The sequence below is a fragment of the Janthinobacterium breve genome (assembly GCF_051380895.1).
Lineage (GTDB): Bacteria > Pseudomonadota > Gammaproteobacteria > Burkholderiales > Burkholderiaceae_D > Janthinobacterium.
In genome coordinates this window covers 451192-500140 of record NZ_JBNYXY010000004.1, presented here as the reverse complement: position 1 = coordinate 500140, position 48949 = coordinate 451192, and the positions used below count along the sequence as shown (strand labels likewise).

At 62.2% G+C, this 48949-nt stretch carries 47 protein-coding genes and 2 tRNA genes (1 of these 49 cut by a window edge); 26 read left to right on the top strand and 23 right to left on the bottom strand.

The genetic code is table 11. From position 1 onward, the window contains the following. Nucleotides 1-130 precede the first annotated feature (130 nt). Entirely contained in the window at nt 131-907 is a 777-nt protein-coding gene (locus tag ACQ4W0_RS10305) for an enoyl-CoA hydratase (protein ID WP_436576633.1), read from the bottom strand. 77 nt (nt 908-984) lie between these two features. On the opposite strand from ACQ4W0_RS10305, the gene ACQ4W0_RS10300 reads away from it, so the two are divergent. Further along, on the top strand, nt 985-2286 hold the full coding sequence (locus tag ACQ4W0_RS10300; protein ID WP_436576632.1) for an MFS transporter: 1302 nt from the start codon (nt 985-987) through the stop codon (nt 2284-2286). A gap of 137 nt (nt 2287-2423) precedes the next feature. Then, a complete protein-coding gene (locus ACQ4W0_RS10295) occupies nt 2424-2861 on the top strand; it encodes a universal stress protein (RefSeq protein ID WP_436576631.1) in 438 nt (145 codons plus the stop codon). Nucleotides 2862-2900: 39 nt separating this feature from the next. Here ACQ4W0_RS10295 and mltA read toward each other — a convergent pair whose 3' ends face one another. After that, on the bottom strand, nt 2901-4181 hold the full coding sequence (gene mltA, locus ACQ4W0_RS10290; protein ID WP_436576630.1) for a murein transglycosylase A: 1281 nt from the start codon (nt 4179-4181) through the stop codon (nt 2901-2903). 10 nt (nt 4182-4191) lie between these two features. Here mltA and ACQ4W0_RS10285 point away from each other — a divergent pair, with 10 nt between their 5' ends. Further along, on the top strand, nt 4192-4338 hold the full coding sequence (locus tag ACQ4W0_RS10285) for a hypothetical protein (RefSeq protein ID WP_170909598.1): 147 nt from the start codon (nt 4192-4194) through the stop codon (nt 4336-4338). A gap of 24 nt (nt 4339-4362) precedes the next feature. Here ACQ4W0_RS10285 and apaG read toward each other — a convergent pair whose 3' ends face one another. Then, nucleotides 4363-4737, bottom strand: a complete 375-nt coding sequence (gene apaG, locus ACQ4W0_RS10280) for a Co2+/Mg2+ efflux facilitator ApaG/CorD (RefSeq protein WP_034753698.1) — start codon at nt 4735-4737, stop codon at nt 4363-4365. 157 nt (nt 4738-4894) lie between these two features. On the opposite strand from apaG, the gene rpe reads away from it, so the two are divergent. The 7 genes from rpe (at nt 4895) to ACQ4W0_RS10245 (ending at nt 11022) form a co-directional block, all read left to right on the top strand. After that, nucleotides 4895-5569 carry a ribulose-phosphate 3-epimerase gene (gene rpe, locus ACQ4W0_RS10275; RefSeq protein WP_436576629.1) on the top strand — a complete coding sequence of 225 codons (675 nt, stop codon included), beginning with the start codon at nt 4895-4897 and terminating at the stop codon, nt 5567-5569. Beyond that, nucleotides 5569-6285, top strand: coding sequence for a phosphoglycolate phosphatase (locus ACQ4W0_RS10270; RefSeq protein WP_436576628.1), 717 nt, complete (start codon nt 5569-5571; stop codon nt 6283-6285). The genes rpe and ACQ4W0_RS10270 overlap by 1 nt, the downstream gene beginning before the upstream one ends. 237 nt (nt 6286-6522) lie before the next feature. Next, complete coding sequence (gene trpE, locus ACQ4W0_RS10265) at nt 6523-8019, top strand: anthranilate synthase component I (protein WP_436576627.1); 1497 nt, start codon at nt 6523-6525, stop codon at nt 8017-8019. 1 nt (nt 8020) lies between these two features. Then, nucleotides 8021-8584 carry an aminodeoxychorismate/anthranilate synthase component II gene (locus ACQ4W0_RS10260; RefSeq protein ID WP_102123341.1) on the top strand — a complete coding sequence of 188 codons (564 nt, stop codon included), beginning with the start codon at nt 8021-8023 and terminating at the stop codon, nt 8582-8584. 65 nt (nt 8585-8649) lie between these two features. Continuing rightward, complete coding sequence (gene trpD, locus ACQ4W0_RS10255; protein WP_436576626.1) at nt 8650-9693, top strand: anthranilate phosphoribosyltransferase; 1044 nt, start codon at nt 8650-8652, stop codon at nt 9691-9693. Between the two features lie 34 nt (nt 9694-9727). After that, nucleotides 9728-10528: an indole-3-glycerol phosphate synthase TrpC gene (trpC, locus tag ACQ4W0_RS10250; protein WP_436576625.1), complete on the top strand. Its 801-nt coding sequence runs from the start codon at nt 9728-9730 to the stop codon at nt 10526-10528. 20 nt (nt 10529-10548) lie between these two features. Beyond that, the gene (locus ACQ4W0_RS10245) at nt 10549-11022 is read left to right on the top strand and encodes a hypothetical protein (RefSeq protein WP_436576624.1); all 474 of its coding nucleotides are present in this window, start codon (nt 10549-10551) and stop codon (nt 11020-11022) included. Here ACQ4W0_RS10245 and ACQ4W0_RS10240 read toward each other — a convergent pair. The 10 genes from ACQ4W0_RS10240 to dkgB form a co-directional block, all read right to left on the bottom strand. Further along, a complete protein-coding gene (locus ACQ4W0_RS10240; protein ID WP_436576623.1) occupies nt 10973-12139 on the bottom strand; it encodes a GGDEF domain-containing protein in 1167 nt (388 codons plus the stop codon). The two genes, ACQ4W0_RS10245 and ACQ4W0_RS10240, sit on opposite strands and share 50 nt — an antisense overlap. Before the next feature lie 220 nt (nt 12140-12359). Next, nucleotides 12360-14195 carry a M61 family metallopeptidase gene (locus ACQ4W0_RS10235; RefSeq protein ID WP_436576622.1) on the bottom strand — a complete coding sequence of 612 codons (1836 nt, stop codon included), beginning with the start codon at nt 14193-14195 and terminating at the stop codon, nt 12360-12362. 48 nt (nt 14196-14243) lie between these two features. After that, nucleotides 14244-14822, bottom strand: a complete 579-nt coding sequence (locus ACQ4W0_RS10230) for a nucleotidyltransferase family protein (RefSeq protein WP_436576621.1) — start codon at nt 14820-14822, stop codon at nt 14244-14246. 13 nt (nt 14823-14835) lie between these two features. Beyond that, nucleotides 14836-17100: a xanthine dehydrogenase family protein molybdopterin-binding subunit gene (locus ACQ4W0_RS10225; protein ID WP_436576620.1), complete on the bottom strand. Its 2265-nt coding sequence runs from the start codon at nt 17098-17100 to the stop codon at nt 14836-14838. A gap of 10 nt (nt 17101-17110) precedes the next feature. Continuing rightward, complete coding sequence (locus ACQ4W0_RS10220) at nt 17111-17569, bottom strand: (2Fe-2S)-binding protein (RefSeq protein ID WP_086145594.1); 459 nt, start codon at nt 17567-17569, stop codon at nt 17111-17113. Nucleotides 17570-17701: 132 nt separating this feature from the next. Continuing rightward, on the bottom strand, nt 17702-18418 hold the full coding sequence (locus tag ACQ4W0_RS10215; RefSeq protein WP_436553855.1) for a DsbC family protein: 717 nt from the start codon (nt 18416-18418) through the stop codon (nt 17702-17704). A gap of 159 nt (nt 18419-18577) precedes the next feature. Then, nucleotides 18578-19810 (bottom strand): UbiH/UbiF family hydroxylase, encoded by a 1233-nt coding sequence (locus ACQ4W0_RS10210; protein WP_436576619.1) that lies wholly within the window; start codon nt 19808-19810, stop codon nt 18578-18580. Nucleotides 19811-19889: 79 nt separating this feature from the next. Next, nucleotides 19890-22100 (bottom strand): S41 family peptidase, encoded by a 2211-nt coding sequence (locus ACQ4W0_RS10205; protein WP_436576618.1) that lies wholly within the window; start codon nt 22098-22100, stop codon nt 19890-19892. A 109-nt stretch (nt 22101-22209) separates the two neighbouring features. Next, nucleotides 22210-23154 (bottom strand): LLM class oxidoreductase, encoded by a 945-nt coding sequence (locus ACQ4W0_RS10200; RefSeq protein WP_436576617.1) that lies wholly within the window; start codon nt 23152-23154, stop codon nt 22210-22212. 10 nt (nt 23155-23164) lie between these two features. Continuing rightward, nucleotides 23165-23989, bottom strand: a complete 825-nt coding sequence (gene dkgB / locus ACQ4W0_RS10195) for a 2,5-didehydrogluconate reductase DkgB (RefSeq protein WP_436576616.1) — start codon at nt 23987-23989, stop codon at nt 23165-23167. A gap of 186 nt (nt 23990-24175) precedes the next feature. Here dkgB and ACQ4W0_RS10190 point away from each other — a divergent pair. Beyond that, nucleotides 24176-24251 (top strand) — tRNA-Phe (locus ACQ4W0_RS10190). A 113-nt stretch (nt 24252-24364) separates the two neighbouring features. Here the strand turns inward: ACQ4W0_RS10190 and ACQ4W0_RS10185 are convergent. The 3 genes from ACQ4W0_RS10185 to ACQ4W0_RS10175 all read right to left on the bottom strand — a co-directional run bounded on the left by ACQ4W0_RS10185 (nt 24365) and on the right by ACQ4W0_RS10175 (nt 26634). Next, on the bottom strand, nt 24365-25714 hold the full coding sequence (locus ACQ4W0_RS10185; RefSeq protein WP_436576615.1) for a DASH family cryptochrome: 1350 nt from the start codon (nt 25712-25714) through the stop codon (nt 24365-24367). Then, the gene (locus ACQ4W0_RS10180) at nt 25711-25854 is read right to left on the bottom strand and encodes a DUF2256 domain-containing protein (protein WP_306821383.1); all 144 of its coding nucleotides are present in this window, start codon (nt 25852-25854) and stop codon (nt 25711-25713) included. Before ACQ4W0_RS10180 ends, ACQ4W0_RS10185 begins: the two co-directional genes overlap by 4 nt. 240 nt (nt 25855-26094) lie before the next feature. Then, complete coding sequence (locus ACQ4W0_RS10175) at nt 26095-26634, bottom strand: DUF2058 domain-containing protein (RefSeq protein ID WP_436576614.1); 540 nt, start codon at nt 26632-26634, stop codon at nt 26095-26097. 266 nt (nt 26635-26900) lie between these two features. Between ACQ4W0_RS10175 and ACQ4W0_RS10170 the strand changes: the two genes are divergently transcribed. After that, nucleotides 26901-27206: a PsiF family protein gene (locus tag ACQ4W0_RS10170; RefSeq protein WP_436576613.1), complete on the top strand. Its 306-nt coding sequence runs from the start codon at nt 26901-26903 to the stop codon at nt 27204-27206. Nucleotides 27207-27371: 165 nt separating this feature from the next. On the opposite strand, the gene ACQ4W0_RS10165 is transcribed toward ACQ4W0_RS10170, so the two are convergent. Continuing rightward, complete coding sequence (locus tag ACQ4W0_RS10165) at nt 27372-27497, bottom strand: hypothetical protein (RefSeq protein WP_436576612.1); 126 nt, start codon at nt 27495-27497, stop codon at nt 27372-27374. Between ACQ4W0_RS10165 and ACQ4W0_RS10160 the strand changes: the two genes are divergently transcribed. The 3 genes from ACQ4W0_RS10160 to ACQ4W0_RS10150 all read left to right on the top strand — a co-directional run bounded on the left by ACQ4W0_RS10160 (nt 27491) and on the right by ACQ4W0_RS10150 (nt 32561). Next, a complete protein-coding gene (locus ACQ4W0_RS10160) occupies nt 27491-27703 on the top strand; it encodes an energy transducer TonB (RefSeq protein WP_436576611.1) in 213 nt (70 codons plus the stop codon). The two genes, ACQ4W0_RS10165 and ACQ4W0_RS10160, sit on opposite strands and share 7 nt — an antisense overlap. A 113-nt stretch (nt 27704-27816) precedes the next feature. After that, nucleotides 27817-30078, top strand: coding sequence for a putative bifunctional diguanylate cyclase/phosphodiesterase (locus ACQ4W0_RS10155; RefSeq protein WP_436576610.1), 2262 nt, complete (start codon nt 27817-27819; stop codon nt 30076-30078). Nucleotides 30079-30170: 92 nt separating this feature from the next. Next, nucleotides 30171-32561 carry a S9 family peptidase gene (locus ACQ4W0_RS10150; RefSeq protein ID WP_436576609.1) on the top strand — a complete coding sequence of 797 codons (2391 nt, stop codon included), beginning with the start codon at nt 30171-30173 and terminating at the stop codon, nt 32559-32561. Between the two features lie 47 nt (nt 32562-32608). Here the strand turns inward: ACQ4W0_RS10150 and ACQ4W0_RS10145 are convergent, their stop codons facing one another. After that, a complete protein-coding gene (locus ACQ4W0_RS10145; RefSeq protein ID WP_436576608.1) occupies nt 32609-33604 on the bottom strand; it encodes a cytochrome-c peroxidase in 996 nt (331 codons plus the stop codon). Between the two features lie 208 nt (nt 33605-33812). Between ACQ4W0_RS10145 and ACQ4W0_RS10140 the strand changes: the two genes are divergently transcribed. Continuing rightward, on the top strand, nt 33813-34250 hold the full coding sequence (locus tag ACQ4W0_RS10140; RefSeq protein WP_436576607.1) for a hypothetical protein: 438 nt from the start codon (nt 33813-33815) through the stop codon (nt 34248-34250). Between the two features lie 40 nt (nt 34251-34290). On the opposite strand, the gene ACQ4W0_RS10135 is transcribed toward ACQ4W0_RS10140, so the two are convergent. Beyond that, a complete protein-coding gene (locus ACQ4W0_RS10135) occupies nt 34291-35061 on the bottom strand; it encodes a hypothetical protein (protein ID WP_436576606.1) in 771 nt (256 codons plus the stop codon). A gap of 119 nt (nt 35062-35180) precedes the next feature. Here ACQ4W0_RS10135 and ACQ4W0_RS10130 point away from each other — a divergent pair. Continuing rightward, nucleotides 35181-35256: transfer RNA gene (locus ACQ4W0_RS10130), tRNA-Phe, on the top strand. A gap of 196 nt (nt 35257-35452) precedes the next feature. Here the strand turns inward: ACQ4W0_RS10130 and ACQ4W0_RS10125 are convergent. Beyond that, nucleotides 35453-36583 carry an SEL1-like repeat protein gene (locus tag ACQ4W0_RS10125; RefSeq protein ID WP_436576605.1) on the bottom strand — a complete coding sequence of 377 codons (1131 nt, stop codon included), beginning with the start codon at nt 36581-36583 and terminating at the stop codon, nt 35453-35455. A gap of 719 nt (nt 36584-37302) precedes the next feature. Between ACQ4W0_RS10125 and ACQ4W0_RS10120 the strand changes: the two genes are divergently transcribed. From ACQ4W0_RS10120 to ACQ4W0_RS10110, 3 genes are all read left to right on the top strand, one after another. Continuing rightward, on the top strand, nt 37303-37644 hold the full coding sequence (locus tag ACQ4W0_RS10120) for a collagen-like protein (RefSeq protein ID WP_436576604.1): 342 nt from the start codon (nt 37303-37305) through the stop codon (nt 37642-37644). Nucleotides 37645-37787: 143 nt separating this feature from the next. Further along, nucleotides 37788-40160, top strand: a complete 2373-nt coding sequence (locus ACQ4W0_RS10115; protein ID WP_436576603.1) for an acyl-CoA dehydrogenase — start codon at nt 37788-37790, stop codon at nt 40158-40160. 71 nt (nt 40161-40231) lie between these two features. Then, nucleotides 40232-40483, top strand: coding sequence for a DUF1059 domain-containing protein (locus ACQ4W0_RS10110; protein WP_436576602.1), 252 nt, complete (start codon nt 40232-40234; stop codon nt 40481-40483). Between the two features lie 29 nt (nt 40484-40512). Here ACQ4W0_RS10110 and ACQ4W0_RS10105 read toward each other — a convergent pair whose 3' ends face one another. Then, nucleotides 40513-41721: a TCR/Tet family MFS transporter gene (locus ACQ4W0_RS10105; RefSeq protein WP_436576601.1), complete on the bottom strand. Its 1209-nt coding sequence runs from the start codon at nt 41719-41721 to the stop codon at nt 40513-40515. Nucleotides 41722-41826: 105 nt separating this feature from the next. On the opposite strand from ACQ4W0_RS10105, the gene ACQ4W0_RS10100 reads away from it, so the two are divergent. The 4 genes from ACQ4W0_RS10100 to gdhA all read left to right on the top strand — a co-directional run bounded on the left by ACQ4W0_RS10100 (nt 41827) and on the right by gdhA (nt 46014). Beyond that, a complete protein-coding gene (locus tag ACQ4W0_RS10100) occupies nt 41827-42465 on the top strand; it encodes a TetR/AcrR family transcriptional regulator (protein WP_436576600.1) in 639 nt (212 codons plus the stop codon). A gap of 102 nt (nt 42466-42567) precedes the next feature. Further along, nucleotides 42568-43929 (top strand): prephenate-dependent tRNA uridine(34) hydroxylase TrhP, encoded by a 1362-nt coding sequence (trhP, locus tag ACQ4W0_RS10095; RefSeq protein WP_436576599.1) that lies wholly within the window; start codon nt 42568-42570, stop codon nt 43927-43929. A 21-nt stretch (nt 43930-43950) separates the two neighbouring features. Further along, nucleotides 43951-44454, top strand: a complete 504-nt coding sequence (locus ACQ4W0_RS10090) for a DUF819 family protein (RefSeq protein ID WP_436576598.1) — start codon at nt 43951-43953, stop codon at nt 44452-44454. A 216-nt stretch (nt 44455-44670) separates the two neighbouring features. Further along, a complete protein-coding gene (gdhA, locus tag ACQ4W0_RS10085) occupies nt 44671-46014 on the top strand; it encodes an NADP-specific glutamate dehydrogenase (protein ID WP_436576597.1) in 1344 nt (447 codons plus the stop codon). Here gdhA and ACQ4W0_RS10080 read toward each other — a convergent pair. Then, nucleotides 46011-46568: a flavin reductase family protein gene (locus ACQ4W0_RS10080; RefSeq protein ID WP_436576596.1), complete on the bottom strand. Its 558-nt coding sequence runs from the start codon at nt 46566-46568 to the stop codon at nt 46011-46013. The genes gdhA and ACQ4W0_RS10080 overlap by 4 nt on opposite strands. Nucleotides 46569-46746: 178 nt before the next feature. Here ACQ4W0_RS10080 and ACQ4W0_RS10075 point away from each other — a divergent pair, with 178 nt between their 5' ends. Continuing rightward, nucleotides 46747-47376 carry a head GIN domain-containing protein gene (locus ACQ4W0_RS10075; RefSeq protein WP_436576595.1) on the top strand — a complete coding sequence of 210 codons (630 nt, stop codon included), beginning with the start codon at nt 46747-46749 and terminating at the stop codon, nt 47374-47376. A 42-nt stretch (nt 47377-47418) separates the two neighbouring features. Beyond that, nucleotides 47419-48216, top strand: coding sequence for an enoyl-CoA hydratase (locus ACQ4W0_RS10070; protein WP_436576594.1), 798 nt, complete (start codon nt 47419-47421; stop codon nt 48214-48216). A gap of 16 nt (nt 48217-48232) precedes the next feature. On the opposite strand, the gene ACQ4W0_RS10065 is transcribed toward ACQ4W0_RS10070, so the two are convergent. Then, on the bottom strand, nt 48233-48949 hold the 3' portion of the coding sequence (locus ACQ4W0_RS10065) for an AIM24 family protein (protein ID WP_436576593.1). Its footprint extends 21 nt past the window's final position; 717 of the gene's 738 nt are visible here — the last part of the coding sequence; its start codon lies off the right edge, out of view; it ends in the stop codon at nt 48233-48235.

Sequence of the window (48949 nt, the reverse complement as noted above, 5' to 3'; positions counted from 1 at the left end):
TCAGCTGCGAAGAAGGAAGAGTATGAAGCTTTTTCAGCATTTCGTCAACCTTCTTTTTTACTACCCAGCCTCTGAAGGCTGTCCCTTTTGTGCCGCAAACTAGTGCGTCTCATCGGGGAGGCGAATCATATCAAAGACCGTCGAAGTTTGGCAAGCGCTTTTCAAGGAAAGCGTGCATGCCTTCCTTTTGAGCAGGCGTGCCGAAGGCGGCCTGGAACAAACGGCGCTCGTAGGCGACGCCATCGGTCAGGGTGGTTTCAAAGGCGCGGTTGACGCAATCCTTGATCATCATGGCAACCGAGGTCGGCATGGCGGCGATAGTCTTGGCGGCAGCCAGCGTTTCCTCCAGTAATTTATCGGCCGGCACCACGCGGGACACCAGGCCGATGCGTTCTGCCTCGGCGGCATCGATGGTACGTGCCGTCAACAGCAGATCCATGGCCTTGGCCTTGCCGATGGCGCGCGGCAAGCGCTGCGTGCCGCCCGCGCCTGGCGTGACACCTACCTTGATTTCCGGCTGGCCAAATTTGGCACTGTCGGCGGCGATCAGGAAATCGCACATCATGGCCAGTTCGCAGCCGCCACCGAGTGCGTAACCCGCTACGGCGCCCACTACGGGTTTGCGCACGCGCAAGATATGCTCCCAATTGCGGCTGATGTAACCCTGGGTGAAGGTGTCCGGGTAGGTGTAATCGGCCATGGCGGCGATATCGGCACCGGCGGCAAACGCTTTTTCGCTGCCCGTGAGCACGATACAGCCGATATTCTCGTCCGCATCGAATTTCAGCAGGGCGTCGCCCAGCTCATTCATCATATTCTCATTCAATGCGTTGAGCGCCTTCGGGCGGTTCAGGCGGATGACCGCCACTTTGTCCTGGATGTCGATGATCAGGTCTTCGTATTGCATAGTGTCTCCTCTCGATGAACGGTAGCGACGATTGTAGCGGCTAACGGCAGCGGTGCGGCAGGTGCGCTGCTATTATTGTGAGCCCGATCACCTTTATCGAGCAGCGTATTTTCTCTTCCTTCTTCCAGTATTGCGTCCGCCACCTGCGCGGCGACGGCAGCGCCGCCAGCGTCAATTTTCGCCGCCTGTGGTTCAGCAACGGCCTCAATTGCTTCGGCGCCCAGATCACCTCGCTGGCCCTGCCCCTGTGCGCGGTATTGTTATTACATGCGACGCCGGAACAAATGGGCGTGCTGGTCGCCCTGCAGGCGCTGCCGTTCGCCCTCTTCGGCTTGCCCGTCGGCGTACTGCTGGACCGCCGCAGCAAGCACCCGATCATGCTCTTTAGTGAAAGCATGTCGGGCCTGGCGCTGGCCAGTGTCGCCGTCGCCTACTGGTGCGGCGTGCTGTCGATGCCGTGGTTATATATAGTGGGATTCATTATCGGCACGGGCTTCGTCGTCGGTGGCGGCGCCGAGCAAGTTTTCCTGACCTTTTTGGTGGGCCGCGATGGCTTGATCGATGCACAGTCGAAATTTGCCACCACCGAATCGGCCTCGCGCCTGATCGGCCCCGGCCTGGCCGGCGTGCTGGTGCAGGTCTTGTCGGCGCCCGTCGCCATCCTGTGCACGGCTTGCGGCTATCTGATTTCCGTCTTCAATCTGCGCGCCATGAGCGTGCGCGATCCACGCCCGGCTCCCTCCGACAAGCACGCCCTGCGCGACATCGCTGACGGCTTGCTGTTTGTCTGGCGTGAACCGCTGCTGCGCGCGCTGGCCTGGGGCGCGGGCATCTGGCACTTCCTGTTTTACGCCAGCATGGCCTTGACGGTGCTGTTCGCCACGCGCGACCTGGGCATGAGTCCTGGCGTGCTGGGCATGACACAGATGCTGGGCGGTGCCGGCGTATTGCTCAGCGCTTTCATCGTCAAACCGCTGACGCGCCGCTATGGTGCCGGCCGCACCATTCTCATCGGGTTGGCGTCCACCTCCGTATGCTTTGCCATGACGCCCACTATCCCCGCCGCCCTGTTCGGCAGCCCGGCTGCCAGCGCCGTGGCCTATGCCGTGCTGATGTTTTTTTTTGATTGCGGCGTGATGCTGTTCTTTATTCCCTACCTGGGCTTGCGCCAGAAGGTCACACCCGACCCCATGCTGGGCCGCATGACCTCGACCATGCGCTTCCTGACGGTGGCGACGGCGCCGCTGGGCGCGCTGGCCGCCGGCTGGGTAGCGGAACACTTTGGCGTGCGCAATGGCCTGGCCTGTATCGCGGCAGGCAGTATTTTGTTGACCGTCGCCATGGTGTGGGGCACGCCACTGCGTAGCGTGCGCACCTGAAGCGATGAACGGGCATACACTGCTGAAAGATTGCCTTGGCGACATTATTCATGCCAAAGCCTGTGAGGTTTGATTTACATCAAGGTTTTAATTGATGTAAATCCATAAGCTGTCTTACATCACTCTAGGAGCCCGTCATGTTTAACACCATCTTATTTCCCACCGACGGCTCGCCGCTGTCCGACAAAGCGGCCGAGACGGCCCTCGCCTTCGCTCAATTGAACAAGGCCAAGCTGGTCGCCCTCAGCGTGGTGCAACCGTTCCCGTTCTCGCCGATGGCCGATGGCGGCATCGTGCTCGATGCTGGTTTGTACGAGCAACAAATGCAGGAAGCGTCGCAACGCGCCGTCGACAAGATCGGCGAAGCGGCGCGCGCCGTCGGCGTGTCCTTCGAAGGCGTGGTCGCCGTCTCGCCCAGCCCGCACGAGGAAATCGTCAATGCGGCGCAAACCTACCATTGCGACATCATCCTGATGGCCTCGCATGGCCGCAAAGGCTTGAACAAGCTGTTCGTGGGCAGCGAAACGCAAAAAGTACTGGCGCATACCCAGCTGCCAGTCATGGTCTTGCGCTAACCTTGCGCTAGCGCATCCCCGCCCGGCGCCACGAAAAACTCAGCGCGCCGGCGCCTGCTTCGGCAGCAATACCCACACGGCGCCGTTCTGCTTCATGCGGCCCGCATTCTCCGCCGCTTCCGCACCGAAACCAAAGAAGTAATCGACCCGGATGGGGCCGCGAATGGCGCCGCCCGTATCCTGCGCCATCACCAGGCGCTGCATGGGAATCTCGCTATTGGCTTGCGTGGTGGACAGGAACACGGGCGCACCCAGCGGCAGGAAGCGCGAATCGATGGCCACCGAGCGCTGCGGCGTCAACGGCACGCCCAGCGCACCCTTCGGCCCCACTTTGGGATCGGGCAGGCGCTCTTCCTTGAAGAAGACATAGCTCGGGTTGGCATTGAACAATTCATCCTTGCGCGTAGGGTGGCCGGCAATCCACGCCTTGATGCCCTGCGCGGACGCCTGGCTCAGGGTCAGCTCGCCCTTGTCGACCAAGTAGCGGCCGATCGACTTGTATGGGTGGCCATTCTGGTCTGCGTACGCCACGCGCACGGTTTCCTGCGTATCGGTCAGCTGCACGCGCCCGGAACCCTGCACTTGCAGGAAAAACGCCTCGACTTCGTCATCCACCCACAGTAATTCCTTGCCCGCGACGGACGTGGCGCGCTCGATGTCGGCGCGGGTCGCGTACGGGATCACCTTCTTGCCCACCAGCTTGCCCCGCAAGCGCATGTTTTTCAGTTCCGGATACACGCTGGCCAAGTCGACGGACACGAGATCGTCAGGCACCTTGTACAGCGGCGTCTGGTATGGACCGCCGCGCTTGCGCGCGCCATGCAACAGCGGCTCGTAGTAGCCCGTAACCAAACCGGTACTGGCGCCATCGACGGTGATGACTTGATTGGGCACAAAGAAAGTTTCGAAGAACAGGCGGATGGCCTTGTCGCTGTCGGCATTCACCTGGCGCGCGATCGTGCACGACTCCTTCCAGTCCGGCCGTTTGACCAGCACGCCGCATGAAGCCATGAAGGCTGGCCAGGCAGCGCGCATGTCATCGCGACCCCAGCCAGGCAAGGCGGAAAATTTGGCGGGCACGAAGGTGGGAGCCGCCGCTGCATCGATGGTGTCCTTGGCATCCTTGGCGTCAGCCGGCTTGGCCGGCACCGGCTTGACGACAGTCGGGGCAATCGCTGGCGCCTTGTCGCCAGCAGCGCCGGGCGCTACCGGCGGCGTGGTACAGGCGGAAAGCGCAAGCGCGACGGCGCCGATTGAAACGGGTAGACTACCGCGTGTAAAGAGATGGCGGGTAAATACTAAGCTGCGGGTAAATAACATAGGGGTGCGTATGTGGATCTTGATGATAGAGGCGCTGGTGGCGTTCTTCTTGCTGGCATTTATAGTCTGGTGGACCATGTATTCGGGTAAAAAACCCGCGCCACCCGCGCGCAAGCAGCTCAGTGAAGAACAGGACAGCACCGAAAAACTGAAATAAGGGGCGCACGCCCCCGGCCTCTCGTTAATGCAGGGTACGCGGCACCGACAGCACGAACTCGGGAATCGGCGCTTCGAACTGATGGCCATCTTCGGCCACGCAAAAGTATTCGCCGTGCATCGAGCCTTGCGGCGTGCCCAGCATGGTGCCGCTCGTGTATTCGAACTGCTCGCCCGGCTGCAGCAGCGGCTGGTGGCCGACGGCGCCCAGGCCGCGCACCTCTTCCACCTTATTGTTCGCATCCGTGATGACCCAGTGGCGCGAAATCAGTTGCGCGCCAGCCGTGCCCGTGTTGACGACGCGAATCGTATAGCTGAACACGTGCCGCCCCTGGTCCGGTGCCGATTGCTCGGGCAGATATTGCGTCTTGACCGTTACCGTAAATTCATAAGTCGCCATCGTCATTCCTATTCAGACATTGCCAGTCGTGTTGTGTGTCGCGCGCGCTGCATTGGCCACCGCGCGCCGTGTATTCTGCGTTCCAGTAAGGCATGGTAACGGCGTCAAGCGTAAAATAGCGCATCTTCGCATTTTCTACTCTTAGCCCTTAGCCACCATGACAATATTCCGTATCGCTCCCAGCATCCTGTCCGCCGACTTTGCCCGCCTGGGCGAGGAAGTGCGCAACGTCGTGACCGCCGGCGCCGACATCATCCACTTCGACGTGATGGATAACCATTATGTGCCGAACCTGACCATCGGCCCGCTGGTGTGCGAAGCGATCCGCCCGCACGTGCAAGTACCCATCGATGTGCATCTGATGGTCAAGCCTGTCGATCGCATTATCCCGGATTTCGCCAAGGCTGGCGCGAACATCATCACCTTTCACCCGGAAGCGTCGGATCACGTCGACCGCTCCTTGCAGCTGATCCGCGACAATGGCTGCAAATCGGGCCTGGTTTTCAACCCGGGCACGCCGCTGCACTATCTGGAACACGTGATGGACAAGATCGACATCATCCTGATCATGTCGGTCAACCCGGGCTTCGGCGGCCAGTCCTTCATTCCGCAAGCGCTGAAAAAAATCGCCGAAGCGCGCCGCATGATCGATGAATCGGGACGTGACATCATGCTGGAAGTCGATGGCGGCATCAAGATCGACAACATCGCCGCCGCCGCTGCCGCCGGCGCCGACACCTTCGTCGCCGGCTCTGCCATCTTCGGCAAGCCGGACTACAAGGCCGTCATCGATGCCATGCGCGCCGAGTTAGCCAAAACGGTGGGCAACTGATGCAGCCGGGCACGGTGAAAGACCACGTACTGGCCGGCGTGCGCGCCGCCATCATCGACCTCGATGGCACGATGCTCGACACCGTGCCCGATTTTCATGTCGCCATCAATGGCATGCGCGCCGAATTCGATCTGGCGCCCATCAGCGCCGAGGCCATCAAGCTGATGGTGGGCAAGGGCTCGGAAAACCTGATCCGCGCCGTGCTGGCACTCGACTTCGATGCCGCCGGCGTGGAACAGCGTTTTGACACGGCGATGGAGGCCTACCAGCGCCACTACCTGGCCATCAATGGCCAGTTCAGCACCCTCTACCCGGATGTGGAAGCAGGGCTGGCGGCGATGAAGGCGGCGGGCTTGCGCCTGGCCTGCGTCACCAACAAGCCGATCGCCTTCGCCCTGCCCCTGCTGAAGCAGAAAAACCTGGCACAGTATTTCGAGATCGTCTATGGTGGCGATTCGCTGCCGAAGAAAAAACCACACCCCATGCCACTGCTGCAAGTGTGTGCAGACTTCGACTTGCCGCCCGCCAAAGTGGTGGCCATCGGCGACTCTTCGAATGACGCGCAAGCGGCACGGGCTGCGGCTTGCCCCGTCTTGACCGTACCGTATGGTTACAACCACGGACACTCTATACACGACACCGATTCCGATGGTATAGTAAATACGCTGCTTGAAGCGGCCGATTTTATTAGCATGCACAACAGACCAGCATACTGACCATACCCAACACCATATCGTGAACACGTTTCTCATCAAAAAACACAATGTCACCCAAACCGGCTCGATTGAGGCCTGGCTTTGGCGACGCTGGCAATCCTGGCAGGCCTAAGGCCGAGCCGTGTAAGATTGCTGTCGGCTGCACGCGCGCACCGGCAGGTTTTTTGATAACCCACCGCAGGGACTGTGCTTTGTAAGCACGACGCACACGCGTACCCTGGCGGCATGGAGAGACACATGACCGAACTCGAATTCAAATCGCTGGCCCAGCAAGGCTACAACCGCATCCCACTGATCGCGGAAGCTTTTGCCGACCTGGAAACCCCGCTCACGCTGTACCTGAAACTGGCGCAGACCCAACAAGGCGGCAAAAACACCTTCCTGCTCGAATCCGTCGTCGGCGGCGAACGCTTCGGCCGCTATTCCTTCATCGGCTTGCCCGCCAACACCGTCTTGCGCAGCCATGGCAACCGCACGGAAATCGTCAAGAACGGCGCCGTGATCGAAGAGCACGAAGGCAATCCACTCGACTTCATCGAACAGTTCCAGTCGCGCTTCAAGGTGGCCCTGCGCCCCGGCATGCCGCGTTTCTGCGGCGGCCTGGCCGGCTACTTCGGCTACGACACCGTGCGCCACATCGAGAAAAAGCTGGCCGGCGGCGCGCCGAAAGACGACTTGAACCTGCCCGACATCCAGTTGATGGTGACGGAAGAACTGGCCGTCATCGACAACCTGTCCGGCAAGCTGTACCTGATCGTGTATGCCGACACCACGCAGCCCGAGTCGTTCTCAAAAGCGCGCCAGCGCCTGAAGGACTTGCGCATGATGCTGCGCCGCGGGGTCGATGCGCCCGTGACCAGCGCCTCGGTGCGCACGGAAACCATCCGCGACTTTTCCAAGGAAGACTATCTGAAGGCCGTCGCCAAGGCGCATGAATACGTGATGGCCGGCGACCTGATGCAAGTGCAGATCGGCCAGCGCATCCGCAAACCGTATGTCGATTCGCCTCTGACCCTGTACCGCGCCCTGCGTTCGCTGAACCCGTCGCCCTATATGTACTTCTATAACTTTGGCGACATGCAGATCATCGGCGCCTCGCCCGAGATTTTGGTGCGCAACGAGACGACGACAGACGGCGGCAAGAAAGTCACCTTGCGCCCAATCGCCGGCACCCGTCCGCGCGGCGCTACCCCGGAACGCGATGCCGAGCTGTCCGCCGAGCTGCTGGCCGATCCGAAAGAAATCGCCGAGCACGTGATGCTGATCGACCTGGCCCGCAACGACATCGGCCGCATCGCCGAAACGGGCAGCGTGCACGTCACCGACCGCATGGTCATCGAAAAATACTCGCATGTGCAGCACATTGTCTCGAACGTGGAAGGCACGCTGAAAGACGGCTTGTCGAACCTGGACGTGCTGCGCGCCACCTTCCCCGCAGGGACCCTGACGGGCGCGCCGAAAGTGCGCGCCATGGAAGTGATCGACGAACTGGAAATCACCAAGCGCGGTATCTATGGCGGCGCCTGCGGCTACCTGTCGTTTGGCGGCGAAATGGATGTGGCGATCGCCATCCGCACGGGCGTGATCAAGGACGGCATGTTGTATGTGCAGGCTGCGGCCGGCATCGTGGCCGACTCGATTCCCGAAATGGAATGGCAGGAGACCGAAAACAAGGCGCGCGCCGTACTGCGCGCCGCCGAACAAGTGCAAGATGGCCTGGATGGGGAGTTTTAAGATGCTGCTGATGATCGACAACTACGACTCCTTCACCTACAACATCGTGCAGTATTTCGGCGAACTGGGTGAAGACGTGCGGGTCTACCGCAACGATGAAATCACGATCGAACAGATCGAAGCGCTGAACCCGGACCGCATCTGCATCTCGCCCGGCCCGAAAGCGCCGGCACAGGCGGGCATTTCGGTCGAAGTGCTCAAGCACTTCGCCGGCAAGAAACCGATACTGGGCGTCTGTCTGGGACATCAGGCCATCGGCGAGGCGTTTGGCGGCAAAGTCATCCGCGCCAAGCAGGTCATGCATGGCAAGACTTCCCTCATCGCGCATACGGGCGTGGGCGTCTTCAAGGACCTACCCAGCCCCTTCACAGTGATCCGCTACCACTCTTTGGCGATCGAACGCGCCTCGCTGCCTTCCTGCCTGGAAGTGACGGCGTGGACGGACGACGGCGAAATCATGGGCGTGCGCCACCGGGAATACGATATCGAGGGCGTGCAGTTCCACCCCGAATCGATCCTCTCGGAGCACGGCCACGCCCTGCTGAAGAATTTCCTCGAGCGCTGATTCCATGCGCACGCCACGGCGTGCCGTCAGTGTCCTCCTGCGCCATCATTGAAGAAGGAAGCATCATGCCGATCACCCCACAAGAAGCCCTGCTGCGCTGCATCGAACACCGCGAAATCTTTCACGACGAAATGCTGTACCTGTTCCGCCAGATCATGTCCGGCGAAATGTCGCCCACCATGATCGCGGCGCTGACCATGGGCTTGCGCGTGAAAAAGGAAACCATCGGCGAAATCGCCGCCGCCGCGCAAGTGATGCGCGAGTTTTCCACCAAGGTGCCCATGGCCGACACCACCAACCTGCTCGATATCGTCGGCACGGGCGGCGACGGCGCGCACACTTTTAATATCTCCACCGCCTCGATGTTCGTGGCGGCAGCAGCCGGTGCGCGCGTGGCCAAGCATGGCGGACGCAGCGTCTCGTCATCGTCGGGCAGCGCCGACGTGCTGGACTCCCTGGGCGTCAACATCAACCTGCAACCCGAGCAGATCGCCCAGTCGATCGCGCAGACGGGCATCGGTTTCATGTACGCGCCCAACCACCATGCGGCCATGAAGCATGCGGCGCCCGTGCGCCGCGAACTCGGTGTACGCACGATTTTCAATATCCTGGGCCCGCTGACGAATCCGGCCGGTGCGCCGAATATTTTAATGGGCGTGTTCCACGCCGACCTGGTCGGCATCCAGGTACGCGTGCTGCAGCGCCTGGGCGCCCAGCATGCCATCGTCGTGTATGGCCGCGACAATATGGATGAAGTATCTTTGGGCGCAGCCACCATGGTCGGCGAACTGGTCAACGGCGAAATCCGCGAGTATGAAATCCATCCCGAAGATTTCGGCATGTCGATGATCGCCAGCCGCAACCTGAAAGTGGCCGACTCCATCGAGTCAAAGGCGAAGATGATGGAAGCGCTGCGCGGCGAGCCCGGCGCGGCAGCGGACATCGTCGCCCTGAACGCGGGCACGGCGCTGTATGCGGCTGGCGTGGCCAGCTCGATCGAAGACGGCCTGGCACGTGCGCGCACCGCCGTCAGCTCGGGTGCCGCCCTGGCAAAACTGGAACAATTCGTGCAGGTGACGCAGCAGCTGGGCACCCCGGCGCAAGCGTAAGCTTCCCGCCCTCCTTTATAGAATAGCGACCATCATGTCCGACATACTCGATAAAATCCTGGCCGTGAAGGCCGATGAAGTGGCGAAGGCCAAAGCCCACCGCAGCCTGGCCAGCCTGCGCAACGACGTGGAAAGCGACAACGCCCTGCGCGCCGGCCTGCGCGGTTTCGAGGCAAGCCTGCGCCAGCATATCGCCGCCGGCAAACCCGGCATCATCGCCGAAGTAAAAAAGGCGTCGCCATCGAAAGGCGTGATCCGCGCCGACTTCCGCCCGTTTGATATCGCCGCCAGCTATGCAGCGCATGGCGCGGCTTGCCTGTCCGTGCTGACGGACGAGCAGTTCTTCCAGGGCTGCGTGGATTACCTGCAGCAGGCGCGCGCCGCCTGCGCCATTCCCGTGCTGCGCAAAGATTTCATGGTCGACATGTACCAGATCTATGAAGCGCGCGCCATGGGCGCCGACTGCATCCTGCTGATCGTCGCCGCGCTCGACCATGGCCTGATGGCCGAAATGGAAGCGTGCGCCCACGAACTGGGCATGGGAGTGCTGATCGAAAGCCACGACGGCGAAGAACTCGACGCGGCACTCAAGCTCAAGAGCGCGCTGATCGGCATCAACAACCGCAACCTGCGCACGTTCGAGACCTCGCTCGACACCACGATTAATCTCTTGCCGCGCATCCCGCAAGACAAATTGATCATCACGGAATCGGGCATCCACAGCACGGCCGACGTGAAACGCATGCGCGATGCGCACATCCACAGCTTCCTGGTGGGCGAGGCGTTCATGCGCGCGCCCGACCCCGGCGTGGAACTGGAACGCCTGTTCAGCTAAACCATGGTAGGCTGGCAGGCATGAGACACGCGATCACCATCCTTGCCGCCACTGTCCTGCTGTCGGCTTGCCAGACTGCGCCCCCGCCAGTGGGCCGCGCGCCCTCGCCAGTGGAGCGCACGCCCCCTGGCACACCGGCCGCGCTACAGCTCGCGGCCAACATCGACACCTACAAGGCGCTGGTGGCACAGCAGATCATGGTAGCCAACGGCGCATATACATTCAGCGGGCGCCTGCCGCCCATGTTGCCAGCCATCGTCGTGCTCGACCTGAGCGTTGGCCCCGACGGCGAGCTGAAAAGCGTGCGCGTGCACCGTTCACGCGACAGCGAAGCATCTGCTGCGGCGCTGGCCGCCGTGCGGCGCGTGCAAGAACTCTTTCCGCCAGCGGCACACCTGATGCACCGCCACGCCAGAACCTTCGATTTTTCCGAAACCTTCCTGTTCAACGAGCAGTACCGATTCCAGCTGCGGACCTTGTCCGGTCCTCAGTAAACGCGCAGGCATCGACTTCGATGCGGTCGCGTCCCCGCTCCTTGGCCAGGTACAGGGCAGCATCGGCGCGCGACAGCAATTCATCCAGCCCCTCCACCACCGATGCCTGGCAAGCGACACCAATGCTGACCGTACACGACGGCAGCCCCGCATGACTGGACTCGCGCAGCAAGGCGCGAATGCGTTCGGCCACGCCCAACGCACTTTGCGCAGGCATGTCCGGCATCAGCACGACGAACTCCTCGCCGCCGAAACGCGCCACGCAATCCGATTCGCGCAGGGCGCCGCCGATGATGGTGGCCGCATGCGCCAGCACCTGGTCACCCACCGCGTGACCGTAGCGGTCATTGATCGATTTAAAGTAATCGAGGTCAATACTGAGCAATGTCAGCGGCAAACGGCGGCGCAGATTGCCAATTTCTCGCGCATAGGCGTCACCAAAGCCGCGCCGGTTCAACACCTGCGTCAGCGGATCGTGGGTCGAGCGGCGCTCCAGTATCTGCTGCAGGCGGCGCGTCGCCACCGTCATGAAGCCCACCGTCAGCAATAGCGCCATGAAATTGGCGACCGCGAGATAGATGCCGGCCGGCGTGCCGGCCACCGCCAGGTTCACGCTGGGGCCGCCATGCAGCAACGCCGACACGCCGCGCACCAGCACCACGACAGCTTGCAGCAGCATCAGCACACCAAAGAAAAAACTCGAAAAATGGCGCTCGCCGTAGCGCCATACCAACTGCGCCTGCCGCGCATAAAACAGGAAGACCAGCAGGGAGAAGACCGCCACGCGCGCAGAGAAATCGGGGCGCACCAGCAGCCACCAACTATTGCAGGCGATGGACAGGGCAAGGATCAGCAGATAGGCGCGGCGACTCGTCGCCCGGCCATAGAATTTCTCCGTGCCCAGCATCGACAGGCCGATGCCGGCCACCAGCGCCGCATTGGCCGCGATCATGGACAATGCCGGCGGCAGCACCTCGCGTGTACCGAACAGCAGGGACGCGCACACCAGCAACAGCAAACCGGCCGCCCAATGTCCCAGGCCATGCACCTCGCGCCGAAAACTGCGATAGACCGAGAACATGACGATGCTCATCGCCCCGCACATCAGGGTCGTCATCAACATAATCGTTCGTGGATCGAGGGTTTGCACGTCAGGCGCGATCTAAAAGAAACAGTTCGGCAATTTTAGTTTAGTTGAAGGAAAATTAGTTCATTTGCGGTAAATATGATGGCACAGCGCCAATATTGGTGGATTAGTTGCATTTAAAAAGTTGCATCTTGAAATGAAAAACCGGCCATAACGGCCGGTTTTCTGTCTTAACGCATGAGACTCAACATCACGCCGCGCTAGGGCGCTTCGGCCCCGTGGCTTTCTTTGGCGCCGGCAGCAAGCTCAAGCTGACACCCGGCACGCGGTCACCCTGCAATACGGTGGCAAACGTCATCAACTCGTCGCGGCGGAAGGCGTGGATGTCCACCCTGGCGCCGACGGCGTAACGGCCCAGCAAGGTGTCCAGGTTGGCCGGGTTGCCCGTCACGCGCAAGCCATCGATGGCCACCAGCACGTCGCCCGCCGACAGGCCTGCCACATGGGCGGCGCCGCCCTGGTGTACCTGCGCCAGCCTGGCATCGTTGCCGTCGCGTCCCAGGTTGACGTCCAGGCTGGGCTTTTCCGCCTTGCGCTGGTCGCTGTACTTCACGCCGAACGGCGCCAGCAGGCGCGCCAGCGGCACGTCGTCCGTGCCGCGGATATAGCGCTCGAAGAACGGCTTCATGCGCGTGCCGGAAATTTCATCGAACAGGGCTTCGACTTCGGCCGGCGTCACGCCGCGCGCTTTGCCCTTGTAGAAATCGCGGCCATAGCGCTGCCACAGCGCCTGCATCACGTCGTCCAGCGATTTTTCACCATTCGTCTTCGCGCGCAGCGTCAGGTCGAAGGCCAGCGCGATCAGCGAACCCTTGGTGTAGTAGCTGACGATGGCGTTCGGCGCGTTTTCATCCTGGCGGTAGTACTTGCCCCAGGCGTCGAAGCTGGAATCGGCCACGCTTTGCTTGCTGCGACCGCTGCCGCGCAGCACGCTGTTGACGGTCTTGCCCAGCAGCTTGAAATAGGCTGCCTCGTCGATCAGGCCGGCGCGCACCAGCATCAGGTCGTCGTAATAGCTGGTGAAGCCTTCGAATAGCCACAGCAGCGGCGAATAGCTTTCCGCCTGCAGGTTGTACGGCGCAAAAGCGGCCGGCTTGATGCGCTTGACGTTCCAGGTATGGAAGTATTCATGGCTGCACAGGCCCAGGAATTTCAGGTAACCGTCGCCGATCTCCGTGCTGTCCGACGCCGTCGTCGGCAAGTCGGCGCGGGCGCAGATCAGCGCCGTCGAGGCACGGTGTTCGAGGCCACCGTAACCGTCGCCGACGGCCATGGCCATGAACACATAGCGGTCCATCGGCGCTTTTTTTGTCTTCGGCTCGAAGAAGGCGATCTGCGTTTCGCAGATGGCCTTCAGGTCGCGGCACAAGCGGGCCAGGTCCAGGTTTGGCACCTTGCCCGTGACAACGATATCGTGTGGCACGCCATGCGCCTTGAAGGTGGCCAGCGCGAAGTCGCCCATCTCCACCGGGTGGTCGATCAGCTCATCGTAATTGGCAGCCTGGTAGCTGCCGAAGCCATAGCGCTTCGCCTTGAGTTCCGGCAGGGTGGTGGCCACGCGCCAGGTCTTGCAAGCGGCATCCTTCGGCTGCACGATGTGCACCTCGTGCGCATCGGATTCCTGGCCCAGCACGCGCAGAAACACGCTGGTGCCGTTGAAGAAGCCGTGATTCTGGTCCAGGTGCGCGGCGCGCACGGACAAATCCCAGGCGTAGACGTCGTATTCGACCGTCAAGGCGCCCTTGCACGGGGAGGCTTGCCACGAATGCTTGTCCAACTTGGTCAGCGCCACGGCCTTGCCCTCGGACTCGGCGCGGATGCTGACGATATTGCGCGAAAATTCACGGATCATGTAGCTGCCCGGGATCCAGGCCGGCAAGGACAAGACCTGGCCGATGGCGGCTGGCGACTTGACCGTCAAGGTGACCTTGAACATGTGGCCGGCCAGATCAAAGGCGGCGATGCTGTAGATGATGCCGGCGGCGGGCGCCTTGGCGATACTTTTTTTAATTGGAGCTTTTTTCATGTTTTCCTCGTGTCTGGCTTATCTTCCCGGGAGCGCCACTGCCCCGCCTTACAAATCGTCAGGTGTATCAATATCGCGCACGATGCCGCTGTCGTCCACTGTCACTTCGCATACGGCATGGCTGTTGACAATGCTGCGCGCGCCCTGGTCGCCATCGAGCGCCAGCAGCAGCGGCAAGTGAAAGGCACTGAACGCGACAGGATTACCGCGCCGGCCCTGGAACACGGGCACAGCGATGCGCGCGCCATCGCCGATGGCTTGCGACAAGGCGGCGATTGTAGCCGGTTCCACACCAGGCATGTCGCCCAGGGCGATCAGCCAGCCCGGCGCGCCGCGCACGTAATCGATGGCGCAGGTGAGCGAGGCGGCCATGCCCATGTCGGCATCATGGCAGACGCGCACCTCGCAGCCCAACGCGCCGAGCACGCGCGCGACCTGCGTGTCGTCCGCACGCACCACGGCCAGCACGCGCGGCAAGGCCGCCAGCATGGCTTTTGCGGCCGCCACCACCACCGGCAAGCCCGCATGCGGGCCTTCCGTCAAAGGTTGCAATAATTTGTTCTGCACGCCGGAAGGGTCGAACCTGCGTCCCCTTCCGGCTGCCAGCAAGATGCCGACCGTACTCAAAAAACTGCTGCCGTCATGCGGCCGCCAAATCAAACGGCAGCTTGCGCAGGCGTTTGCCCGTCAGCGCGAACAGCGCGTTGGCGAAGGCGGGCGCCAGCGGCGGCACGCCCGGCTCGCCCATGCCCGTCGGCGCGTCGCCCGATGGCACCAGGTGCACCTCGATCACCGGCATGTCGGGCATGCGCGGCACGGGGTAGTCGCCAAAGTTCTGCTGCTCCACCACGCCATCCTTGAGCGTGATGGCCGCGCCGGGAATGGTCATGCCCAGCGCCATCAGCGCGGCGCCCTGCACTTGCGCCTCGATCGTCAGCGGATTGACGGCCAGGTTGCAATGCACGCCCGCCCATACCTGGTGCAGCCTGGGCGCGCCTTCCACCACCGACGCCGTGACCACGTAGGCGACCACGGAATTGAACGATTCATGCATGGCCACGCCCCAGGCCTGCCCTTTCGGCAGCTTCTTTCTGCCATAGCCGGACTTGGCCACGGCCAGGTCCAGCGCGGCGATATGGCGCGTGTGCTTCGCGTCGATCAGCTGCTTGCGATAGGCGACAGGGTCCATCTTTGCCACATGCGCTGCTTCGTCAATCAGGGTTTCCATGACAAAGGCCGTATGCGTCGAGCCGACGGAGCGCCACCACAGCACGGGCACGTTCGCTTTGGCCGTGTGCACGGACAGCTTCATCGGCAAGGTGTACGGCTCGCCCATGCCTTCGACCATGGTGCCATCGACGCCATTTTTCACCATGAAGGCTTCGAACGGCGTGCCGGCCATGATGGACTGACCCACGATGGTATGGTCCCAGGCGAGTATCTTTCCCTTGGCGTCGAGGCCAATCTGCGCGCGGTGCACATGCGACGGCCGGTAATAGCCGCCCTTGATGTCATCCTCGCGGCTCCACATCAGTTTCAGCGGCCCGCTCTTGCCGGCAGCCCGGTACGCCTTGGCAACATTGACCGCTTCAACCACGTAGTCGGACGACGGCACGGCGCGCCGGCCGAAGCCACCGCCGGCCATCATCGTATGCAGGGTCACCTGCTGGGGTTTCAGGCCGGACGTGGCGGCAATCGCTGCCTGGTCCCCCGTCTGGAATTGCGAGCCGACCCACATCGTGCATTTGTCGGCCTGCAGGTCGATGACGCAATTGAGCGGCTCCATCGGCGCGTGCGCCAGGTAAGGGAATTCGTAGACGGCTTCGATTTGTTTCGGCGCCTTGGACAATGCGGAGACATCGAATGCGCGCGCCACCGTGCCCGACGTTTTGGCCAGCGCCTTGAAGGCCGCCAGCTGCTGGTCGCTGCTGACCTTTTCCACGGCGCTGCTATCCCACTCGATCACCAGCGCGTCACGTCCCTGCTTGGCCGGCCAGTAGCCGTCGGCGATGACGGCCACGCCGCTGCCGCCACGGTCGGTCTTCACTTCCAGCACATCCAATACACCCTTGATGGCTTTCGCCTTGCTGGCGTCGAATTTAGCCACTTTCGCGCCAAACACGGGCGGACGCGCCACCATGGCCACTTTCGCACCGGGCGGCTTGAAGTCGATGCCGAACTGCTGTTTTCCCGTGGACTTGGCGGCGGCGTCCAGGCGTTTCACGGGTTTGCCGATGATGACAAAGTCGCGCGGGTCCTTCAGCTTGACGCTGGCCGGTACAGGTTGGCGCATGGCAGCGTCGGCAAGTTCGCCATACGTCGCCTTTTGTCCGCCGGGGCCGTACAGCACGCCCTTGGCAGCGCGCACCTGGTCGGGACTGACTTTCCATTGCGCGGCGGCGGCGCCTACCAGCATGGCGCGCGCCTTGGCGCCGATTTCGCGGTACTGCGTGAACGAATGGGCGATGCTGCCCGAGCCGCCCGTCATCTGCATACCGTAAGCGGCATCCTTGTACTGCTCCCCGGCGGGCGCCAGGGCGCCATGCACCAGGCTCCAGTCGGCGTCGAGTTCCTCGGCGATCAGCATGGGCAAGCTCGTTTGCACGCCCTGGCCGAATTCCAGCCGGTTCACCTGCACCGTCACCGTGTTATCGGGGGCGATGTGCAAAAAGGCGTTCGGTGCATACACGGGCTTGGCGGGGGCGCTATCGGCTGCCATCGCCAACTTGCCTGCGCCCGGCAGGAAAAAGCCCAGCATCAAACCACCGCCGGCCACCGCGCCAGCCTTCATGAAACCGCGCCGCGAGACGCCATCGGCAAGCGCCGCCGGCGCCGATGCCAGCGCCGCGCCCAGGGTCACTCCGCCATGCTGCAATGCTTCCTGATTCAACCATTCGATACGCATGTCGTTCTCCTCAGGCCAAGGTCTTGGCCGCGTCCTTGATGGCTGCGCGGATCCGTTGATAGGTGCCGCAACGGCAGATATTGCCGCTCATGGCGCCGTCGATGTCGGCATCGCTGGGCGCCTTGTTGGTGCGCAGCAGCGCCGTGGCGCTCATCACCTGGCCGCTTTGACAGTAGCCGCATTGCGGCACGTCGTGGCGCACCCATGCCGCCTGCACCGCCTTGCCCACCTGGTCGTTTTCCATCGCCTCAATGGTGGTGATCTTTTGCGCGCCGACAGAGGAAATCGGCGTGATGCAGGAGCGGATAGGCTGGCCATCGAGGTGCACCGTGCAAGCGCCGCACAGGGCAGCGCCGCAACCGAATTTGGTGCCCGTCATGTTCAGGTTATCGCGCAACGCCCACAGGATGGGCGTGGAAGGATCGGCGTCGACCTGCGTGTCGTGTCCGTTGATATTCAAGGTAATCATCTGCTGCTTCCCTTTTTTTGGATTGTTATGGCGTCTACAAACAACACTTGATGATACGACAGCGGAAAAAAGTGCAAAAAAAAGCGCGCCTTGCGAGGGCGCGCCGTCCAGCCTTCCTGGCGACAGCCCGGATTACTTAATGGTCGAGAATTTCTGTTCCAGCGTTTTCGCATCGACTGCGCCCGGAATGCGGCTGCCGTCGGCAAAGAAGATGGCCGGCGTGCCCGAGACGCGCAACTGCTGGCCCAGCGCCAGGATTTTTTCATGCGGGTTAGCGCAAGTGGCGGCCACCGTGGCCGGCGCCTTGCCGTTCAACATCCAGTCATCCCAGGCCTTGTTGCGGTCCGGTGCGCACCAGACATTGCGCGACTTGACGATGGAGTCCGGCGACAGGATGTTGTACATGAAGGTGTAGACAGTGACGTTGTCGATCTCCTTCAACGCGTTCTGGCGGAAGCGCTTGCAATAACCGCAGTTCGGATCTTCGAACACGGCGATCACGCGCTTGCCATTGCCCTTGACGGTTTTCATGGCCGAATCGAGCGGCAGGTCGGAGAACTTGATGCGATTGACTTCGTCCAGGCGCACCTTGGTCAGGTCTTGCGACGTCTTGGCATCAAAGACGTGGCCGACGAACAGGTATTGTGCAGCTTTGTCCGTGTACAGGATATCGCCACCCGTGCGCACTTCGTACAGGCCGCCATACGGGGTCTCCTTGACCGAATCAACCTTGGCGCCTTCGCCCAGGCGCGGCTCGATCAGCTTTTTGATGCTCGCTTCCGTTGGCGTTTCCGCGCCGGCGCACGACATCATCAGGCCCGAGGCCAGCACCAATGCGATTCTGCTCATTTTTATCACTATCACTTCTCCACTTGAAACGCCTGGCGGAACTAGCCCCTGGCCCGGCATCGTTATCTCTTTGACAAAACGATCGCCGCAGACCAGCTGCGGCGACCTTGAATTTTCACACCTGCCATTATCCAGCGATATCTTAAGATTCGCTGATATTTACTGATGTCCCAATGCGTGCGCAATCATTTTTCGCTTCAGGGTCGGTAATTTATCCAGCAAGTTTAATCCCAAATTGCGAACCACGCGCAACGGTTCCAGATCGGCGCCAAATAAACGCGCCAGGCCATCGGTGGCCAGCTGCATCAGCAGCACGTCTTCCTTGCGCGCGCGCGCATAGCGGGCCAGCACGCGCTCGTCGCCGATGCCGCGGTGCGCTTCGCGTTCGCTGATCGTCTTGACCAGCTGCGCCACGTCGGCAAAGCCCAGATTCATGCCGTGACCGGCCATCGGGTGCACCACGTGGGCAGCGTCGCCCACCAGGGCCACGCGCGGCGCCACCATGGCGTGCGGGCGCATCAGGGTCAGCGGAAACGCGCGTACCAGCTCCGGCTGCAACGGCGTCAGTTTTCCCAGTTTGTCGTGGCAATATGCGGCCAGGCGCTCGGCCAGGGCATCGGCCGATTCAGACATCAAGGTGTCGGCCAGCGTATCGGGCGCCGACCAGACCAGCGAAACGCGGTCGCCCGGCAGCGGCAGCAGCGCGACGATGCCTTCTCTGCCCGTGAACCACTGGTGGGCCGCACCATGATGCGGCTTTTCGCAGGCGAAGTTGCTGACCACGCCGCGCTGGCCGTAGGAACGGTAATCGAGGCCGATATCGCACTGGCCGCGCACCCAGGACTGGGCGCCGTCCGCGCCCACCACCAGCGCGCAGGTGATGGTGTCGCCGCCATCGAGGTGCACGATGGCCGAGTCATTCGTCCATTCCAGGCGACTGGCGCGGCCCTGCACCACGTTGACGTTCGGTGCGAATTTCAGGGCCGCATCCAGGGCCTGGCCCAGGTTACGGTCTTCGATGATCCACGCCAACGTGCCCACATGGGCGCCGTAGGCATCGAAACCGAGTCCACCCGCCTGCGCGCCGTCGCCGTTGACCAGCATGGCGTCGACGGGCGCCACCCTGTCGGCCTGCAGCGCGCCCCAGACCTTCAGCGACGACAGCAGCTGGTGCGCCGTGTGATTGAGCGCATACACGCGCACATCCCAGCTGGCTTCGACCGGCTTGACAGTGGGTGCCGGAGGGCTCACCGGGGATAACAGGGTGACGCTTTGTCCTGCCTGGGCAAACGCCAGCGCCGTGGTTTTCGCGATGGCGCCATTGCCGACGATGCAAACGTCGCTGTGGCTGTGCATGAAGCGCCGCATGGTAGGGGAATTTGGACTGTTCATGCGGCCATTATAGCGTTTGCCGTCACCGTTTCAGCATGCGCGCCCGCCAGCGAAAACAGGGGAAAGCCAAAGATTTGAACTATTCTTGATCTTGGCGCAGAAATGCCTGCGCGCGCTCTAGCACTTCGTCGCGCCCGGCGCGCAAACCGGCCACGGTGGACGCGACCGTGATATGGGGCTGCACGCCCACTCTTTGCAGCTGGCGCCCATCCGCGTGGCGCACCTCCAGCCCTGAGTACCAGACATGAACATTCCCAGGAAGCACTACCTCGCGCAAGTCGCCATTTGCGCCTGCGCTGGACGTACCGATGAAGGTGACGGGTGTGGCCGCCTCCAGCATCAACGCCAGGTGTTCCGCCGCGCTTTGCGTTTGTTCGTTGATCAACATGACGACCTTGCCCCGGTACAGCGGCCCTGGCGCGGGAAAGAGACGGTCAACATAGGCCAGCTGCGCGTCATGGCCCGCTTCACGTGGCATCGCCAGTTGTTGGTATGAAGTGGAAAAGAAAGTGGCGTGATTGACATTCAGGCGTCTGGCAATGGCACGGCCTGTCGCATGCGGATAGCCTCGCATGTCGAGAATCAGCGCGCGGCTGTCCCGGATGGTGTCAAACATGGCGTCAACTTCTTCGGGCAGCAATCGATCCAGGTCGACATAGGCGGTACCCTGCTCCACCCGCACGGCAGGCAAGGCGTGACGCAAGGGCAGCGCATCGCCCAGCAGCGTTGGCGCCAGTGTCACGCTGCGCCGCACCCCATCGCCGCCGGAGAGCAGCAGTTGCACCTTGCTCCCGGCCGGGACAATCAGCATCTCATACATGGCCTTGCGCCAACGGCCCGCCTCTGTCGAGGCGGCAGTCATGGTACGCAAGCGCGCAAGGCGCACGGCCACGTCTTCGCCATCGATACTGATGATCTCATCACCCGCATGCAGCAGGCCGGTGCGCTCCAGCGACAGGTCGGTCACGCCGGCAACCACGACATGCCCGTCGATGCGCGCAAGCTGCATGCCGAGTCCATGCGTACGCTCGTTCCAGCCCAGCGCCCGGCTGGCCGTACCCACATGACTGTCATCAAGATGCACCGCCATCGCCTGCAGCGCCAGGCCATATTCTCGGGCGTCCCGTACCTCCTCCATGCGCCGCAGGCAGACCCGCAGGGCCTCTTCCCAGGAAGTGTCCATCAGACGGCGGGCGGGAAAGTACTTATCCATGGTCGCCCACAGCTTGATCGCCGCCAGCATGCGCCACTCGCGCTGTGGAAAACGCATGTCGCGATACACGGCATCATCCTGCCGCACGGGGTAGATGGCCGCTTGCGCCACAGGCGACACTGTGCGGGCCGGGTGCGCCAGCAGCGCCAGCGCCGCAGCAACAGGCGCACTGCCTGGCCCAGTGGCGCGGTCCTCGGGCAAGGTGCGGTCGGCATGCCAGAGCGCCACGCTGCCGTCTGGCCAGACCAGCTGGCCTGCGGAAAACTCCACCGGCAAGCCTTCGGCCAGCCACAGCGTTTGCAGCGGGCCGGCCCGACTGCGCCACGCCCCTTCCTCGGCCACGATGCGTGCGCGCCCCGCATGCTGCAACGTCAGCAAGGCGCCTGGCACGGGCTGCGTGTCGTTCACGATCGCCACCATGGGTAGTGCGCGCGCTCCGGCCGATGGCAGTAGGCGCTGCGTTTCCATCTGCATGAAACCGGGCGCGATACCTTCCCAGTCCTGCGGGTCTTGCGGCCGTGGCCCCGTTGAAAAACGGTAGCGTCCCGCTGGCGGCAGCAGTGCCTGGCCAATTAACTGGGCCAACACGGCATGCAGCATGACTGGCGACGGTGAGGGAGGAACGTCGGCAATCGGACGCACATCCAGGATCACCTGCTTGGCACGCGCCGGCAGCACGAACGGCGTGGTGTCAATCCGCATGCCTGGGTGCAGATGCAACAGCGCCGTATCGCCGGGCAGCCATTCCAGCACGGCGCCATCGGCAGGCCAGCGCACGAAGGCCTGGCTTGGCACGCCAATTCGCAACGCACCGTCATGCAACGGCGCCATCAGCGTGGTGGCGGCGGCGCGCAGGCTAGCCTCGCTATCGTCTCCCTGCAGTTGTGGCAGCGCGTCGACCAGCGCGCGGTCCCAGTCGATGGCGCCATCGGCCAGGGCTGGATGCGTGGCACGCGCTTCACTCCACAGCCGCGCCAGCGCGACGACGTTACCCTCGCCCGCCTGCGCGACAGCCATATGCAGGACGAGCACAGACACGATCGCCAGTTGCCATTTCACCCTCTGTACTACGTTCAATCGCTACTCCCGCCGGTTCCGCCATGAAAAATCGCCGCGCATGAACTTCGGGTTCACAAGCGGCGTTGAGGACTTGATTATCCGGCAACATCATGCGGGACACAAGCGCTCAGACAGATGAACGCTCTCCTTCTGCGTGAAAATGCGGCAGCACATATTCCGCGATCTCCTGCAGCGTCTCGGCCAGCGGGCGGCGGTTCTGCCGCAGTTGCAAGCCAATGTGCCGTACGCCGGCCTCGCGCATCGCGTGCAGCTCGGCGATCAGGCCATCGCGCCCTGTGCGCCCGCCAAAGCGGAAACGCTGCAGCGGCATGGCGGGATCTTCGTCCAGGTCAAGGTGGATGAAGCTGACGTAGGGCTTGTCGTCACCGGCCACGGCGCGCCATTGCGCCGCACGCCGCGCATGGTCTTCCGGCGTGCCCGGATAGGCGAGCCAGCCATCCATCTGCGCGCCGATCCACGCGGGCGCCTGTTGCGCCAGTCCCGCCACCAGCAGCGGCAACGGTGCACCCGGCTTGGGCAGCAGGCGGATGCCCGGTGGCAGGGACGTTACGCCCCAGTCGCGCAGCATGGCGACCTGCTCGCGGAAGGCAGCACCACGCTGATCGAAGTCGCGGCCAAACACGGGATATTCGACGGGCCGGTCGCCGCTGGCCACGCCCAATAACAGGCGTCCGCCGCTCAACTGGTCGACGCTGGCGGCCGCCTTCAAGGTCAATACGGGCTCGCGCAGCGGCAGCACCACGGCGGCCGTGCCCAGCAAGATGTTCTTGGTGATGCCGGCCAGGTAGCCCAGATACGTAAATACCTCGAAGACCTGGGCCGCGTCGCCGAATGACGGGTCGTACAGGGGCACGTCGCGCAGCCACAGCGCGCGGAAACCCAGGCGGTCGGCCAGCTGCGCCAGATCCGCATGCTGCTTCATGTCAGGCTCCCCCGGCATGCGGTGCGACGCCGCATTCGCCTGGCGTCCCACGGAGGACCAGTCATTATCGAGCGGCAGTTCCAGGCCAATACTGAAACCGCCCTGCCCCAGCCTGTTCATCGCAGTCATGGTCGTCACCTCAGTCCCACTGCGGCGCCAGGCCTTCCGGGTTGGCCAGGCGTTCGCCCCGTTCCAGGGTCGCCATCTGCACCATCTCGTCCGGCGACAGGGTGATGCGCTGGAAATGCAGGTTCGCTTCCAGGTTGGCACGCTTGGTCGACGATGGGATCACGGCAAAGCCCTGCTGCAGCGACCAGCTCAGGGCCACCTGTGCCGGCGTCACGCCGTGTCTGGCCGCAATCGACATGATGACCGGATCGGCGACCACCTTGCCATACGCGAGCGGCATGTAGGCCGTGATGTGGATGCCCTGGCTGCACGCGAAATCGATGACGGTGCGGTTTTGCAGGAAGGGGTGGATCTCGATCTGCTGCGTGGCGATTTCTGCCGCGCCCACCGTATCGATCGCTTGCTGCAGCTGCGCGTTCGTGAAATTCGATACGCCGATGGCCCTGGTCAGCCCCTGCGCCTTGGCGTCAAGCAGCGCCGCCATGTACTCGGCCACGGGAATGGCGTCCTGCGGCGACGGCCAGTGGATCAGGGTCAGGTCCAGCTGCTCGATCTGCAGCTTGTGCAGGCTGTCCTTCAGGCTGGGAATGAGTTTGTCGCGTCGCAGGTTCTCGATCCATATCTTGGTGGTGAGGAACAGGTCTTCCCGCTTGACGCGGCTGGCGGCGATCGCCTGGCCCACTTCGGCCTCATTGCCGTAGATTTGCGCCGTATCGATATGCCGGTAGCCGACGTCCAGGCCCGTGGTGACGGAATCGATGACGACCTGGCCCTGCAGGCGGAAGGTGCCCAGGCCGATGGCGGGGATGGCGGTGTGATGGGTGGCGGCGTTCATGCGGTAGTCATCTCAAGTCATTAATGATGACCACACTATGCGCCCATCCTTTGTTGAGAAAAATACCGTTTATATCAAATCATATTTGATCCTCAAGCAAGGAATTCGATAACCATGCAGGAAATCCGGGAAAAGTCACAGCCTGCTCTTGCATTCCCGTTTTGGTCTGCTATAATTCGCCACCTTGGCCTGGTAGCTCAGTCGGTAGAGCAGAGGATTGAAAATCCTTGTGTCGGTGGTTCGATTCCGCCCCGGGCCACCAAGAATTCGTTCACGCAACGCCCACTCATGTTAGTGGGCGTTGTCGTTTCTGGGGTGCGCAGTCCTTGGCGCCGTTTCATTTCCGGCGCAAAAGCTGCACCCCGTTGACATCCCTCACTTCAGCTCGACCTGCGCCGTGCCTTGCGTCCCCCAGAGGCGCCGATAGGCCCCGTCTGGATCATGGTCACGCATTTGCTTTTGCAGGTTGAACCGTCGCCCATTGCGCGGGTCGGTCCCTCGGCCGGCAACGTACAGCCAGTTACCCTGATTGCTGTAAACGTCGTAGTCGATCAGTTGCGCTTCAAACCAGGCAGCGCCGGCGCGCCAATCGCAGCCCAGATCGTGCACCAAGTAACTGGCAACAATTTGACGCAGCCGGTTGGAGAGATAACCGGTGGCACTGAGCTCGGTCATGCCCGCATTGACAAGCGGTTCACTGGTGCGGGCTTGGCACCATGCTTCGAATCGATGCGCATCGTGACTGGGCTGGCTCAGGCTGCTCAAGCCTTCCGCACGGTACAGCGCGCCCCCATGCTGCAGGTGCAGAAAGCGAAAATAGTCGCGCCACATCAATTCAAACCAGATCCAGTAAGTGCTGTCGTTGGCACCATGCTCTGCTTCAAATTGCCTGAGTGCGGCGCACACCACGCGCGCGGATAGCGCGCCGCAGGCTAGCCATGGAGAAAATTTGGTGGAATAGTCCACGCCGGTCAAACCATTGCGTGAGAGCTTGTAGGTGTGTGCCAGCTCGCCACCGAAATACTGGCGCAGATGTTCAGTGGCGGCACTCGGGCCACCATAAAAAGCCGGTAGCGCGTACGGGAACGACGACCGTGCGGTGGCAAGATGCGCGTCCTGGAGCACGTACGGCACCACTGCCCAGGTTTCAGCCAGTGCTTCGAAGGTCGGCGGCAAGGGCGGAATTGTCGTCGGCCGCGCGAGCGGGGCCGACGGCGCCACCTGCTCTCGCTCTATAAGTATACGGAAGTTGGTGAATACATCGGGCAAGGCAGCGCACGGAAACGGCAGCGCGGCCGGATCGAGCAAGCTCGATTGCCACAGCGCTTCTACTGTCAGGCCAGCAGCACGCAGTGCGGCAAGGTCGCCCTGCTCTTCTGGCGCGGCAATCTCCTCGCAATGGATAGTCGTCGCGCCGATGGAATGCGCCAGTGCCAACAACACCTGGGCGGGGTCGCCCTCGACCTCCAGCAACTGACTGCCGTGCGACACCAGCTGCGTCGCCAAGTCCGTCAGACCCGACCGGAGAAAATGCTGGCGATGCGGGCTGGTGCGCGACACATTCCAGCGCGTCGCGACCGACGCGCTGCGATGGCAATACACAAACAACAGATGGCCGGCGCGTTGGCAGGCCTGGCGCAAGGCCGGATTATCCTCGAGCCGCAAGTCATTGCGGAACCAGTAAATATGCGTTTGTGCCGACCTTGCGACGGGGGCGGTATTCATGTCTGACGCTTGCTATCCTGGCGACAGCGATCTGAACAGTATTTCACCTCGTCCCAGACCTTTTCCCATTTTTTACGCCATGCAAACGACAACTGGCATTGCTGACAGCGTTTGGTCGGAAGGTCAGATTTTTTTCGCATACGCATGTTGATAACTCTGGCTAACGAAGGACGCAGGGTGTCACGGGAGGCAGCCGAAACAGAAGCCGGTCGCAACTGGGCGGCCTGACGGCCCGCTCGATCGAGTATGCCACATTCGGGCGGCGCCACAATCTTACGGGAAAACGGATCTGGCGCTGTTATAAACGCCGTCCTGAACGAGCCGTTTCCGGCCCGCTCGCTACCATCATCCAACGCACCTGGCGCCGGGAAATCGCCTCCTTACCACATCAAATCATCAGGAATCTGGAACGCCGCGTACGGATCGTCCTCGTCCACTTCCGTGCTGGCCTGTTTCACGCGTACGACGATGGCGGGATCGCGTTCGGCGATCTTGTCGGCGATGATGCGCGGCACCAGTTCCACGGCGCCGCCCAGGCAGACGATCACCAAACGGCCCGCCACCAGGTGGGCTTGCACAGCCGCCGTCACGTAGATGCGCTCGATCTTGTTGTTGAACGTGAAGTTGTACGGCACGTCGCCGTGGTTGCCCTTGCTTTGACGGTTCTTTTGCACCATTTGCGCAATCTGCGCCACGATGGCCTTCTGGTTGGCGGCCGCGTCGCGCTGGGCGTTCAGTTCACGCGCACGTTCGGCGTTCTTGCGCTGCGTCTCCAGGGCGGCAAGGCGCACCTCATCGACACTTTGCGTGCCGCTCTTGCGCTCGTCCTTTTTTTGCTTGCTCTTGTCCTGGTTGGCCAGTTTGACCTTCTTCTTGTCGACCAGGCCGGCCTTTAAAAACTGCTCTTGCAACGAGACCATAACTACTCCGTATTGAGGGTGCGCCGGCCAAGACAGCGGCATCGGCCGGTGGAAAGACGCTAGCATAGCAAAAAACAGGGCCGCTGCCGCCGCAGAATGACTGCCCGGGCCAGCCGGTGGACGCTTGGCGCCTGGCAGTAACAAAAAGACACACTCGATTGGAAATTTTGTTGATAAATGTCATATAGTTAGTTACGTTCTGCATATCGGCAGTGAACTGCCGATTGCATGTCCCCTTCCATCGCCTGCGTCTACAAGGATTTGCCATGAAACAATTATTCGCCCTCTGCATCGCTGCCGCGTTTGCCAGCACCGCCTTTGCCGCCGCACCGGAAGCGGCCCCCGTCGCCAAGACGGCGCAACAGTCAAAAATGACCACTTGCAATGCCGATGCCGCCGGCAAGAAAGGCGATGAGCGCAAAACCTTCATGAAGGAATGCCTGAGCGCCAAGCCGGCACCTGCCATGACGCAGCAAAACAAGATGAAAGCGTGCAATGCCGACGCCAAGGACATGAAGGGCGACGCGCGCAAGGCGTTCATGAAAGAATGCCTGAGCGCGCCCAAGAAATAAGCGCCGCTTCGAAGCGCCAGTGTGCGCTTCACCCCACAGCGCCAGCCGAAAGGCTGGCTTTTTTTTGTGCCCAATATGGAGTCCTCTCTTGCCCTATCGCCTGTCCCCTTTCTCTGCCAGCAACCTGCTGGCCACCGCCTGCCTCGCCATCCTCTTGCCAGGCTGTCACACGGCCACGTCGGCGTCCCTCTCGACACCGGCCGTGCGCGTGCCGGCCAGCATGCCGGCCGGCTGCACCCCGCCAGCCTGGCCTGGGCGAGAAACGCCGCGGCGCTCAAGGCAGAGTGACATTGCACTTCACGGTGGAAGCGGACGGCAAGGTCAGCAAAGCGGCAGTCATCCGCTCCAGCGGCTATCCCGCCCTCGACCAGGCGGCCCGCGATGCGCTGGCCCAGTGCGCCTTCCAGCCCGAAACGCTGGACGGCAAGCCTGTCGCCAGCAAGGTGATCATGCCCTACCAATGGATCAATGAATCCGTCGACAAGGTTGAACGCTGAACGCCGGCAATCATGATGAATGATCAAGATGACATGGAGAAAGATAGCGCGTAGTATTTAATCAACCTACTGCTCAGTACGGTTACACGGCATTCTGGAGAAAGGACGGCAGCGTGGCGGCGTCGAACGATCTCGCGCACTGGCGCGGCCAGGTCTTTAACCGCCTGCTGCAGGTGGTGCTGCTGCTTGGCTTCGTGACGGCCATTCCCAGCGCGCTGCTGGCCGCGAGCGAAGCTATCTGGTCCATTGTCGTCCTCGACTTGCTGGCCATCGGCTGGGTGAGCGTCATCTGGCATCTGCGCGCCATGCCCTACCGCTGGCGCGTGTGGCAATTCCTCATCGTCGCCTACCTGGTGGGCGTGGGCCTGCTGCTGAAAATCGGCCCCGTCAGCCAGATCTACATGATGCTCATGCCCGTGCTGGCGGCACTGCTGCTGGGCATGCGGCCAGCCTTGTCGACGCTGGCCCTGACCTCGCTGACCATCTTTTTTCTCGGCCTGCATCCCGACGTCGCCCTGCACCTGCCGGGCACGCCCGATTCTCCCGTGCTGCGCGCGCTGATCGTGGCCCTGAACTTCCTGTTTATCGCTGCAGTGCTGACTCTCTCCTGCGCCTTCCTGCTGCGCCACCTGGAAGACAGCAGCCAGGCCCTGTCGCAACGCAACGCCGAGCTGCGCTTGACAGCCACGGCGCTGGCCCGCCTGAACGACATGGTGATGATCGCCGAAGTGGCCGACGTGGCGGATGCGCCGCCCGGCCCCGGCGCGATACCGGCCACGCGCATCATCTTCGTCAACGACGCCTTCAAGCGCAGCAGCGGCTATGCGCGCGCCGAGGTGCTGGGCCGCAGCCTGCTGTTCCAGCAGGGCCCCGCCACCGATGCGGGCGAACTGGCGCGCGTCGCCGCCGCCATGGCCCGCGCCCAGCCGGCCAGGGCGGAGTTGCTGAACTACAACAAGGCCGGCAAGGCGTACTGGGTCGAGGCCGAACTGGTGCCGTTTACGGATGCGGACGGCAGGCAGACGCACTGGGTGGCCGTCGAGCGCGAAATCGACGAGCGCAAGCGATCGGAAGCGGACATCCACCGCCTGGCCTTCTACGACGTGCTGACGGGCTTGCCCAACCGGCGCCTGCTGATGGACCGCATCGCCCATTTGCTGGCCGCCGCGCCGCGCGACAATACAATCAGTGCGCTGATGTTCATCGACCTCGACCACTTCAAGCACATCAACGACGCGCGCGGCCATGCCACCGGCGACGCGCTGCTGCGCCTGGCGGGCGAACGGCTGGCGCAGCAGATGCGCAAGGCCGACACGGTGGCGCGCATCGGCGGCGACGAATTCGTCGTGCTGCTGGCGCACCTGGCCGATGACCTGAATGGCGCCGCCCATGCGGCAGCCCAGGTGGCCGAGAAAATCCGCGCCGCCATCGCGCGCGACTTCGAGATCGGCGGGCAGTCCTATCATTGCAGCGCCAGCATCGGCGTGACCCTGCTGCCAAAGGCGGGCCAGCAGGCGCATGACCTGCTGCGCGAAGCGGACATCGCCATGTACCGCGCCAAGGCGGAAGGACGCAACGGCATCGCCTTCTTTGAAACGGCCATGCAGGCGGGCGTGGAGCGCCGCCTGACCTTGGAACGGGCGCTGGCGCGCGCCCTCGCTGACCATGAACTATGCATGCACGTGCAGCCCCAGGTCGACCGCCACGGCCGGGTGACGGGCGCCGAATTGCTGATGCGCTGGCCGCAGGAGGACGGCACGCACATCGGGCCCGGCGTCTTCATCCCCATCGCCGAGGAATCGGGGCTGATCGTCAGGCTCGGGCACTGGGCCTTGCGCGAAGCGTGCCGCGCCGCCAGCCTGCTGGCGCAGGCAGGATCGCCCGTGGCGCTGTCCGTGAACGTCAGTCCGGCCCAGTTCCGCCAGCCCGATTTCTCCGCCCGCGTGCAGGCGGCGCTGGCCGAGCACGGCACGCCGGCCGGCGCCCTGATCCTGGAATTGACGGAAGGCTTGCTGATCGACCAGCGCGACGCCTCGCTGGCGCGCATGCGCGAACTGGCGGCCCTGGGCATCCGCTTTTCCATCGATGATTTCGGCACCGGCTATTCCAGCCTCGCCTACCTGACCTCGATGCCGCTGTACGAACTCAAAATCGACAAGCGCTTCATCGACGACACGCCACACGACACGGCCATCGTGCAAGCGATCCTGGCCATGGCGCGCCACCTGGGCTTGCGCGTGGTGGCCGAAGGCGTGGAAACGCAGGAGCAGGCCGACTTCCTGGTCGCCCACGATTGCGACGGCTTGCAGGGCTATCTGTATGCGCGGCCCATGTCCTTGCCCGACTTCATGACCTGGCTGGCCGAACGGCGTTAGCTTTACGGCATTTCCCCCACGAAACTCCTCCGCTAGAATACCGGCCTCATAGCCTGTACCTTTACCATCCCCATTGATTAAAGTGATCCCCGATGCGTCTGGTTCTTCCCCTGCTGCCGCTCCTGCTGCTATCTCTGCTGCCCGCCGCCCATGCGGCCACATCCACCGCGCCCACGCCCACGCCCATCACCCTGGACCAGGCCATGGCCGATCCCGACTGGATCGGCACACAAGTCGAAGCGGCATGGTGGGGCTGGAATGGCCAGCTGTACTACAAGCAAAAACGCCTCGGCTCGCCCCTGCGCGATACCTATCAATTGCCTGGTTCGAACGCCAAGCTCAATAGCGGCAAGAAGGTCGACGATGCGCAACTGGCCAATCTCGATGGCCAGCAGATGGTCGTCAACCGGGCCGGCACGCGCGCTATCCTGCTGCGCAACGGCGACTTGTTCGAACGCGACCTGAAAAGCGGCGCCTTGATCCAGATCACGCGCGGCGTCTCCGCCATCAGCGACCCGCAATATTCCGCCGACGGCGGCGCGGTGCAGTACCGCAGCGGCACCGACTGGTTCAGCTGGAACCGCCTTGACCGCCTGAGCGCCCCCGTGGCCCTGCTGCGCGCGGCCAAGGACCCGGATGCCAAGCCGGAAGCGGATGCCCTGCGCGACCTGCAGTTGCGCCTGATCGTCAACCTGGCGCGCCAGAAGGAAGACCGCGATACGAGCCGCGAGCGACGCCAGGAAGAGCGCCGCCTGGACAACACGCGCGCGCCGGAACCGATCTACCTGGGCGAGAAAGTCACGATTTCCGGCAGCGCCCTGTCGCCGGACGGCCGCTGGCTGCTATTCGTCACGCAAGACAAGGCCGCAGAAAAAGGCAAGCTGGGCAAACTGGCCCGCTACGTCACGGAAACGGGCTACCCGGACGTGGATGACGAGCGTACGCGCGTGGGCCGCAACATGCCGATCGCGCAAAGCCTGAAACTGGCCGACCTGCGCACGGGCCAGATACGCGACATCGCATTCGACAGCCTGCCCGGCATCGCCGTGGACCCGCTGGCCGAGCTGCGCGCCGGACAGAAGCTGCCGCCATTGAAGGGCAACCGCCCCGTGCGCATCGACGCCCAGCGCGACGGCATCGCCTGGACCGATGACGGTTCCAAGGTCGCCGTGCGCATCCGCGCCATCGACAACAAGGACGGCTGGATTGCCAATGTCGACCTGGCCAATGGCGCCCTCGTGCCCGTGCACCGCATCAGCGACGCGGCCTGGGTCAACCGCCGCGCCGACGAATTCGGCTGGCTGCCCGACAACGCCACCCTGTGGTATCTGTCCGAGGAAAGCGGCTACGCCCACCTGTACACGAAAACGGGCGCGGCTCCCGCGCGCGCGTTGACGCAAGGCCAGTGGGAAGTAAGCGCCGTCGAGTGGAGCCGCGACGGCAAGCACGCCTATTTTCTGTGCAACCGGCAGGCGCCTGGCACCTATGAAGTGTGCGCCAGCACGGCCAGGGAAGGCGGCGCGCGCGAAGTGACAAACTTGAAGGGCGTGGAAAACTTCGGCCTGTCGCCCGATAGCGGCAAGCTGCTGCTGCGCTATTCCACCAGCTATGTGCCGGCCCAGCTGGCCACCGTTTCTGTCACTGGCGGCAAGGCGAATGTCCTGACAGATACGCGTAGCGACGCCTTCAAGGCGCGCAGCTGGGTCATGCCGCAACTGGTGCAAGTGCCGTCCACGCATGGCGCGGCGCCGATCTGGGCCAAGCTGTATCGCCCGGCGCAACTGGAAGCGGGAAAACAGTATCCGATCGTCATGTTCGCCCACGGCGCCGGCTACCTGCAGAACGTGACCGAACGCTACCCCGTCTACTTCCGCGAACAAATGTTCCACAACCTGCTGGTGGAGCAAGGTTATATCGTGCTCGACGTCGACTACCGCGCCTCACTCGGTTACGGCAGCGCCTGGCGCACGGCCATCTACCGCCAGATGGGCCACCCGGAACTGGAAGATTTCATCGACGGCGCCAATTGGCTGGCACAGCAGCACCAGGGCGATATCAAGAATGTGGGCATCTATGGCGGCAGCTATGGCGGCTTCATGAGCCTGATGGCCCTGATGCGCGCGCCGGACGTGTTCAAATCGGGCGCCGCCCTGCGCCCCGTGACCGACTGGACCACCTACAACCACGAGTACACGGCGAATATCCTGAACACGCCGGACATCGATCCGCAGGCGTACAAAATCTCGTCGCCGATCGAATACGCCGACAAGCTGACGGGCAATCTCCTGATTGCCCACGGCATGATCGACGACAACGTGTTTTACCAGGATTCCGTGCGCCTGTCGCAGCGCTTGATCGAGCTCAAAAAGGATAACTGGGAAATGGCCAGCTACCCCATGGAGCGCCACGGCTTCGTGCAGCCGGAAGCGTGGTATGACGAGTACCGCAGGATTTATCAGTTGTTCCAGCGCACGCTGAAATAAACCTCCAATGCCCGCTTTCACGCGGGCATTTTTTATATGCAGCGCACTCAGTCAAACGGCACCGGCCGCGGCGTCGTGTCCGACGATGGCGGCAGGATCGGCAGCACGATGTGCGGCTGCGTTCCCGTCAAGGTCTTCAGGAAAGCCACCAGCCTGGCATTTTCATCGGGCGTAAACGTGCGGCCCAGTTGCAAACGGCCCATCACATCGACGGCTTGCGTCAGAGTTGCCGCTTCGCCATCGTGGAAGTAGGGGTAGGTCAGTTCCACGTTGCGCAGGGTGGGCACCTTGAAGTTGAAGCGGTCCGCATCCTTGCCCGTCACGGCCGAGCGCCCTTGCGCCGTCATCGCCGTTTTGTACGGTTCCACCACGCCCATTTTCTGGAAGGTGTTGCCGCCCACGGCGGGACCGTTATGACAGGCGATACAGCCGCTGGACTTGAACAGCTGGTAGCCGGCCAGCTCGTCTTTCGTCAGCGCGCTTTTCTTGCCCATCAGCCATTGGTCAAAGCGCGCACCGGGGGTCACCAGCACTTCCTCAAAAGCGGCGATGGCGCGCGTGACTTGCTCGATGGTCAGCTTATCCTGGCCAAACACTTGCCTGAACTCCGCGCGGTAGGCGGGAATCGAGGCCAGCACATCGATGGCCAGTTCATGCGTAAAAGCCATCTCGCCGGGATTGGCGATGGGGCCGCCCGCCTGCTCCTGCAAGTCCTTGGCGCGGCCATCCCAGAATTGCGCCACGTTCATGCTGGAATTGAGCACCGTGGGCGAATTGATGGGCCCCCGCTGCCAGTTGTGGCCAATCGACGTCTTGATATTGTCCGTGCCGCCCATGCTCAGGTTATGGCAGCTGTTGCAGGAAATGAAGCCCGAGCGCGACAGGCGCGGGTCGAAAAACAGCTTTTTACCCAGCTCGACCATTGCCGGATTGGCTACCTTGGCGGCAGTGATCGGCTGGATCGGCTCTTTCTCGGCGGCATGAAGAGCACCGCCAAAAGCCAGGCTGGCGATGAAGACAAAGGGGGATAGGGTGCGGCGCATAGTCTAACTCCTGGAAACATTCCCGAATCGGCGGCACGCGCCAGCGCGGGAATGCAGCACGCCGGCCCGGTTGCCACCCGTACATCACTGATTGGATGTTGATTTATATTAACTTTGACTAGTTAATAAGGAAAATGACCGAGATCAAGGTTCTGGCCAAGTGCGAATCGAGCTTGCCATTTGGGCAAGCGTGGCACATGATGAGGGCATGCAAACGCCCACCTACCCCACCCTGTTGCCACTGCTGCGCGCCGCGTGCGCCAGCTTCCTGCTGCTGGCTGCCAGCGCCTGCGGCAGCGCCCCCGCACAAAATGATGCGCCGCCCGCCCCCGGCAATGCCGGCTTGCTGGCGCAGATCCAGGCGGAAGTGGGCAGCGCTGCCTGCGATTCCACCCAGCAATGCCAAACCATCGCCATCGGTGCCAAGGCGTGCGGCGGACCCGAGCGCTACCTGGCCTGGTCCAGCAAGGAGCATGACGGCAAGAAACTCAAGGCACTGGTCCAGGCACACGCCGAGGCGAGCCGCAAGCAGCAAGCGGACGGCATGATGTCGACCTGCTCCATCGTCACGGACCCGGGCGCCACCTGCGAGGCGGGGCGCTGCGTGCTGCAAAAGAGCGGCCTGGGCGGCAGCTCGGCCATGTAAAAAAGCCGCTGGATCAGCGGCTTATGGGTTCTTCAACAAGTCAGGACTGTAGTTGCAAGGTCTTGACGATCTTGCTGTCCACTTTCTCTCCCGCGCCTGACATGGTGTTCCGGCTTTCCTTGCGCAGCAGCAATAAATGGTCACCGCTGACACCATACTGGCGCGTCTCGTCCGTCTTTTGCGTAAAGCTGATAACGACAAAGGCGCGTCCGCTCACATCCACGTGGAAATGGCTGGCCAGCGGCGTACCGTCCGCAGCGATCCACACCTCGATGCCTCCTTCGAACTTCTTCACATACTTGCGGTCTTTTTCAGGCACCTTGTCGAGCGACAAGGTAAAGCTGAGCAGGCGCGCCGGCTTGCCCTTGTAGTTATCCATCTTCTCGCCGCTGAACACGGCTTCCTCGATTTCGCGCGACAAGGCGTCCGCCGCCGACACCATGGAGCGCAGCTCCGTCGCCTTCATTTCCCCCAGCGCAAAGCCGATCGGCGTCTTGACCTTCGGATCCTTCACCTTGGCGCGCTGCTCTGCTTCCACTTTCGCCAGCAAATCCTTACCGTAGAGCACCTGCAAGCCCGCCGGGCCGCCCTCGACAGCCACCGTGGCCTGGCCGCTATCCTCTTCCGCCGCCTTGCCCTCGCCCTCGCGGCGCCAGGTTTTCGATTCGACCTGCGCCTTGATGGGCAACTGCCCCTGCAAACGCACCAGCGCCGCATTCAAATCGGCCAGCCCATCGGCCCGTGCCGCACCGCAAAACAAACTGAACAAGCCCGCCACGGCCAGGCCTTGCACTCCAATACGTCGCTGCATCGCCACATCCCTTCAGCTCATACAAGGATGCCAAAACACCATGTTTTGGCCATCTGTTGCATTTGAACACAGCTAGCTCTGGTCAGGTGGAAAGTCTTTCTGCTATAATTCGCCGCCTTGGCCTGGTAGCTCAGTCGGTAGAGCAGAGGATTGAAAATCCTTGTGTCGGTGGTTCGATTCCGCCCCGGGCCACCAAGAATTCAGAAGTACATAACAAAAAAGCCAACCTTCGGGTTGGCTTTTTGTTTGCAGACGCTACAGACTCTAAAATATTGCTCCGGTCCATCTATGATACGCGGCAGGCCACCGTACTTCGGGCGGCTCCTCTTGTTGCTCAGCGTTAATATCCTCTACCATACCGAGCACGACCGCCTGAGATCAGGGCGTAGGCCTATTCAGTACTTGGCACCCATGCCTTAACCTTTGCAAACATTTTTTCATGTGCCGCATCTGTCTCATTGCTGTCAAAGGAAGCAAGTAGCCTGGATAGGGTTGCGGCTTTATGGCCTCTGAAGCTAGATAACAGGCACCAGAAATAAGCTTGCTGAATATCCTGCGGGACGCCTCTGCCGTGAAGGTACATTAAGCTCAAATTGTACTGCGCGCCAGCATCGCCTTGATCTGCCGCTCGGCGATACCATTTAACCGCTTGCTTCTCATCCTTGGTAGGCCCCCGACTGCTGGCATACAGCACTCCCAGATTGTATTGCGCATCGACGTAGCCTTGCTCCGCAGCCTTCCGATACCAGGTCGAGGCTTCCTCTTCGTCACGCAGGACTCCTGTACCGTGGGCATAAGCCAATGCCAAACTGAACTGTCCACGCGAACTCCCCTGCGCCGCCGCTTTTCGATACCAGCTCACAGCTTGCTGCTCGTCTTTCGGGACACCATCCCCACTGGCGAACGCTAAGCCCAATTCAAGCTGTGCGTTGGCATGCCCTTGTTCAGCAGCCTTGCGATACCAGGTCACCGCCTGCTGTGCGTCCTCAGGCATGCCCCACCCGTCTGCCGCTGCCGTTCCCATACGATATTGAGCGCGAGCATACCCATTTTCGGCGGCTCTGCGATACCAACTGATAGCTTGCGCTGGATCCTTAGAAACGCCATGTGCGAATTCGTACATCACTCCCATGACAAACTGTCCTAGAGCGTAGCCCTGCTCCGCCGCCTTGCGATTCCAAACCAGAGCCTGCTGCCAATCCTGGGGAACTCCCTTTCCTTTACCGTACATTATGGCCAGGTTCTGCTGCGCATCGGCCAAGCCCTGCTCCGCAGCTTTTCGATACCATGTAACCGCACGTTGCTCATCTTTTGAAGTACCCACGCCGTTGGCGTACATCTCGCCCAACTTGTTCTGCGCCACCGCATTACCATCCGCAGCGAGTTTCGCGTAGCCCGTTAAAGACGCAGGGTAATCTTTCGCCTCATATGCTGTGTTGACTTCGTCTAATGTCGGGGACGACATAGCGGCTTCGGAGGCAAGTGCGAGTGTCAATAGACATGTCAAAAAATAGAATTTCATGGTTGAATGACCTTTATCAGAAAAAATTTCTTCCAAACCATTTAGACGGAAAGTCGCTACATTGGAATGCGGGCCGAACCATTCGGCCGACGATCGGGATATCCACTGTAGAGTATCCCGATACTAGAGGTCGTTCGTGCCATCGATATCAGGGGCAAACGCCGTCGAAGTTGACGTTCGCTTCGAAGAGGCACTCGGACTGGTCAGTAGATAGTGTCTACCTTTTATGCGGCAGCCGATGACCAAAATAAGAGATCATTGCCCTTAATCAACTATGGTTTGATGTGCGTGCACCGCACTCTAAGGGTGCCAGATTGATTGCACCTTATTGATTTCAAGAAGCATCTCGAAGATAAATATAGATGTGATCTATTTGATATCTCTCAACATCGAAATTGAAAATCCTTGTTTCAGTGGTTCGATTCCGTCCCGGGCTACCAATAATTCAGCAGTACATAACAAAAAACCAACCCTCGGTGGGCTTTTTGTTCCTCAGCAAAAACCTTCCATTCCACCACTGTGTACGCAAACGTACGGACTGCGGCGGCCCAAGAGCACATGCTGCAGGCAGACCATATATCCTTCCCGCCGCCAGCGCCCTGCGCAACACGGCCGACGGGTCGCCTGGTCAGCTCTTACCGTCACACCGCCATGCGAAACTCGCGCCCGACGCCGTCGAGCCGTTCCGTACATAACGGCACACTGCCAAAGGATGCATCATGAAAATTACCCTAATATTGCTCGCGCTCGCCTCTACCCTCGCCCTGACTGCTTGCCAGCGCGAAGCGCCAGCCGTCGTGCAAGTCGTTCCCGGCCCTGCCGGCGCGCCTGGTCCAACAGGCGCAACGGGTGCCAAGGGCGCTGAAGCCCCTGCCGGCGCAACCGGTGCGACCGGCGCCGCGGGCCAGACCGGCGACAGCGGTGCCGCCGGATATGACGGCGCCAAGGGCGCCACTGGCGCACAAGGCAACGATGGTGTTCAAGGCAACGATGGTGCCAAGGGCGACGACGGCGCGAAGGGCAAGACGGGCGACACGGTGATTGTCGTTCCGCAACGCTAATACCGCCAGCGCCGTGAATCAAAGGGAACCTTGTTCCCGCACAACGCCAACCCATGCGGTTGGCGTTGTGCGTATGCGCTGTACCGCACAGTAACATCGGCCATATCGGCCTACCCTGTACTTATTACACAGGGAGATATCGCATGCTGACGATCATACTGCTGGTGGCCCTGCTGGGCCTGATTGTACTGTTCGCGCCCGGCCCCGTGCGCCGCGCCATGCTCGCTCCGGGCCTGCTGGCCCTGTTCAAGCGCATCTTGCCGACCATGTCCGAGACTGAGCGCGACGCCCTCGAGGCCGGCACCACCTGGTGGGACGCCGAGCTGTTTTCCGGTCGGCCCGACTGGCCAAAACTGCTGGCGTATGGCCGCGCCAAGCTCACTGCCGAGGAACGCCATTTCCTTGACCACGACGTCGAGCGCCTGTGCGAACTGCTCAACGACTGGGAAACGCAGCAGGCGCAGGATTTGCCGCGCCAGGCCTGGGACTACATGAAGGCGCAGGGTTTTCTCGGCATGATCATCCCGAAACAATACGGCGGCAAGCAGTTCTCCGCCTACATGCATTCGCAAGTGGTGATGAAATTGTCGAGCCGCTGCTCGGCGCTGGCGGTGACCGTGATGGTGCCCAATTCGCTGGGGCCGGCCGAATTGCTGTTGCACTACGGTACCGAAGAACAGAAAAACCATTACCTGCCGCGATTGGCCGCCGGCACCGAAATTCCCTGCTTTGCGCTGACCAGCCCGTATGCGGGTTCCGATGCGGCCGCCATTCCCGACCTGGGCGTGGTGTGCATGGGCATGCATGAGGGCCGCGCCACTGTGGGTTTCCGCCTCAGCTGGAACAAGCGCTACATCACCCTGGCGCCCGTGGCGACCTTGCTGGGCCTGGCATTTCAGACCAGCGACCCCGAACATTTGCTCTCCGACAACGATGCGCCCGGCATCACTTGCGCCCTGATCCCCGCCAGCCACGACGGCGTGGTGATCGGCCGCCGCCACCATCCCCTGAACGCCGCATTCCAGAACGGCCCGACCTCTGGTAACGATGTCTTCATCCCCATCGACTGGGTCATCGGCGGCCAGGCGCAAGTGGGCAAAGGCTGGCGCATGCTGATGGAATGCCTGGCGGCCGGGCGCGCCATTTCGCTGCCCTCGTCCAGCGTGGGCATGGGCAAGATGGCCGCGCGTGGCACCGGCGCGTATGCGGCCGTGCGGCGCCAGTTCAACATGGCTATCGGTAAATTTGAGGGGGTGCAGGAAGCGCTGGCCCGCATGGGCGCCAACCTGTACCTGATGGACGCGGCCCGCACTCTGGCTGCGCACGCCGTAGACCTGGGCGAAAAGCCGGCCGTCATTTCCGCCATCGTCAAATACCACGTCACGGAACGGGGACGCGCGCTCGTCAATGACGGCATGGATATCCTGGGCGGCAAGGGCATCTGCGTGGGGCCGAACAATTTCCTCGCCAGCGCCTACCAGCAAATCCCCATCGCCATCACGGTCGAAGGCGCCAACATCCTCACGCGCAGCCTGATCATCTTTGGCCAGGGCGCCATCCGCGCGCACCCGTATGTACTCAGGGAAATGGCCGCCGTCAGCGAAAGCGATGGCCGCAAAGCCGTGCGCGATTTTGATGCGGCCTTCTTTGGCCACGTGGGCTTTGTGCTGGGCAACCTGGCCAGAGGGCTGTGGTACGGACTGGGTGGCGCGCGCCTGGCGGCCGTGCCCGATGCCAGCGCGCCCGCACTGGCGCCCTACTACCGCGCCCTGACGCGCATGTCGACAGCCTTTGCCGTCATGACGGATATGTCGATGTTCGTGCTCGGTGGCGAACTCAAGCGCCGCGAACGGCTGTCTGCCCGGCTTGGCGACGTGCTGGCGCAGCTGTATCTGGCTTCGTCGGTGCTGAAGCGCTACGAGGACGATGGCCGGCCCGAAGCCGACCTGCCTTATGTGCACTGGTCGCTGCAAGACGCGCTGGTCAAGGCGCAGCAAGGCTTGACGGGCGTGCTCGACAACTTCCCCGCGCGCGTGCTGGCGGTGCTGCTGCGCATGCTGCTCTTGCCCTTCGGCCTGCCCCATCGTCCGCCGTCCGACGAACTCGGCAGTGAAGTGGCGCTGGCCATGCAAACGCCAGGCGCCGACCGCGAACGCCTGCTGGCCGACGCCTATGTCGCCAGCGACACCAATGACCCGCTGGCCTGCGCCGAGCGGGCGCTGGCCTTGCTGCCCGAGGTGCTGCACATCGAAAAACGCCTGAAAGACACGCCCGCAGGGGCGGCCCTCAGGCACCTGCCGCAAAGCCTGTCCGCCATGCAACAGTGGCTGGCTGCGGCCAAGCCGGCAGGCTCCGTCAGCTGCCAGGAGCACAATACCTTGCTGGAATATGCGCGCCTGGTCGACGGCTTGATACAGGTCGACGATTTTTCCGCCGGTGCGGCGCATCAGGCTCAGGGTGGCCGCGCCGTGCACCGTCTTGATGACGAAGCAGCTGGCGAGAGCCGCGCCGCCTAGGCCAGGCTGGTTTGCGGCCTATACTGAATTGAGCGGGTGCTGTGCCCGCTCTTTTCAGAAAGGAGTCGATCATGACGCGCAAATTCATCGATTGCCGGGAATTCCCAAGCGACACGCATTGCTCGGTGGCCATCTCGGCCGACAGCGAGGAAGAACTGTTGGGCATTGCTGTGGAACACGCGGTCTCGGTACACCATCACCACGACACGCCGGAGCTGCGCCAGCAACTGCGTCAATTGTTCAAGGACGGCATGCCGCCCGAACACCGGCCCATGACCGGGCAGGCTGGCAGCAGCGCCACCGGCGCCTCGCACACGCATTAAGTCCGTGCCGGTCACGCCGGATTGACAGTTCAGGACGCCAGCTTGCGGGCTGGCGTCCTGGTATTCAAGCCCAGCACGAGCGGCACCAGCGCCGCGTACACGACGATGGCGGAGAGCCAGATGGCGCCGGGCCAGTGCGCCCTGACGCCAAAATAAATGCTGGAAAACACCAGCGGGCACAACACGGACGCCAGGCTCACGGCCGAGGCCAGCACGCCCTGGAACTGGCCTTGCCGGTCGTCGGCAACCTGGCGCGTGGCCAGCGACTGCAGGGCCGGCGCGCCGAGGCCGCCCAAGGCGAACACGGGCATGATGGCGAAGATCATCCAGCTGCGGGTGGCGAAGGCCATGACGAGCAGCGCCAGGCAGGCGCAGGCGACGCCCGCCAGGATGGTGGCGCGCTCGCCCAGCAGTTTCACGGCAGGGCCGGGCAAGAAGGCCTGGGCCAACGCCTGGCACACGCCAAAGGCGCCCAGCGACAGACCGATCCACAGTCCATTCCACTCGAACGCATCGTGGCCCCACAGCGCCCAGCACACGCCACACACTTCGCCGGCCGCGCTGAAGGTAAAGAAGATGACGGTGATCGGCAGCAAGCTTTTCTCCGAGAAAACCCAACGCAAGGGGCGCAGGGGATTCAATGCCGCCAGGTCGATTTTCCCGCGCGTGGGCGGGCGTGATTCTGGCAACGTCAACAACGCCAGCAGCAGGTTGCAGGTATTTAATACGGCGGCCGCCATGAATGGCAGGCGCAGCCCGTAATCACCCAGCGCACCGCCCAGCACGGGGCCGATGATGAAGCCGGCGCCGAACATGGCATTCAACAGACCGAAGCGGCGCGCCCGCTGGTTTTCAAGAGAAATGTCGGTGATGTAGGCCGTGGCCACGGAGACGTTGGCACTGGTCAGCCCCGCGATGGCGCGGCCCAGCAGCAGCATCCACAGGCTGGGTGCAAAGGCCAGGAACAGGTAATTGACGGCCGCGCCCGCCAGCGACAGCAGCAGCACGGGACGCCGGCCCAGGCGGTCGCTCAGCGCTCCCAGCACCGGCGCGAAAATGAACTGCATCAGCGCGTACAGGGCCGTCATGATGCCGATATACGGCGCCACGTTGGCCGCATGCGTGACATCCTGCAGCAGCGCGGGCAGGATGGGGAAGATCAGGCCGATGCCGATGGCATCGAGGATGACAGTGGCGAAGATGACAGGCAACGCTGTCGCCGGAATGGATACTTTCATATACTCAATCTAAATATGTACTCAGTACATAAATAATACGCCACGCCTTGCTGCGCCATCAAGCGTTATCTGTACTCAGTACACCTGGTGTATGATCGTGGCAACATGACGATTCCTTCCGACCTCCGCTCCCGCAAACGCCTTGCCACCCGGCAAGCCATCTCGAATGCCGCCACGCGCCTGTTTTTCGTGCGCGGCTTCGAGCAGGTGACGGTGGACGAGATCGCGACGGCTGCCAGCGTGGGACGCATGACGGTGTTCAACCACTTCCCCCGCAAGGAAGACATGTTCTTCGACCGCGAGGAAGAGGGACGCGAGTTGCTGCGCGAAGCACTGCGCCAGCGCGATCCCGCCATCTCTCCCATCGAGACCCTGCGCCTGCTGGCGCACCGCCTGGTGGCCGAGGACAGTCCCTACATCACGTTTTCCGCCGCCGGCCAGGGTTTCATCGCCACCATCGAGGGCAGCAACACCTTGCAAGCGCGGGCACGGGCGATACGCGACGAACTGGCGCATGTGGTGGCGCAAGCGCTGACCGAGTGCACGGGGCGCGACACGCGCGATCCCCTGGCCCAACTGGCGGCCAGCCTGCTGCTGGCCACCTGGAGCACCGCGCTCATCGAGGCGCACCGCGCATTCCGCCAGCATGGCGACGCGCAGCAAGCCAAGGCCGGCTTTCTCGCCCTGCTGGACCAGGGGCATGCAGGCTTGAACGCCGCCATGGCGGATACGCCTTACGTCTGAGGCTGCCTGGCACCGGCGCTGGCACCACATCTCAATCCCTTGATCCAAGGCAAGGCGCTGACGCGCCTGTCCGCATAGAATTGCCGGCTTTGCCCCTCCTCCATGCGCCACGCTCCCGAATTACTCCTGCCTGCCGGCTCGCTGGCCAAGATGCATGCCGCCTTCGACTATGGCGCCGACGCCGTCTACGCGGGCCAGCCACGTTACAGCTTGCGCGTGCGCAATAACGATTTTTCGACCTTGCAAGCCTTGCAGGAAGGCATAGCTGGCGCGCATGCGCGCGGCAAGCAATTCTTTGTCGCCAGCAATATCTTCGCCCACAACGCCAAGCTGAAGACCTACTTGGGCGACATGGAGCCGGTGATCGCCATGCGTCCCGATGCCCTGATCATGGCCGACCCGGGCCTGATCATGATGGTGCGCGACAAGTGGCCGGACATCCCCGTGCACCTGTCCGTGCAGGCGAATGCCGTCAACTGGGCCGACGTGAAGTTCTGGCACCGCATGGGCCTGACGCGCGTAATTTTGTCGCGCGAACTGTCGCTCGACGAAATCGAGGAAATCCGCCAGCGCTGCCCGGAGATGGAACTGGAGGTGTTCGTCCACGGCGCCCTGTGCATCGCCTATTCTGGCCGCTGTTTGCTGTCCGGCTATTTCAATCACCGCGACCCGAACCAGGGCACCTGCACGAACTCCTGCCGCTGGGATTACAAGGTGAAAAATGCCACGGAAGACGCCAGCGGCGACCTGGGCGGCATGCAGGTGCTGCCGCTGGAATTCCACCAGGCGCTGGCCGAGGCCGACAACAATGCGTTTTCCGCCCTGCACCAGCAGCCGCGCCATCCGCTGGCCGACCAGCCCTATTTCCTTGAAGAAGCGCAGCGCCCGGGCCAGCTGATGCCGATCCTCGAAGACGAGCACGGCACCTACATCATGAATTCGAAGGACTTGCGCGCCGTCGAGCACATCGAGCGCCTGGTCAAGATCGGCGTCGATTCGCTGAAGGTCGAGGGCCGCACCAAGTCGCTGTACTACGCGGCGCGCACGGCGCAGGTCTACCGCCAGGCCATCGATGACGCCGTGGCGGGCCGTCCTTTCGATATCGGCCTCTTGGGCCAGTTGCAAGGCCTGGCCAACCGCGGCTACACGGACGGTTTTTACCAGCGCCACCACACGCAAACGCACCAGAACTACATGCGCGGCGCCTCGGAAGCGGACCGCAGCCAGTACGTGGGCGACGTGCTGGGCGTGACGGATGGCTGGGCCAGGGTCGAAGTAAAAAACCGCTTCTCCGTGGGCGACCGCATCGAGGCCCTGCATCCGGGCGGCAACCGCGATTTCACCATAGCACGCATGCTCAGCGATGACGGCAAGGAAATCCAGGTGGCGCCCGGCAGCGGCCACTTCGTGCGCATCGAACTCGACGGGGCGCTGGACAAGGCCTTGCTGGCGCGCTATTTGTAAGCAACAGTCCGGTACGCGGGCGTGGCCGGCTCGTGGATAGGCGGCGCCAACCAGGCGGCCATGAAGGAAGTGTTTGAAGTCGATGCCACGCTGTTCGGCCAGTTCGTCGCCGTCGACGTGCTGGTGGCCAACGTCTGGACGGCCGTGCTGCTGTTCCTGGCCGGCCGCACGGGCGCCTCGACCATCGGCTCGGCCATGCGGTACATGCTGGTGGCCACCATCGGCATGCACATGGACTTGAAGGCCCTGTTCGACCAGCCTTTCCTCTTTCTGCTGGGCCTGATCTGGATCGCCGCGTATGGCGGCCTGATGCTGCTCGTCGCCAAGCCGATCCGCGCCCCCCTGTTCTTCATGGCCGTGGGCTCGCAAGCGAACATCGGCGGCGCCGCCTCGGCCCCCATCATCGCCAGCGCCTTCCACCCGGCCCTGGCGCCCGTGGGCGTGCTGCTGGCCGTGCTCGGTTACGCACTGGGCACCTGCGACGCCTACATCACGGGATTGATCTTGCGCAGCATGGCGGGCTGATCCACCCTGCAATGACGACAACGCCAGCCTTCGGGCTGGCGTTGTCGTTTGTGAACCTGGCAAGGCGCTAAAACTTCTCGGAAATTGATTTCAGAAAGCATCTAAAAACTCACCACAATGTAGCAGAAACCCCTCAAAACCAAATTTCCGCACCATTTTCGTGCAAAATCTGCGATGATAATTGCCCAAATAACCGATTACCTCCATGGAATTCTGATGAAATACGCATCTGCTCACGAGTATGTCCAGCATGTCGCCGCACGCAATCCAGGTCAACCCGAGTTTCTGCAAGCCGTCACCGAAGTCATGGAGAGCTTGTGGCCGTTCCTGGAACAGCACCCGAAATACGCGGAACAAGGCTTGCTGGAACGCTTGATCGAGCCGGAGCGCGTAGTGATGTTCCGCGTGTCGTGGGTCGATGACCATGGGCAAGTGCAAGTCAATCGCGGCTATCGCATCCAGCACAGCATGGCCATCGGGCCGTACAAGGGCGGCATCCGCTTCCACCCTTCCGTCACGCTGTCCGTGCTGAAATTCCTCGCCTTTGAACAGACATTCAAGAATGCGTTGACGACCTTGCCGATGGGTGGCGGCAAGGGCGGCGCCGATTTCGATCCGAAGGGCAAGAGCCCGGGCGAAGTGATGCGCTTTTGCCAGGCCTTCGTCAGCGAACTGTTCCGTCATGTGGGCTCGGACACGGACGTGCCGGCCGGCGACATCGGCGTGGGTGGCCGGGAAGTGGGCTATATGGCCGGCATGATGAAAAAGCTCAGCAACCGCGCCGACTGCGTGTTCACGGGCAAGGGCGCCAGCTTTGGCGGCTCGCTGATGCGGCCGGAAGCGACGGGCTACGGCACCGTGTATTTTGCGCAGGAAATGCTGAAAACGCGGGGCCGCTCGTTCGAAGGCATGCGCGTGTCCGTTTCCGGTTCAGGCAACGTGGCGCAGTACGCGGTGGAAAAAGCCATGGCCATGGGCGCGAAAGTCATCACCGTCTCGGATTCGAGCGGCACCATCATCGATGAAGACGGTTTCACGCCGGAAAAACTGGCCATCCTGATGGAAATCAAGAACCATCTGTATGGCCGGGTCAGCGACTACGCCGAACGCACGGGCGTGCGCTTTGAGGCGGGCCTGTCACCATGGCATGTGCCGGTCGACATCGCCCTGCCCTGCGCCACGCAAAATGAATTGAACATCGACGACGCGCGCATCCTGATCGCCAATGGCGTGCAGTGCGTGGCCGAAGGCGCCAACATGCCCACCACCATCGAGGCGGCCAAGGCGTTCGAGGCGGCCGGCGTGCTGTATGCGCCGGGCAAGGCCAGCAATGCGGGCGGCGTGGCCACGTCGGGCCTGGAAATGAGCCAGAACGCGGCCCGAATTTCCTGGCCGCGCGAGGAAGTCGATGCGCGTTTGCTGCAGATCATGCAAGGCATCCATGCCGCATGCAAGCAGTACGGCACGCGCGCCGATGGCACCGTCAGCTATGTGGATGGCGCCAACATCGCCGGTTTTGTCAAAGTCGCCGATGCGATGCTGGCGCAAGGGGTAATTTAAAGCATTTCTGGTTTCATCAGGCTCTTGCGGCTGATGGTGCGGCCCGATACCATGAACTCGCCGTTACCACGGTAGTGCAGGGTTTCGGGCAGCTTGGGCGAGGTGGCCACGTGGGCCTTCACGCATTCGAAAATGAAGAAACCGCCCTTCGGATTGCCCGCCACCTGGGCCAGCTTGCATTCGAAGTTGGCGTAGCACTCGGCGATCAGGGGCGCGCCCACCTGCTCGGCCGGCTGCGGCGTCAAGCCGAAGGCGGCGAACTTGTCCGTGTCTTCGCCGCTGCAATTACCAATGGCGACCACCTGGTCGACCATGTCGGCCGTGGGCAGGTTGATCACGCACTCCATGCTGCGCTTGATCATTTCATAGCTGTGATTCGCATCGGAAATGAAGCAGCCCAGCAAGGATGGCGACAATTCCATCAGCATGTGCCAGGCCATGGTCATGACGTCGCTTTCGCCCTTCCACGTTGAACTGACCAGCACCACCGGCCCCGGTTCGAGGAAGCGCCGGATATCGGCGACGGGATAATCTTCTTTGTGGTAATTCTTCATCTGCTCTCCAAGACGCGGTACGCCATAGCATAGACCAACGGCGCCTGGCCGGGCGCGCGGCTGGCCGATGGCGGCAGCGTGTCATCCACGCCGCGATTTGTGCAATTCATCGCAAATTTCTCCCCGTTGGAGATGTTGCAACATAGAATACACGGATCAACTACCCAAGGAAACCGCCATGCGCCCTCTGTTCCTGTTGTCCGTCCTGTCCCTGGCTTGCCTCTCCACCCTCGCCCATGCCGACGAGCAAACCCGCACGGTCGGCGCCTTCAACGCCATCGACATCCGCGGCCCCATCAGCATCGAAGTCGAATCGGGCAAGGAGCAGACCCTGCTGCTGCGCGGCGACCAGAAATTCCTCAGCGGCGTCATCACGGAAGTGGTAGATGGCGAGCTGAAGATTTCCATGAAGGATAAAGATATCAAGAAAACAGAGGGCGACCCGCGCGTCATCATCACCATGCCCACCTTGCGCAAGCTGATCGCGGAAGGCGCGGGCGAGAAGATATTGACCAAGCTCAATGGTCCAAGAGTCGACATCAGCTACAAGGGCGCGGGCCGCCTGGCCGCCGATGGCCAGGTCGACTGGCTGCGCCTGAAGGCGCAAGGCGTGGGCGAAGTCGATACGAAAGCCTTGCTGGCGAAAAACGTCGACGTCAATTTCGACGGCATCGGTTCCGTCAAAGTGTATTCCTCGGGCGAACTGAACGCCGTGGTGCGCGGCATGGGCGAGCTGACCTATTACGGCAAGCCGAAGATCGTGCACAAGTCGATCGCCGGCATCGGCAGCGTCAATGCCGCCAAATAAGATTTCCTAGAACAACAAGGCCATCAGGCCACTGGAGACCGCATGACCGTATTACACGATACCGACGCACCGCTGGTACTGCGCGAGGATGAGGGTGGCCTGGTCACCCTGCGTTTGAACCGCCCCCTGCAATTCAATGCCCTGTCGGAAGCCATGCTGGCGGCGCTGCAGGAAGCGCTGGACACCATCGCGCAGCAGCCGCACGTGCGCTGCGTGGTGCTGGCCGCCGAAGGCAAGGCCTTTTGCGCGGGCCACGATTTGCGCCAGATGCAGGCCACGCGCCAGCTTGATTATTATCAAACCCTGTTCGCGCAATGTTCGCGCGTGATGCAAGCCATCCAGGCCTTGCCCGTGCCCGTGATTGCCCGCGTGCACGGCATCGCCACGGCGGCCGGCTGCCAGCTGGTGGCCAGCTGCGACCTGGCCGTGGCGGGCGCCTCCGCGCGCTTTGCCGTGTCCGGCATCAACGTGGGACTGTTCTGCGCCACGCCATCCGTGGCCCTGTCGCGCAATGTCTCGCCCAAGCGGGCCTTCGACATGCTGGTGACGGGGCGCTTCATCGACGCCGACACGGCCGCCGACTGGGGCCTGATCAACGAAACGGTGGCCGACACGGCGCTCGACGAGGCCGTGGCGCGCCTGGCGCAGCAGATCATGGCGAAAAGCCCGACAGCCATCCGCTACGGCAAGGCCATGTTCTACCGGCAGCGCCAGCTGCCGTTGGACGACGCGTATGCGTATGCGGGCGACGTGATGGCGCGCAACATGATGGAAGAGGATGCGGATGAAGGCGTGAGCGCCTTTTTAGAGAAACGGCCGCCCAGCTGGGCGCGGCCATAACTTAATTTAACGTAACTTAACGCTCTTGCTTCATCTGCTGCTGCACGGAAAGACTCAAGGTACCCAGGTCTTCCTTGCCCAGCAGCGGCAATTGCGCCAGCAGCTGCATCAGGGCGGAGCTGCCCGTCACGTCGAGTTCGGACGACTGCACCAGCACCGTGCCGGTGCCCGTGAAGTCGATCTGCTTTTCCTCGCCCGACAAACTGAAACCCGTCAGTGCGCCGGCGGCCGAAGCCCAGCCCTGCACGTGGGCATAATCGTAGTGGTAGGAAGGGCTGGGGCAATCGGCCCACCCCAGCACGGCCTGCTCGTCCACGCGGCAGGGCAATTCCAGGAAATGCACGGGGCCGTTCGACGAGGCGATCACTTTACCCGTGCCTATCATGGTCAGATAACCGGGCAAGGTCGATTCCTGGCAAATCACATCCTTGGTAAAACCCAGCAGGTTTTTCGCGCGGATGGTCATGTTGGCGTTGTCCAGGTCGTAGCATGCCAGGTCGTTGCCGTTATCACCCAAAATCAATTGGCCCTGGCCTTGCGCCACGACAAAGTGGTGCACGTATTTCGGTGCATTGAAGGCGTTGCGCACGATCAAGTCGAGCACGCTGCTGCCCATGGCTTCGAAACGCAGCTCGCCATAAAAGGCAATCATCTTGCCCTTGCGAATGAAAATCTGTTCCTTGACGTCGATGACATACGAAAAACGGTTCAGGTTATCGTTCTTCGGCAAGGT

Bases quoted from the DNA above. Each gene is read 5' to 3' on its own strand.
- ACQ4W0_RS10305 (WP_436576633.1), bottom strand. From the start codon at position 907: ATGCAATACGAAGACCTGATCATCGACATCCAGGACAAAGTGGCGGTC.
- ACQ4W0_RS10295 (WP_436576631.1), top strand. From the start codon at position 2,424: ATGTTTAACACCATCTTATTTCCCACCGACGGCTCGCCGCTGTCCGAC.
- mltA (WP_436576630.1), bottom strand. From the start codon at position 4,181: ATGTTATTTACCCGCAGCTTAGTATTTACCCGCCATCTCTTTACACGC.
- ACQ4W0_RS10285 (WP_170909598.1), top strand. From the start codon at position 4,192: ATGTGGATCTTGATGATAGAGGCGCTGGTGGCGTTCTTCTTGCTGGCA.
- apaG (WP_034753698.1), bottom strand. From the start codon at position 4,737: ATGGCGACTTATGAATTTACGGTAACGGTCAAGACGCAATATCTGCCC.
- rpe (WP_436576629.1), top strand. From the start codon at position 4,895: ATGACAATATTCCGTATCGCTCCCAGCATCCTGTCCGCCGACTTTGCC.
- ACQ4W0_RS10270 (WP_436576628.1), top strand. From the start codon at position 5,569: ATGCAGCCGGGCACGGTGAAAGACCACGTACTGGCCGGCGTGCGCGCC.
- trpE (WP_436576627.1), top strand. From the start codon at position 6,523: ATGACCGAACTCGAATTCAAATCGCTGGCCCAGCAAGGCTACAACCGC.
- ACQ4W0_RS10260 (WP_102123341.1), top strand. From the start codon at position 8,021: ATGCTGCTGATGATCGACAACTACGACTCCTTCACCTACAACATCGTG.
- trpD (WP_436576626.1), top strand. From the start codon at position 8,650: ATGCCGATCACCCCACAAGAAGCCCTGCTGCGCTGCATCGAACACCGC.
- trpC (WP_436576625.1), top strand. From the start codon at position 9,728: ATGTCCGACATACTCGATAAAATCCTGGCCGTGAAGGCCGATGAAGTG.
- ACQ4W0_RS10245 (WP_436576624.1), top strand. From the start codon at position 10,549: ATGAGACACGCGATCACCATCCTTGCCGCCACTGTCCTGCTGTCGGCT.
- ACQ4W0_RS10240 (WP_436576623.1), bottom strand. From the start codon at position 12,139: ATGACGACCCTGATGTGCGGGGCGATGAGCATCGTCATGTTCTCGGTC.
- ACQ4W0_RS10235 (WP_436576622.1), bottom strand. From the start codon at position 14,195: ATGAAAAAAGCTCCAATTAAAAAAAGTATCGCCAAGGCGCCCGCCGCC.
- ACQ4W0_RS10225 (WP_436576620.1), bottom strand. From the start codon at position 17,100: ATGCGTATCGAATGGTTGAATCAGGAAGCATTGCAGCATGGCGGAGTG.
- ACQ4W0_RS10220 (WP_086145594.1), bottom strand. From the start codon at position 17,569: ATGATTACCTTGAATATCAACGGACACGACACGCAGGTCGACGCCGAT.
- ACQ4W0_RS10215 (WP_436553855.1), bottom strand. From the start codon at position 18,418: ATGAGCAGAATCGCATTGGTGCTGGCCTCGGGCCTGATGATGTCGTGC.
- ACQ4W0_RS10210 (WP_436576619.1), bottom strand. From the start codon at position 19,810: ATGAACAGTCCAAATTCCCCTACCATGCGGCGCTTCATGCACAGCCAC.
- ACQ4W0_RS10200 (WP_436576617.1), bottom strand. From the start codon at position 23,154: ATGACTGCGATGAACAGGCTGGGGCAGGGCGGTTTCAGTATTGGCCTG.
- dkgB (WP_436576616.1), bottom strand. From the start codon at position 23,989: ATGAACGCCGCCACCCATCACACCGCCATCCCCGCCATCGGCCTGGGC.
- ACQ4W0_RS10185 (WP_436576615.1), bottom strand. From the start codon at position 25,714: ATGAATACCGCCCCCGTCGCAAGGTCGGCACAAACGCATATTTACTGG.
- ACQ4W0_RS10180 (WP_306821383.1), bottom strand. From the start codon at position 25,854: ATGCGAAAAAAATCTGACCTTCCGACCAAACGCTGTCAGCAATGCCAG.
- ACQ4W0_RS10175 (WP_436576614.1), bottom strand. From the start codon at position 26,634: ATGGTCTCGTTGCAAGAGCAGTTTTTAAAGGCCGGCCTGGTCGACAAG.
- ACQ4W0_RS10170 (WP_436576613.1), top strand. From the start codon at position 26,901: ATGAAACAATTATTCGCCCTCTGCATCGCTGCCGCGTTTGCCAGCACC.
- ACQ4W0_RS10165 (WP_436576612.1), bottom strand. From the start codon at position 27,497: ATGTCACTCTGCCTTGAGCGCCGCGGCGTTTCTCGCCCAGGCCAGGCT.
- ACQ4W0_RS10150 (WP_436576609.1), top strand. From the start codon at position 30,171: ATGCGTCTGGTTCTTCCCCTGCTGCCGCTCCTGCTGCTATCTCTGCTG.
- ACQ4W0_RS10145 (WP_436576608.1), bottom strand. From the start codon at position 33,604: ATGCGCCGCACCCTATCCCCCTTTGTCTTCATCGCCAGCCTGGCTTTT.
- ACQ4W0_RS10140 (WP_436576607.1), top strand. From the start codon at position 33,813: ATGCAAACGCCCACCTACCCCACCCTGTTGCCACTGCTGCGCGCCGCG.
- ACQ4W0_RS10135 (WP_436576606.1), bottom strand. From the start codon at position 35,061: ATGCAGCGACGTATTGGAGTGCAAGGCCTGGCCGTGGCGGGCTTGTTC.
- ACQ4W0_RS10125 (WP_436576605.1), bottom strand. From the start codon at position 36,583: ATGAAATTCTATTTTTTGACATGTCTATTGACACTCGCACTTGCCTCC.
- ACQ4W0_RS10120 (WP_436576604.1), top strand. From the start codon at position 37,303: ATGAAAATTACCCTAATATTGCTCGCGCTCGCCTCTACCCTCGCCCTG.
- ACQ4W0_RS10115 (WP_436576603.1), top strand. From the start codon at position 37,788: ATGCTGACGATCATACTGCTGGTGGCCCTGCTGGGCCTGATTGTACTG.
- ACQ4W0_RS10110 (WP_436576602.1), top strand. From the start codon at position 40,232: ATGACGCGCAAATTCATCGATTGCCGGGAATTCCCAAGCGACACGCAT.
- ACQ4W0_RS10105 (WP_436576601.1), bottom strand. From the start codon at position 41,721: ATGAAAGTATCCATTCCGGCGACAGCGTTGCCTGTCATCTTCGCCACT.
- ACQ4W0_RS10100 (WP_436576600.1), top strand. From the start codon at position 41,827: ATGACGATTCCTTCCGACCTCCGCTCCCGCAAACGCCTTGCCACCCGG.
- trhP (WP_436576599.1), top strand. From the start codon at position 42,568: ATGCGCCACGCTCCCGAATTACTCCTGCCTGCCGGCTCGCTGGCCAAG.
- gdhA (WP_436576597.1), top strand. From the start codon at position 44,671: ATGAAATACGCATCTGCTCACGAGTATGTCCAGCATGTCGCCGCACGC.
- ACQ4W0_RS10080 (WP_436576596.1), bottom strand. From the start codon at position 46,568: ATGAAGAATTACCACAAAGAAGATTATCCCGTCGCCGATATCCGGCGC.
- ACQ4W0_RS10075 (WP_436576595.1), top strand. From the start codon at position 46,747: ATGCGCCCTCTGTTCCTGTTGTCCGTCCTGTCCCTGGCTTGCCTCTCC.
- ACQ4W0_RS10070 (WP_436576594.1), top strand. From the start codon at position 47,419: ATGACCGTATTACACGATACCGACGCACCGCTGGTACTGCGCGAGGAT.